The sequence below is a fragment of the Pseudomonas sp. GOM6 genome (assembly GCF_029537485.1).
GTDB lineage: Bacteria > Pseudomonadota > Gammaproteobacteria > Pseudomonadales > Pseudomonadaceae > Aquipseudomonas.
In genome coordinates this window covers 113,865-169,785 of sequence record NZ_JARPUS010000010.1, presented here as the reverse complement: position 1 = coordinate 169,785, position 55,921 = coordinate 113,865, and the positions used below count along the sequence as shown (strand labels likewise).

Sequence of the window (55,921 nt, the reverse complement as noted above, 5' to 3'; positions counted from 1 at the left end):
CTGGCCAGCATGCAGAAAGACAACTCCGATCCGCAGCTGCAGTTCCTGCCATCCAGCGGCACCATCGCCCCCAACCCCAATGGCGATATCGATACCGACACCGCCGTGGGCGACCCAGGTTACGAGAAGTTCGACCGCACCCAATACACCCTGGGTTATGAGTTCAACCATCGCCTGAACGACACCTGGGACTTCCAGCAGAACCTGCGCTATGGCCACATGGACGTAGAGCTGCGTCAGCTTTACAGCCTGGGCTTTGTGAACGACTACGTGCCGGCCCTCGACCCGAACAAGCGTCTGGTGGTGCGCGGCCTGAGTTATGAAGACGGTCAAGCCAAGAGTTTCTCGACCGACAACCGACTGCTGGGCACCTGGTTCGGTAACAACTGGGAAAACAACCTGCTGGTCGGCTTCGACTACCAGTTGCTGAAGATCGATGCCAAGAGCCCGGCCAGCGATCCCAACTCGCTCACCGGCGTGATTCCGGTGCTGGATATCTACAACCCGAAATATTCGAACCTGACTTTCCTCGGCCAGCCCACAACCTACGGTGCTCCGGTCGGCAACTTCGCGCTGCAACAGAAGGACACCCGTGCCGACCAGTTCGGCTACTACGTGCAGAACCAACTGAAGCTGGATAACTGGGTGTTCGTGCTCGGTGGTCGTTACGACGAGGCGGATACCAACTTCGACAACCGCACCACCGGAGTGGGTTACGACATCGATGACAAGGAGTTCACCTGGAGCGGCGGCGTGGCCTATGTCATGGACAACGGCCTGACCCCCTATGCCAGCTACTCGCAGTTCTTCCTGCCGGTTACCAGCCTGAATACCAGCACTGGCAAGCCACTGGAGCCGGAAGAGGGCGATCAGTACGAGCTGGGTCTGAAATACCAGCCGCACGGGTTGGATGCCACCTTCACTGCGGCCATCTTCGAGCTGACCCAGGAGAACGTGCGCAAGACCCTGCCAGGTGGCATCCAGACCCAACTGGGCGAAGTGCGCAGCCGTGGCCTCGAGCTCGAAGCCCAGGCCAATGTCACCGAAAGCCTCAGCCTGGTGGCCAGTTACACCAAGCTCGACCCGGAAACCACCAAGACCACCCGTGAGGCGGAGCAGGACAAGACTCCGGCCAACGTCGCCGATGAGCTGGCCTCGGTCTGGGCCAACTACCAGTTCCATGGTGGCCTGCTCGATGGTCTCGGCCTGGGCCTCGGCGTTCGCCACACCAGCTCCAGCTATGGCGACAACACCGAAACCCTGGAAGTCCCGTCCTACACACTGGTCGACGCGATGATCAGCTACCAGCTGCAGGATGTGCGTCTACAACTCAACGCCAACAACCTGAGCGACAAGGAGTACATCACTGCTTGCGACTACTACTGCTGGTACGGCAACCGTCGCAACGTCATCGCCAGTGTCAGCTATGACTTCTAAGCCGCTCGCAAGCCTGCCGCTGCCCACTGGGCAGCGCCTGGTCGGCCGTGACGATGGCGCAAGCCTGGCCCTGCACCTGGACGAGCGCGCGTTGCTGCGTGCTCGCCGCCAGGGCGAGGTGCTGGTTCCATTAGAGCTTGCCCAAGGGCACCAGGCCGAGGCCCTGTGGGCGCTGGCCTACTGGTGCTTCGCCAATGACCCCCAGTTGCAGGCCGTGCGCATGCAACTGGATGTGGTCGATCCGGCCCTGCTGGCCAGTGGTCTGCTGGTCGGCGAGGGTGCCGATCTGCGTATCGAGCGTGCGCTGTTCTGGCAATTGCCGGGGCCATTCCTGCGCCAGGCCGGCAGTGCCGGCTATCCCCAGCTGATGGTCATGCACGACAGTGGCCGTCGCCATCCGCGCCGGGCGCCCAAGCCTGCGGGTGAGGTCTACCGCCGTTTCGATGCCCGATTGGGTGCCTGGATTTCCCTGCGCAGCCTGGATATCGACACGGATCTCGAACGTTTCAACCGCTGGCAGAACAGCGCCCGGGTGGCGGCGTTCTGGCAGGAAGAGGGCGACCTGGCCAAGCACCGCCGCTACCTGGAAGAGCTGGCCGCCGACCCGCGTGTGCTGCCCCTGATCGGCTGCTTCGACGACGAGCCGTTTGCCTATTACGAGGCTTACTGGGCCAAGGAAGACCGCATCGCGCCGTTCTATGACGTGGGCGATTACGACCGCGGCATCCATATGCTGGTCGGCGAGGAACGTCATCGCGGCCCGCACAAGGTGGCCAGCTGGCTCACTGCGCTGACCCACTACCTGTTCCTCGACGATCCGCGCACCCAGCGCATGGTCGCCGAGCCGCGTGCCGACAATGCGCGGATGATCGGTCATATGCAGGCGCAGGGTTATCACAAACTCAAGGAGTTCGACTTCCCGCACAAGCGCGCCGCCCTGATGGTGCAGTCGCGCGAGGTGTTCTTCGACCGCTGTAGCCTGGCCTGAGTCGGGTTCTGGCAGCAGTCATCGCCGCTGTTTGTGGCGAAACACAACAACAGAGCCGCGCCCGAGCGTGGCCGTGAACTGATGAGGTTGGGCGAGGCGAGTGCCTCCAGGGGCTGACTTGGCCTTTACACGAACCATCCGCCGAGGATCGGGGCCTGACATGAGCATAGAAACACTGGAATACGACGTAATCGGCCTGGGCTTCGGCCCGGCCAACCTGGCCATCGCGGTCGCTCTGGAAGAGGATCGCCGCGTGCGTGAGCACGGCCTGCGCTACTGCTTCCTGGAAAAGAAACCGGCCTTCGAATGGCACGGCGGCATGCTGCTGGACGACAGCCGCATGCAGATTTCCTTCCTCAAGGACCTGGCCACGCTGCGCAACCCGGCCAGCCGCTTCACCTTCATCAACTACCTGCATCAGAAACAGCGCCTGGAAGCCTTCATCAACATCAGCACCTTCACGCCCTCGCGCATGGAGTACAACGATTACCTCGGCTGGGCGGCGGCGCATTTCAACGACCGCGTGCACTATGGCGAGGAAGTCATCGGCGTCGAGCCGATGCTGGAGGGCGGCGAGATCAGCCGCGTGAAGGTCATTTCGCGGCTGGCCGATGGTCGTACCCGTGCGCGCATCACCCGCAACCTGGTGGTCAGCATCGGTGGCGAGCCGTTAATACCGGAGGTTTTCCGTTCGCTCAAAGGCGATAGTCGGGTCATGCATTCCTCGACCTATCTGGAGCGCATCCAGGCCTGCCATGAGCCGCGCCGCCTGGCCGTGATCGGCTCGGGGCAGAGCGCTGCGGAAATTTTCAGCGACTTGTGCGACCGCTATCCCCATGCCGAAGTGTCCATGGTGATGCGCAGCCAGGCCTTGCGACCGGCCGACGACAGCCCCTTCGTCAACGAGATCTTCGATCCGGCCTACACCGACGTGGTCTACGGACAGGCCCCGGCAGCGCGCAAGGCGCTTATCCAGGCCAATGCCCAGACCAATTATTCGGTGGTCAACCTGGATCTGATCGAAAGCATCTACCAGCGCCTGTATCTGCAGAAAGTCAGTGGCCATGCGCCGCATAGCCTGCTGCCGTCGCGGCATATCGAAGCAGTAGAGGCGGGCGAGCAGGGTATCCGCCTGGCGTTGCAAGGGCCGGAGGGCCACGAAGACCACCTATTCGACGCCGTGGTGCTGGCCACGGGCTACCGCCGGGATGGCTACAAGCGTCTCCTGGACAGTCTGCAGAAGCACCTGCGCGAAGGTGTCGAGCGCGACTATCGCCTGTGCAGCCAGCCGCATCTCAGCGCGGGTATCTACCTGCAGGGCTGCTGTGAGGCCAGTCACGGCCTGAGCGATACGCTATTGTCGGTGCTGGCGATACGTTCCCAGGAAGTGGTCGACGCTTTGCTGGATAATCGCCGTCATCGTCAAACGACAGGAGTCGCCAGCGCATGCGCTTGATCCAGGCAGGGAATCGATGATTCCAGCCATTGCCCCGCTGTTCCAGGGGGGCTTTGCCCACTACCGCGATGTGCTGACCCTCGCGGATGACCCACGCCCGGCACTACCCGGGCGTGAGTTCGTCAGCGCCGAGCGTCTTGAAGAGCAGATGCTGCGCTTTGCTCCCGAGCATGCCGAGGGCGACCGCCGGGCGCTGATGTCGTTGTGGTCGAAGTATTACTTCCTGCGTTTGATCCCGCCGGTGCTGGCCGCCGGGTTGATCCTCAACTGGCGTTTGCCGCTGAATTTCGACGAGATCCAGGTCGTGGTGGGGGCTGATGGCCTGCCCGAGGCCTTTAAGTTGCCGCATGCCGGGGAGCGTTGGGCGACACCGCCGACCAATGGCTTCGAGCGCTTCGAGGGGTTGCTGGACGACAATCTGCAGCCCTTTATCGAGGCGCTGCGCGCCCATCGCAAGATCGCTGCACGGGTACTGTGGAGCAATGCCGGCAACTACTTCGAATGGTTCATGAGTACTCTCGGCGGCTTGCCGTTCCCTAAGCCGATGCTGGCCCAGGGTTTCGAGGTTCTGGAAAGTAGGTTGCGCCCGGACGGTGCGCGCAATCCTCTGTTCGAACCGGTGCACTACGTGCCACAGGGCGAGGGCTGTGCGCCGTGGCGCCAGCGCAAGCTGTGCTGCATCCGCAACGAGCTGGGCATGGCGATGTGCGACAACTGCCCGTTGCTGGAAGAACCACCGGCGGAAGGTGTGGCTGTACTGGATTGAGCGGGTACGCGAGCTGAAACGTAGCCCGGATGCAATTCGGGAACCGAGTCGCCTGCATCCCGGATTGCATCCGGGCTACAGGTATCGGGCGCGATAGCGCCCAGTGCCCTCAGCGCCGATACAGGCACAGCATGAAGTAGGCGCCGCCCAGCAGGGAGGCCAGCAGCCCTGCCGGCAGTTGGGCCGGGAACAGCAGGTTACGCCCCAGCCAGTCCGCGGCCACCATCACCAGTGCACCGAGCAACGCCGCGCCGAGCAGCTGCGGCAAGGCTCGGGCCAGGCCCAGCAAGCGCGCCAGGTGCGGTGCCAGCAGGCCGATGAAGCTGAGAGGGCCGACAATCAGCGTGGCTCCGGCAGTCAAGAGGGCGGCCAGCAGCAACAGGACGAAGCGGCTACGCCCCAGCGGCACGCCAAGCGCGCGTGGTGTGCCGTTCCCCAGTGGCAGCAACTCCAGCCAGCGGGTAAGGGGCAGGGCGGCGAGCAGCAACAGCAGGCTGCAGCCCAGTACCCACAATGCCATCTGTGGGCCTACAAAGTAGGTTGAGCCGGACATCCAGCCCAGCAGGTTTTGCCCACGCGGGTCGCCACCGGCCAGCAGGATCACCTGCAGGGCATCGAACAGCGCGGTGATGCTGATGCCGATGAGCAGTACACGCTCGGGCGCGAAACCGGAGCGCCGCGACAGCCCCAGTAGCAACAGCAGGGTCAGGCTGGCACCCAGGCCGCCCAGCGCCAGCTGCGCCAAGGGGCCGGAGTAGGGCAGTAGGAAGAGCAGGGCGATCAGTCCCAGGGCGGCGCCGGCGCTGATGCCGAGGACTTCGGGGCTGGCCATCGGGTTACCGGTCAGGCGCTGGATCAGACATCCCGCCAGGGCCAGCATGCAGCCAGCGCTGGCGGCAGCCATGACTCTCGGCCAGCGCCACTCCAGCAGGCTGCTGTCGATCAGGTGCCATTGCCAGCCGCTCGTGCCCTGGCCCAGGCCAAGCGCAAGCAGGACGGCGCCAACCAGCAACAGGCCCAGTGGCAGCAGGCGGCGTAGTGGGGCTGGGTGGCGCGTGAACGCATGACTATCACCTGCTTGCGGCTGACCGCCAGCCAGGCGCAAGCGCGGCAGCAGCCAGAGCAGCAGCGGCGCGCCGAGCAGGGCAGTGGCTGCGCCCGTGGGCACCAATTCTGCGAGTGAACCGGCCAGGCGTTGAATCGCCAGATCAGTGACGCAAAGCAGCAGGCCGCCCAGCAATGGTGCCCAGAGCAGGCGTTGGCTCAGCGTGCGCGCACCGAGCAGCCGCACCAGCGCAGGCGCAGCCAGGCCGATGAAACCGATCACCCCCACCACGCTGACCGTGCAGGCCGTCAGGTATACCGCCAGCAGAAGGGTAGTGAAACGCAGGAAGCGCAGCGGTACACCCAGACTCTTCACGCCGCTGTCGTCGAGTTCCAGCAGGGCCAGTGGGCGCAGCAACGGCAGCATCAGCAATAGGCCAAGGGCCAGACGCGGCAACAGCAGCTGGATGCCGCTCCAGCTGTTCTGGCTAAGCGAGCCAGAGCCCCAGATGAATACCGCATTGAGGTCCTGCTGCTGGACCAGCATCAGGGCGATGTTCAGTGCGCTGAGATAGAGGGTCACCACCAGGCCGGCGAGGATCAGTGTCAGCGGTGCCAGACCGCGCCGCCAGGCCAGGGCGAACACCAGCAGCGTGGCCAGGCCGCCGCCAGCCAGGGCCACCCATTCACGGCCGAGCTCCAGTGCCCAGGGCGCCCACAGGGTAGCGATGAGCAGGCCGAGCTGGGCGCCGCTGGCCACACCGAGTGTGGTTGGCGAGGCCAGCGGGTTGCGCAGGACCTGCTGCATCAAAACGCCGGACAACGCCAGCACAGCCCCGCAAAGCAGGGCCATACACAGGCGCGGCAGCCAGCTGAAATGCACGATCAACTGGCTCATGTCAGCCATGTTGGGAGTCAGGGCGGCGGACAGCCATTGGGCGGCAGGCAGGCGCGCACTCAGGTCGATGCCGATCAAGACCACGACCAGCCCCAGTAGCACGGTGCAGAGCCAGGCCGGATGACTGGAGAAACCGTGCCTGCGGCGCACACTCAATGGGCCTTGGGCTAACAGGTCGGTCATCGGGCGTCCTCCGCAGCAAAGCGTGCTTCCAGCAAGTTGGCGAAGCGCTCGGCAGCCATCAAGCCGTTGAAACTCCACACCGGCGGCAAGGCATACAGGCGTTGCGCGCGCACTGCCGGCAGGTGTTTCCACAGTTCGCTACGCGCCAGGCCGTCCGCAGTGCCAGGTGGAAGGGGTTCCAGGTAGAGCAGGGCGGCAGTCGGTTCACCGGCCAGGCTGTCGATACCCTGCTGGGTGAATCCCCAGTAGTTGGTCGGCCCATTCCAGGCATTGCGCAGACCAACGCGATCGAGAACGCCCTGGTAGATGCTCTGCTTGCCGAACAGGCGCACGTGGCGCTGATCAAGGAAGGTCATCACATAGAACGGTGGCAGATCGCGCGAGCTTAGCCGCTGCCTGACCCGCGCCATGGTGGCATCGATACGGGCGATCATTGCCTCGCCCTCAGCCTGGCGGTCGAGCAGTTCGGCCAGCTCGCGGGTAACGCGCTGGGCACCGACGTAGGCCTCGGCCTCCTCGGTGTAGATGGCCAGGCTGTGCACCGGCGCAATACGTTCCAGCTGGGCGCGGCTGGCGGCAAACTGAGGGGTGATCAGGATCATGTCCGGCTTGAGCTGGCTGAGCAGCTCCAGATTGGGCTCGATGCGCAGGCCCAGGTCGATCACTTCGGCGGGCAGCTTGGGCGCCTGCACCCAGCGCCGGTAGCCCTCGGTTTGAGCCACGGCCAAGGGTGTCACACCCAGGCCCAGCAGGGTTTCGGTCAGGCCCCAGTCGATCACCGCTATGCGTGGCGTGCGGCTGTCGGCCTGAGCCAGGCTTGCCAGCAGGGCGAAGATGCATAGAAGCCAGCGCATCAAACCACCACGGCAATGGGCTGCTGGCCCTGAGGATGGCTGAGTACCTGCATGGGTAGACCGTAGATGGCTTGCAGGTTGGCCTCTGTCATCAGCTCGGCGGGGCTGCCGTCGAGCAACAGGCGGCCGCTGTGCAGGGCGATCAGGCGGTCACAGTAACGCGCCGCCATATTGATGTCGTGCAGCACGACGATCACGCTCAACCCCAATTGCTGGCTGAACCGGTGCACCAGACCCAGCACATCGACCTGATGGGCGATATCCAGTGCGGACGTGGGTTCGTCGAGCAACAGATAGCGGCTGTTCTGCGCCAGCAGCATGGCCAGCCAGACGCGCTGGCGCTCGCCACCGGAGAGGCTGTCGACCATGCGCTCGGCAAAACGCTCGGTATCGGTCAGTTCCAGGGCCTCGCGCACTTTGGCGTGATCTTCGGCAGAGAAACGGCCAAGCAGGCCGTGCCAGGGATAGCGGCCAAAGCTCACTAGCTCGCGTACGCTGAGGCTGTCAGCGGTGGGCAACTGTTGCGGCAGATAGGCCACCTGACGGGCGAAGTCGCGATCGTTCCAATCGCCCAGTGCTTTGTTATCGAGCAGCACTCGTCCGGCACTGGCGTGCTGCTGGCGAGCGAGCATCTTCAACAGTGTGGATTTGCCGGAGCCATTGTGGCCAATCAGACCAACCATCTGGCCTTGTGGAATATCGAGGCTGAGCGGGTGCAAAAGCGTTCGCTGTGGCAGAGCGAAGCTGACTCCATCGAGTCGGAACATGAGCAATCCTTTGGCCGAGCTGACAACTGCGCGAAGGCGGGGACTTTAGCCAAAATGATAACTAGCTGCAAACACGACTGATTAGAATCCTCGTAAGTAGAAAGCCCAACAGTGAAATCGCCATGCTGCGAAGCACCAGAGCATGTACTCCTTCACGAGCGCCTAGATTCGCATAATGTATATTATGTTAAATTATGAATCATAGACGCCCAGTATCAGCGTCCAACTGCTTCCCCCGTATTCCCTTCATCGGCGCTCTGCTCCTCAAAGGTGTTGTCCCAGATCAGCCGCGGATCGAAGGTCACTGCGGCCAGCATGGTTAGGATCACTACACTGGCGAAGGCTGCCGCGCCTGGGCCGGCCGAGATGGTCGCCAGGTTGCCGAAATTGATCAGCGAAACCAGTATCGCAATCACGAAGATGTCGAGCATCGACCAGCGTCCAATCCATTCGATGAAGCGGTACATCAAAATGCGCTGCTTCGCAGACATAGGCTGATGCCGCTGCACCGAGTACAGCAGAATGGCGATGCCAACCAGTTTGAATGTCGGCACTAGGATACTGGCGATAAATACCACCATGGCCACGGGCAGCATCTCGGCGTGGATCAGTTCCAGCACACCGCCCATGATGGTCGATGGCATACCTCTGCCGAGCGAACTGATGGTCATGATGGGCAGGAGATTCGCAGGTATGTACAGAATCGCCGCCGTGATCAGCAGCGCCCAAGTGCGCACGATGCTGTTGGGGCGACGGGCATGAAGCCTGGAGCCGCAGCGGCTGCAGTGCTGAACTTCTCCTTCGCGCAGGTATTCGAGCTTGTGGCACTCGTCGCACACGATGATGCCGGCATCAAGTGCGCGCATGGTTGCCCTCTCCATCCAATTCTTCCCATACCTGGTGCGGGGACATGCTCACTTCCAGCCAGACCTGCGTCAGCATCAGTGCGATGAAACAGGCCAGACCTACGCCCAGGTGCAGCTCCGCCATGTCGATCAACTTCACGACGGAGACGATGATGCCGAATAGATAGACCTCCAGCATTCCCCACTCGCGCATGTGGTGATAGATGCGATAGCAACCAATCGCCGGTGGCTGCCAGCTGGGTCGCCTGAGGCTCAGCAAGACAAATAGCTGACACAGCAGTTTGAGCAGTGGCACCAGCATGCTGCAGAGAAAAACCACCACCGCAACACCTTGCATGCCTGAGTGATAGAGCCCCACTACCCCGCTCCACACCGTATCTGCCGCGTTCTGACCAAGGATGTTGAGCTTGATAATCGGCAGAAAGTTAGCCGGGATGAACAGAATCAGCGCTGTCAGTACCAAGGCCAGGCAGCGACGTCGCATGTGCGCACGATGCACCACCAGCTCGTAGCCGCAGCGCGGACAGTTGGCTCGTTGCTCCTGCCCAAGATGTGGGTGATGAATCAGCAGGTCGCACTCATGGCAGGCAATCAGCTGATCCAGCGGCGGCAATGTCTGCGCCGACACGTTTTGATCCATCATCGACCTCGCTGCTTGGCTGACGCAGTCAACCATAGATTCTCTGCCGATCCGCGCTCAGTCACGGTCGAGCAGGTGAAAGCGTGGCAAGGACAAATGCCAGCGAATCGCTGCGAGACGCGTCAGTAGCACGACGAGCATCGCAACTCCGGTATCCAGCCAGTGTGGCGTTTGCAACTCCCGTAAGCCAATGAACACCAGCGAACCCAGCAGACAAGCCGTGGCGTAGATTTCCTTCTGGAAAATCAGCGGGATTTCGTTGCAAATCACATCGCGCATCACGCCGCCCGCTACGCCGGTCATCACGCCCATGATCAACGCGGTGCTGTAGGGTACGTTGTGTTGCAAGGCGACTTCCGTGCCGATAACCGTGAATACCGCCAGACCAAAGGCATCGGCAATCAGCAACCCGCGCTCATGAATTGGCTGGGTCAGGCGAACCCAGAGCACGGTACCTACGGCGGCTGCGGAAGCCACAAGAATGTAAGTATCGTTACGAATCCAGCTGACCGGATGGTTATCCAGAATCAGGTCGCGCAGAGTGCCGCCACCGAGTGCTGTGATAATGGCGATGACCAGTACACCAAACAGATCCATGGACTTGCGACCGGCCATGAGAGCGCCGGTGATGGCAAAAACGGCAACGCCGAACAGATCCGAAAGGTAAAAGAGCTGCTGCATGATGCCTTCAACGGGTGATTGGGGCGCGCATGGTAACAAACTCCTCTGCGGCCGTCGGATGAATCCCCAGGGTCTCGTCAAATACCTGCTTGGTCGCCCCGGCCTTGATCGCCACGGCCAGCCCCTGAACGATTTCACCTGATTCCGGCCCCACCATGTGACAGCCCAGAACACGGTCACTCTGTGCATCCACCACCAGCTTCATCAGCGTTCGCTCCTGTTGCTCAGTCAGCGTCAGCTTCATCGGCCGGAAACGACTTTCGAACACCTTAACTTGATACCCCTCTGCCCTGGCCTGCTCTTCGCTCAGGCCAACCGTGGCGATGTTGGGCAGGCTGAACACAGCAGTCGGGATGTTCTGGTAATCGACGGGCCGATATTCCTGCGTACGAAACAGCTGACGCGCCACGGCCATACCTTCGGCCAATGCGACGGGGGTGAGCTGCACTCTGCCGATCACGTCGCCGAGGGCGAAAATCGAAGGCTCGCGGGTGCGGTAGTTCTCGTCGACGGCCACGAATCCTTTTTCATCCAGCGTGACGCCGGTATTTTCCAGCCCCAGGTTGTCCAACATCGGCCGCCTGCCGGTGGCATAGAACACACAGTCGGTGGCCAACTGACGGCCGTCTTTCAGCATGGCGAGCAAGCTGCCGTCTGCTTGGCGCTCAATGCGTTCGATATCACTGTTGAACTGCAGATCGAGCCCTTTCTTCTCCAGCTCTTCCTTGAGGTGCTGGCGCACGGCGCCATCGAAGCCGCGCAGGAACAGGTCGCCGCGGTACAGCAGTGAGGTCTGTGCGCCCATGCCGTGGAAGATCGAGGCGAACTCGACCGCGATGTAACCACCGCCTACTACCAGCACACGTTTGGGCAGCTGTTCGAGGAAGAAGACTTCGTTGGACGTCGTCGCCAGCTCCTTGCCGGGAATATCCGGCACCTGCGGCCAGCCGCCGGTAGCGATAAGAATGTGTTTGGCGCTGTGGCGTTGCCCGTTGATCTCCACCTCATGGGGGCCGAGCAACCGGGCGTGGCCCTCCAACAGCGTGACGCCACTGCTCACCAGCAGGTTACGGTAGATGCCATTGAGGCGCTGGATCTCACGATTCTTGTTGGATATCAGCGTCGGCCAGTCGAACTGTGTCGCGCCAAGGCTCCAGCCATAGCTGGCGGCCTGCTCGAAGTCATCGGGGAAGTGTGCGCCATAGACCAGCAGCTTCTTAGGCACGCAGCCGACATTGACGCAGGTGCCGCCCAGATAGCGACTTTCGGCCACCGCTACGCGTGCACCGAAGTTGGCGGCGAATCGGGCCGCACGCACACCGCCGGAACCGGCACCGATTACGAACAGATCGAAGTCATGAGTCATTGGCAATTCTCCTCGCAGACCGTCAGCATACCGGAGACTAGGCTGAGTGCACGAAGGAGGTTTTGCCATGCGCCCTACCCTGACCCATGTGGCTCTGCATGTTCCTGACTTGGAATCCTGCGTGGCGTTCTATCGCGACTTCTGCAACATGAGGGTTATCCACGAACGTGCAGGCAAGGGCGCAAAGATCGTCTGGATGGCCGAGCCAGGCAAGGAACACCAGTTCATCTTTGTCATCATGCCTGGAGGAAAAGATCGGCAATTGGCAGAGGATGACTACAGTCACTTCGGGTTCGCAGTGGAAAGCCGGAAAAAAGTCGACGAGATAGCTGCGCGGGCCGCAGAGGCAGGCTGCTTAATCTGGCCGCCCCGCTCCGAACCCTACCCGGTGGGCTACTACTGCGGCCTGCGCGACCCGGCCGGTAACTACGTAGAATTCAGCTATGGACAGCCGCTGGGGCCGGGATCAGAGGCGATGCCTATTCCCTGAAACAACGAAGCCACCCGCAGGTGGCCTCGCTCGACAGTGCTGACTCAGAAGGCCTTGCCGGTTTTATAGAGGTTCTCAAAACAGAAGTTGGTGGCGTCGATGTAACCCTCTGCGCCACCGCAGTCAAAGCGCTTGCCCTTGAACTTGTAGGCGATAACGCAGCCATCCTGGGCTTGTTTCATCAGCGCATCGGTGATCTGAATTTCGCCACCCTTGCCCGGCTCGGTCTTCTCGATCAGGTCGAAAATATCCGGGGTCAGGATGTAGCGGCCGATGATTGCCAGGTTGGAGGGTGCGTCCTCCGGCTTGGGTTTCTCGACCATGCTGTTGACGCGGAAGATGTCGTCACGAATCATCTCGCCAGCGATCACGCCGTACTTGAAGGTCTCTTCCTTCGGCACTTCCTGAATGGCAACGATGGAGCAGCGGAACTGGTTGTACAGTTTGACCATCTGCTGCAGTACACCATCGCCTTCCAGGTTGAGGCACAGGTCGTCGGCCAGCACCACGGCGAAGGGCTCGTCCCCGATCAACGGACGGCCGCTGAGAATTGCGTGACCGAGGCCCTTCATTTCGACCTGACGGGTATAGGAAAAACTGCACTCATCAATCAGGCGGCGAATGCCGACCAGATACTTTTCCTTGTCCGTGCCCTGAATCTGATGTTCAAGCTCATAGCTGATGTCGAAATGGTCTTCCAGGGCGCGCTTGCCGCGACCAGTCACCATGGCGATTTCTGTGAGGCCAGCTTGCAGGGCTTCCTCAACACCATACTGGATCAGAGGCTTGTTCACGACAGGCAGCATTTCCTTGGGCATGGCTTTGGTAGCGGGAAGGAAGCGCGTGCCGTAGCCGGCGGCTGGGAACAGGCATTTCTTGATCATGGGAATCCTTGCGATTGCACAGCAAAAAGTGCCGCCCAGTCTAATCACGCGGCACTGGCCTTACAATGACCGGCCTGCGGCCGCCCTATCCCACGATAAAGAAAGCCCTGTTCAGCAATTTCTGACGGATCGTAAATATTGCGACCATCGAACAACACCGGCATGCGCATCAACCTGCGCACTCGAGCGAAGTCTGGCTGCCGGAACTGTTTCCATTCGGTCACCAGAACCAGAGCATCAGCGCCTTCAACCATGGCGTAAGGTGACTCATCCAGCCTCAGCTGCCCGCTAGCCAGTTCATCTGCATAACGTTTGGCCACGCCACTGCAGGCAACAGGATCGCAGGCCTGGACTCTGGCTCCGGCCGCCAAGAGCGCATCAAGCAGTACCAGGCTAGGCGCCTCACGCAAATCATCGGTGCCGGGTTTGAAAGACAGCCCCCAAAGGGTGACGACCCGCCCTTGGAAGTGACCGTTGAAATGCTCGCGCAAGTCCTGAAGCAACAGCGTTTTCTGCAGAGCATTGCGTGCTTCTACAGCGCGCAGAATGGCGGGTTCGAAACCTTGTAACTCTGCAGTCCTGATCAGTGCACGAACATCCTTGGGAAAGCAGGATCCGCCATAGCCACAACCGGCATAAATAAAGTGGGTACCTATTCGCCGATCACTGCCAATGCCACGGCGTACATCTTCGATATCGACACCAAGGCGAGCACAGAGCCCTGCCATTTCGTTCATGAACGAAATTTTGGTCGCAAGAAAAGCATTAGCCGCATATTTGGTGAACTCAGCGGCCCGAACACTCATCTGCAAGACGCGCTCATGGTTGCGCAAGAATGGAGCATACAGACGGCGTAGAAGCTCACTGCTGGCGGTATCAGAGCAGCCCAGCACGACTCGGTCAGGACGCATAAAGTCTTCGACGGCACTGCCTTCCTTGAGAAACTCCGGATTGCTTGCAACCCTGATCCGAAACTTCATTCCCCGCTCGCCCAAACGCTGGTTGATGCGTTGCTCAACCCGCTCCGCCGTGCCCACTGGCACTGTGGATTTGTCCACGATCAGGCAGGCAGAAGTCAGGCACTGCCCCAACTGTTCCGCTACTGCCAACACATGACTGAGATCAGCAGAGCCATCCTCTCCAGTGGGCGTTCCCACTGCGATAAAAATGGCCGATGCTCCACGCACCCCTTCGGCCATATCTGCGGTAAAACTCAGCTGACCACTGGCCAGATGGCTTTTGAGCATGGACTCCAATCCAGGCTCATAAATTGGTATCTCCCCCCTGCTCAGGCGAGCGACTCGAAAGGGGTCATGCTCAATACACACGACGTGATTGCCCATTTCCGCGAAGCAGCTTGCGGTGACCAGCCCGACATATCCTGCACCCACCACGCTCAGTCGCATACGATCGACCCTCTGCCATTTAGCGCGATTGCAACGCAGGACGATGGCGGGCTTATGACGTACGCGAGATGCTTTTATGACGAACAATAAAAAACCCGGCCAGAGCCGGGTTTTTTACATCGCTTTCGCCGTTACTTGGCTTGAGCTTCTACGGCAGCTTCAACGCGACGGTTGACTGCGCGGCCGGCTTCAGTGGCGTTGTCAGCAACCGGGCGGGACTCGCCGTAACCCACCGAGTCAACGCGATCGGCACCTACACCGTACTGATTAACCAGCACTTCGCGAACAGCAGTCGCGCGGCGCTCGGACAGCTGCTGGTTGTAGGAGTCAGTGCCCACAGAGTCAGTGTGACCTTCTACGGTAGTAGTGGTCTGTGGGTACTGGTTCATGAAGTCAGCCAGATTTTGGATGTCACTGTAGCTTTCTTCCTTGACCTTGGACTTGTCGAAGTCGAACTTCACATCCAACTCAACGCGGACAGTTTCAACCGGCTCAGGGGTCGGCGGTACTTCTTCCACGATCGGAGCGGGCTCGACTACCGGAGCAGGCTTGGAACCACCGCCGAAGTTGAAACCGATACCAACGCTAGGCGCCCACTCGGTGTCACCCTGGTCGATGTTGTACTGCGCTTCTACGCCAGCACGTGCGTAGAAGTTTTCGGTGAAGTACATCTTGGCACCACCGCCCAGGTTGGCGAAGGTGGAACCATTACGACCGCTAGCACCATTCTGGCCGATGCTCTGATCAGAGAAGCCCGCGGAAATGTACGGACGAATGCTGTCGCCCGGTGCATTGAAGTGATACAGGGCATCCAGAGCAGTGTTGGAGCCTTTGATGTCGCGGCCGTCTTGGGCACGAGCATTGTGTACTTCGTCGTAGCCCAGGCGCAGTTCGACATCATCAGTCAGGAAGTAACCGATGGAGCCACCGAACAGGTTGCCGTCGTTGTCGAACTCGCGCGCGCTGTCGAAATACTGCTTCTTGGCGAAGCCTTCGATTTCAACAGCGCCTTGGCCTTGGGCCAGAGCGTTCAGAGAGGTGCTAGCCACTAGCGAACCAATGACAATGCCCAAGGTGTTTTTCAGTTTCATCCGTAAATCCCCTAAAAAGACGATTGAATTGCCAAGCCGACGGCCGGGAACAATTCGGTAGCGATTGTAACAAATCCACACACTGCTGTGATACGAGGCGATGAGTCGCACTGCAGTGAGAGTGAATAGCTGGAATTAAGTTTCGCTTTCGACAGCGAATTTCTCGCGCAGGCGATCAAGAGCACGCTTGTAACGCATCTTGGTAGCGCTCAGGCCCATGTGCATGATGTCGGCAATCTCCTGGAACTCTAGTTCCGCAACGAAACGTAGAACTAGAATTTCCCGATCAATTGGATTGACGTGTACCAGCCAGCGATCCAGCCCGCCCTTCTCTTCGAGTTTGGGCGCTTTTTCTTCGGACGCTTCCTCAAGCGGATCCAAACTCAACGCGTCCATCAGTCGACGTTTGCGGCGCTCTTTACGGTACTGAGTAATGCATTCGTTATAAGTGATGCTGTAAAGCCACGTCTTAAACTTGGATTTACCTTCAAAGTTCTTCAGACCATAGAGAACTTTGAGCATGACTTCCTGGCAGACGTCATCCGCATCGCGATCATTACCCAGGTAACGTGCGCAGACATTGAAGAGTGTGCGCTGGTAACGCCGCATCAGCTCTTCATAGGCGCGCGTAATATGGAAGAGCTCGACATGAGCACGCTGCACCAGCTCTTCATCAGAAAGCTCGCGTGGGTCATACCGCGAAGAAAGCGATTGGGCCTTGTTCAAAACGACTCGTGCCGGCTGGTCAGGTCAATGGCAGCGCTACACTGCAACGCAGGTAGCGCTGGACGCATACATTAGCAGGATTGGTACTTCAGCGGCTGCTGACGTGCTGCTCGAGCAGGGTTCGATTCGCTATCGAAACCAGTTCGCCTGCCTCGGTGAGCAGGACCGTTTTCACGGTGCCTATCTCCTCGATCTGCCCTTCGACCTCGCCGATTTTTACTTGTTGCCCGACCTCATACAGTTCTCGTACATAGATGCCAGCCAGTATCTGACCGGCGATCTCCCGACTGCCAAGACCCAGTGCCAGTGCCATGGCCAGACCAACGGAAATCAGCACGATGGCGATCACGTTGTTGAGCAGGTCGGTCTTGACCTCAAGCTGACCGATGGCAACCGAGATACTGATGATAATGACCAGGCCTTGGGCAATTCGGCCCAGGCCAGCGGCATACTCCAGGCCCACACCCTCGGCTGCACCTCGTACCAGACTGCTGACCAACTGCGCGAGCAAGACACCGGCGAGCATGATCACGGCTGCGCCGAGCACCTTCGGCAGGTACAGGGCCAGCACGTCGAGGGTAGAAGACACGCGGTCGAGCCCCAGCGACTCGGCTGCGGTGATCAGGAAAATCAGCAGGATGAACCAGTAGACAATTTTGCCAATCAGCACCGATACCGGTACCTGGATACCTACGCGGGAAAGCATCTTGTTGAGGCCGGTGCCAGCCATCAGGCGGTCCAGGCCGACTTTGGCCAGCAGTTTGGATAGCAGGGTGTCCAGCAGTTTGGCGACCACGAAACCGAGCAGTACGACCACCAAGGCGCCGAAGAATCGCGGAATGAATCCGGCGATCGGAGCCCATACCGAGCTCATGGCGTTAACGAGACTTTGAGTCCAGGGATCGAATTCCATATTCAGTCAGCCTTGTTTGCGGGGCGAGTACGGCGGGAAACAGGTGCCAGGTGGGCGGAGCCGTTGTTGAGCGCGATCATCGCGGCTTCCAGGCCGCGACCGAGCAACACGAACAGATCGCCAATGCCGACCTGGCGATTGGCGGTCTTAAGTACACGCCCCAGGGCTGCGTCGTCATCGTGTTCCGCTGATGACGACTTGAGCAAATCGCGCAGGGACTCTTCAAAGGGATCGTACATGCACACCTCGCACGAATTTGTTGCCTAGACGCAGCCATATCGCCACGGGTCACACTCACAGCCAGCGCAGGCGGCGGAAAAGCCAGAGTTGGAATACGATCAACGCGGCGATCAAACCACATGTCAGCAAAAAACCATGCTCGTTCTCACTGCCGGGAATGCCGCCCACATTGATACCTAGCAGGCCGGTAAGAAAGCTCATTGGCAGAAACAACCCGGTGATGATGCCCAGCAGGTACATGGTGCGGTTCATCTTATCGCTCATGCGCCGGTCTTCGGATTCCAGCACCAGGCCTACCCGTTCGCGGACCATTTCCAACTCTTCGAGATAGCGTGTGAGTCGGTTGTTCAGCTCGTTCCACTGATCCACGTCGCCAAAACCGTTTCGAGCGAGTTGGGCGAAGAGCTCGCGCTGCGGTGCCAGAAAGCGTCGCAGCCCTGCGGAGCGCCGGCGCAAGTGCAGGATGGAGTCATGGTCCGGCACATAGCGTTCGTCGACATCCAGGCGTTCTTCTTCGGCATCCAGCTCATCCGCCAGTTCGTCGAGCACCCCCTCGACCCGCGCGGTGAGCTGGTAGGCAAGCTCTAGCACCAAGTCCGCAGCGTTGCATGGCCCTTCTCCGCGCTGAAACTGCGCGATCAACTCTTCAGTGGCTCGCAATGGCCGCAAGCGAAGGGATATCACTCGGCGCGCCTGCGCGTGGATGCGCATCGACACCATGTCCTCGGGCTCTGCACCGGGATTGAGGTTGATGCCGCGCAGAAACAGCAGCAGACGATTGTCGGGCAAGTTCAGCAGACGGGGACGGGTGTTTTCCTCGAGCAGCAGATCACAGGCAAACTCGCCGAGATCGCTGTGCTCGCGCAGCCAACTGGCGGTCTGCGGATGGCTGCGATCCCAGTGCAGCCAGAGACTTTCCGCCTCTTCAAAACGCAAATCCGCCAGCTGATCGTAGGCGACATGGCGTGCGCCGCCCCGGCCGTCCAGCACTAGCGCCTGGACCAGACCCGAGTGTGCTTGCATCTGCTCGCTCATAGAGGTGGTGCGGCCTTACTCTGGCATCTTCAGCGGTTCGGGCGAGACGATGATGCCGTTGTTGTCGGCATACACATAGTGACCCGGCTTGAAGGTTACTCCGCCGAAGGTGACAGCCACATTGAGATCGCCGAGGCCGCGTTTGTCGGTTTTCATGGGGTGGCTGGCCAGCGCTTGCACGCCCAGTTCGGTTTGTGCCAGTACGTCCACGTCACGCACGCAGCCGTAGATCACCATGCCTTCCCAGCCGTTCTTGGCGGCCTTCTCGGCAATCATGTCACCGAGCAGCGCACGCCGCAGCGAGCCGCCGCCGTCCACCACCAGCACCTTGCCCTGCCCCGGCTGGTCGGCCTGGGATTTGACCAGCGAGTTGTCCTCGAAGCATTTGACGGTGACGATCTCGCCACCGAAGGAGTCGCGGCCGCCAAAATTGGCGAACATTGGCTCAACGACTTGAACCAGATCCGGATAGGCATCGCACAGGTCGGGGGTGACGTAATGCATGGCAAAACTCCTTTGGTGGGAAACGTGAAAAATCGTGTCGCTCAGCATGGCGGCGCTAACGGCAGCCCGCAAGCGGGCTAGAGCTCTTCGCCTGGGTTTCAGTCGCCTTTAGCCAGGACTTCTGGTGGCAGCTCCAGGTTCCGCAGCCAGTATTCCGCCAGCGGCCAGACCTCGGCTTGCGCCTCCTTGCTGACCAGCATCTCGATGTGACCGAAGTCGCTGCTGAAGCCTTTGGCACGCCCGAGCTCTAGAAAGCGGCGTGGTTCGGCATGGAACTGCTCGTAGAGCTTACGGCAGGCCCAGGTAGGATCCTGTAGGTCGCCCGCCGCCGCAACGGCCAGCAAGGGAACGCGGCTTTCCGCCAATCCTGCCCACCAGTCCCGGTCAGCATCGCCGAAGCGCCCGAACAGGCGGTGCCAGCGCAGACTTTCCAGGGCCAGGCCGATGGGCTCGTCCTCGGGGCCTCGCTTGAAGCGCGAGCCGGACACATGGTGGAAACCTTTGAGCAACAGACGGCTACCCCACTCTACCGGCGGCACCTTGAGCGGCCAGTAGATGCGGCTGATCTGGCTACCGAACAGCGCTGTCGACGCGGCGCTGTGTTCGTCCAGATAGCCGCCACCCAGCGCCGCCGCCAGGGTGATGCCGCCCAGCGAGTGGCCAATCCAGTGCGGAGTCTGCGCGCTCTGCTCGCGAACGAACGCCGCAATGGCGGGCAGATCGTAGCGCGCGTAATCGGCCACCGTGTTGTGCTTGTACGTCTGATTGCGGGGCGATAGACCATGCCCGCGCATTTCGGCGATCCACACATCGAAGCCGGCACGGGCCAGGTAGGCCCCCAGACCAATGCCGCGAGGCGAATACCAGAAGCGTCGATTGGAAAAGCTGCCATGCAGCAAGATGACGGGGGCGCCACGGCTCTCCTGGCTCGCCAGCCCCAGGCGGGTCAGTGCCAGCTCCACGGATGGGTCAGGGCTGTTGCCCGGCTTGAGCCTATAGACATCTTCGCTCAGGTCGCCACGCAACTCGGCAGCCACCAGGGCAACGGGAAACAGATCGCTACTGCTTTGCATCTTCGATCACGCACAAAAAAGGGCGGGTTGAACCCCGCCCTTGTTACTGACGGGCTTGCGCTCAGGCCTGCTGGCCTTCGGCCAGGAAGAACCAGGTTTCCAAGACCGAGTCCGGGTTCAGGGAGACGCTTTCGATACCCTGCTCCATTAGCCATTTGGCCAGATCTGGATGGTCGGACGGCCCCTGACCACAGATGCCGATGTACTTGCCCGCCTTGTTGCAGGCGGCAATCGCATTGGCCAGCAGCTTTTTCACGGCCGGATTCCGCTCATCGAACAGGTGCGCGATGATGCCGGAGTCGCGGTCCAGGCCCAGGGTCAGCTGAGTCAGGTCGTTGGAGCCAATGGAGAAGCCGTCGAAGAACTCGAGGAATTCATCTGCGAGCAGTGCGTTGGAGGGTAGCTCACACATCATGATGACTTTCAGGCCGTTCTCGCCGCGGGCCAAGCCGTTGGCCGCCAGCAGGTCCACAACCTGGCTGGCCTCGCCGAGAGTACGTACGAACGGCACCATGATCTCGACGTTGGTCAGACCCATCTCGTTGCGTACTTTCTTCAGTGCACGGCATTCCAGCTCGAAGCAGTCGCGGAATGATTCGCTGATGTAGCGCGAGGCGCCACGGAAGCCGAGCATCGGGTTCTCTTCTTCCGGCTCGTACAACTTGCCACCGATCAGGTTGGCGTATTCGTTGGACTTGAAGTCCGACAGGCGCACGATGACCTTCTTCGGCCAGAAAGCCGCGGCCAGGGTACTGATGCCCTCAACCAGCTTTTCGACATAGAAGCCAACGGGGTCGTTGTAACCGGCGATGCGCTTGTCAACGCTGTCCTTGATCTCGGCCGGCAGGGCCGCGTGATTCAGCAGCGCCTTCGGGTGCACACCGATCATACGGTTGATGATGAACTCCAGGCGGGCCAGACCCACGCCCTCGTTGGGCAGCTGGGCGAAGTCGAAGGCGCGATCCGGGTTGCCGACGTTCATCATGATCTTGAACGGCAACTCGGGCATGGCATCGACCGAGTTCTTGCGAATATCAAAGCCCAGCTCGCCTTCGAAGATGAAGCCGGTATCGCCTTCGGCGCAGGACACGGTCACGCCCTGGCCATCCTGCAGCACCTGGGTAGCATTGCCACACCCAACAACGGCCGGGATGCCCAGTTCACGAGCGATGATCGCCGCGTGGCAGGTACGACCGCCACGGTTGGTGACGATCGCGCTGGCGCGCTTCATCACTGGCTCCCAGTCCGGATCGGTCATGTCGGAGACCAGCACGTCGCCCGGTTGTACCTTGTCCATCTCGGAGACGTCGTGGATCACCCGAACCTTGCCGGCGCCGATGCGCTGACCGATGGCACGACCTTCTACCAGTACGGTGCCTTTTTCTTTCAGCAGGTAGCGCTCCATCACGGTAGCGCTAGCGCGGCTTTTCACCGTTTCCGGGCGGGCCTGGACGATGTACAGCTTGCCGTCGTCGCCATCTTTGGCCCACTCGATGTCCATCGGGCGGCCGTAGTGTTTCTCGATGATCATGGCCTGTTTGGCCAGTTCGCTGACTTCGGCGTCGGTCAGGCAGAAGCGCGCGCGGTCAGCGCGGTCCACTTCCACGGTTTTCACCGACTTGCCGGCCTTGGCCTCGTCGCCATAGACCATTTTGATCGCCTTGCTCCCCAGGTTGCGGCGCAGAATCGCCGGGCGCCCAGCCTGCAAGGTGGATTTGTGAACGTAGAACTCGTCAGGGTTGACGGCGCCTTGCACCACGGTTTCACCGAGACCGTAGGCGCCGGTGATGAATACCACGTCGCGGAAGCCGGATTCGGTGTCCAGGGTGAACATCACGCCGGCGGTGCCGGTTTCCGAGCGCACCATGCGCTGCACGCCGGCAGACAGGGCGACCAGCTTGTGATCGAAGCCTTGGTGCACGCGGTAGGAAATGGCGCGATCGTTGAACAAGGAGGCGAACACTTCCTTGGCGGCGCGAATCACGTTATCCACGCCACGGATGTTCAGGAAAGTTTCCTGCTGGCCGGCAAAAGAGGCATCAGGCAGGTCTTCTGCAGTGGCCGAAGAACGCACGGCGACAGCCATGTTGTCGTTACCACCGGCCATGAGAGCAAAGGCCTCGCGGATTTCGCGATCCAGGCGCTCGGGGAATTCGGCCTCCATGACCCACTGACGGATTTGCGCGCCGGTTTTGGCCAGGGCATTGACGTCATCCACGTCCAGCGTATCGAGAGCGGCATGGATGCGGTCATTCAGGCCGCTCTGCTCAAGAAAGTCACGGTAGGCCTGGGCGGTAGTGGCGAAACCACCGGGAACCGAGACGCCAGCACCTGCCAGGTTGCTGATCATTTCGCCCAGGGATGCGTTTTTGCCCCCTACATGCTCCACATCGTGGACGCCGAGCTTATCGAGGGAAACTACGTACTCAACCAAGGTGAACTCTCCACTGTACTTGGCCCGACCAGCCTGGCCTTGCCGCAAGGAAATAAGTCACAATGCCAGCCAGTACGGGCCCGGCAAAGGGGTCCTATGATAGCCAAGAATCGCTCCTGACTTAAGGCCTTTGGCGCAAATGAAACGAACCGCTTTCTTTATTTCTGATGGCACTGGTATTACGGCCGAAACCCTGGGCCAGAGCCTGCTGGCCCAGTTCGAAAACATCAGCTTCACCAAGCTCACACGCCCCTATATAGACAGCGTGGACAAGGCGCGCGCCATGGTACAGCAAATCAATAATGCGGCCGAGAAGGACGGCGCACGGCCGATTATCTTCGATACCGTGGTCAATCATGAGATTCGCGACATTCTGGGTCAGTCCGAAGGCTTCATGATCGACATTTTCTCGACCTTCCTGGCGCCATTGGAAGCCGAACTGAACGAGCACTCCTCTTACTCGGTAGGCAAATCGCATTCCATCGCCAGCAGCAGTAATTACATGGAGCGCATTGAGGCCGTCAACTTTGCCCTGGATAACGATGACGGTGCCCGTACCCACTATTACGACAAGGCTGACCTGATCCTGGTTGGGGTCTCGCGCTGCGGCAAGACGCCAACCTGTCTGTACATGGCCATGCAATACGGCATTCGCGCAGCCAACTACCCGCTGACCGAAGAAGACATGGAACGCCTGCAGTTGCCGAATGCACTCAAACCCTACAAACACAAACTGTTCGGTTTGACCATCGATCCTGACCGCCTCACCGCTATCCGGCATGAGCGCAAACCCAATAGTCGCTATGCCAGCTTTGCCCAGTGCGAGTTCGAGGTGCGTGAGGTGGAAAACCTGTTCCGCCGCGAGAACATGCCCTTCATCAATTCCACGCATTTCTCCGTCGAAGAGATCTCCGCCAAGATTCTGGTGGAAAAAGGTGTCGAGCGCCGCCTGAAGTAAGTGTTGTAATCCATTGAGTCAACGAGAAAAGGCTCGCCAAGTTCGAGCCTTTTCTAGCTTTTGAGATTCAGAATGAGTCGCCTGGCACGCGCACCCAACCTTCCATCAGTATCCGCGCCGAGCGCGACATGATCGCCTTGGTTACCGTCCACTCGCCATCGACCAGCTGAGCCTGGGCCCCTACTCGCAAGGTGCCGGATGGGTGGCCGAAACGCACTGCCTCACGCTCGCCGCCGCCAGCAGCCAGATTGACCAGGGTGCCGGGAATGGCCGCCGCCGTGCCGATAGCCACTGCACAGGTGCCCATCATCGCGTGGTGCAGCTTGCCCATGGACAGCGCGCGCACCAGCAGGTCGACGTCACCCGCACTCACTTCCCTCCCGCTGGAGGCCTGGTAGCTCTTGGGCGGGGACACGAAGGCGATCTTTGGCGTGTGCTGGCGGGTTGTTGCTTCCTCCGCCGTTTTGATGAGGCCCATGCGCAGTGCGCCGGCCACGCGAATCTGCTCGAAGCGCGCCAGCTGCGCCGGATCGCCATTGATGGCTTCGCGCAGCTCGGTGCCCTGGTAGCCGATGTCCTCGGCGTTGACGAACACGGTAGGGATGCCGGCGCTGATCATGGTCGCCTTGAAGGTGCCGACGCCCGGTACGTCCAGGTCATCGACCAGATTGCCCGTAGGGAACATCGAACCCTCGCCATCATCGGACGGATCGATGAACTCCAGCACGATCTCGGCGGCCGGGAAGGTCACCCCGTCCAGCTCGAAATCACCGGTTTCCTGCACCTGACCATTGCTCACCGGCACATGGGCGATGATGGTTTTCTGGATGTTGGCCTGCCAGATACGCACCACGCACACACCGTTCTCGGGGATCCGCGCAGGATCGACCAGGCCGGCATGGATGGCGAAAGCGCCAGCGGCGGTGGACAGGTTGCCGCAGTTGCCGCTCCAGTCGACGAAAGCCTTGTCGATGGAAACCTGGCCGTAGAGGTAGTCGACATCGTGATCGGGCTGGCTGCTCTTGGACAGGATTACGCACTTGGAGGTCGACGAGGTGGCACCGCCCATACCGTCGATATGCGCCGAGTACGGGTCGGGGCTACCGATCACGCGCATGAACAGCTGGTCGCGGGCCGCGCCCGGTATCTGACAGCTCTGCGGCAGGTCCTGCAGGCGGAAGAACACGCCCTTGCTGGTACCGCCCCGTATATAGGTGGCGGGAACTTTGATCTGAGGTTGATGAGCCATGGTTGCGTCCTGGCTGAATGATGGAAGTAGCCCGGATGAAATCCGGAGAATCTGAGGTGCCGCCCGGGCTACAGCCGGTAGAGAGAGTGGCTGCCCCTCTCCCACCGGGTGAGGGGCAGCCCTGGCCTCAGGCGACTTCGCCCTTGAGGAAGTCCTTGGCAAAGCGCTGCAGCACGCCGCCGGCCTTGTACACACTGACATCGGCAGCGGTGTCCAGACGGCAGGTCACCGGCACTTCGACCACTTCACCATTGCGGCGATTGACCACCAGGGTCAGGTCGCAGCGCGGCGACACGTCGCCCTTGATGTCGTAGGTCTCGGTACCGTCGAGGCCGAGGGTCAAACGGGTGGTGCCCGGCTTGAACTCGACCGGCAGCACGCCCATGCCGACCAGGTTGGTGCGGTGGATGCGCTCGAAGCCTTCGGCCACGATCACTTCCACACCGGCCAGACGCACGCCCTTGGCTGCCCAGTCGCGCGAAGATCCCTGGCCGTAGTCGGCACCGGCAATGATGATCAGGTTCTGCTTGCGGTTCATGTAGGTCTCGATGGCTTCCCACATGCGCATGACCTTGCCTTCCGGCTCGACGCGGGCCAGCGAGCCCTTCTTCACCTGTCCGTCGACCACCGCCATCTCGTTGACCAGCTGCGGGTTGGCGAAGGTCGCACGTTGCGCGGTCAGGTGGTCGCCGCGGTGGGTGGCGTAGGAGTTGAAGTCCTCCTCCGGCAGGCCCATCTTGTGCAGGTACTCGCCGGCGGCCGAGTCCATCAGGATGGCGTTGGACGGCGACAGGTGGTCGGTGGTGATGTTGTCCGGCAGGATCGCCAGCGGCAGCATGCCTTTCAGCGTGCGCTCACCGGCCAGGGCGCCTTCCCAGTACGGCGGACGACGGATGTAGGTGGACATCGGGCGCCAGTCGTACAGCGGGCTTTCCGCTTCCTGCACGCTACCCAGATCGAACATCGGGATGTAGATCTGCTTGAACTGCTCCGGCTTGACGCTGGACGCGACGATTTCGTCGATCTCCTCGTCGCTCGGCCAAAGGTCTTTCAGGGTGATGGGGTTACCGGCCTTGTCGGTGCCCAGCACGTCCTGTTCGATATCGAAGCGCACGGTACCGGCGATGGCGTAGGCCACCACCAGCGGTGGCGATGCCAGGAAGGCCTGCTTGGCGTAGGGGTGGATGCGACCGTCGAAGTTGCGGTTGCCGGAGAGCACGGCGGTGGCGTACAGGTCGCGGTCGATGATTTCCTGCTGGATCACCGGATCCAGCGCACCGGACATGCCGTTACAGGTGGTGCAGGCATAGGCGACGATGCCGAAGCCGAGCTTCTCCAGTTCCGGCAGCAGGCCGGCTTCTTCCAGATACAACTTGGCCACCTTGGAGCCCGGGGCGAAGGACGTCTTGACCCAGGGCTTGCGTACCAGGCCCAGCTCGTTGGCCTTCTTCGCCAGAAGGCCGGCGGCGACCACGTTGCGCGGGTTGGAGGTGTTGGTGCAGCTGGTGATGGCGGCGATGATCACCGCGCCGTCCGGCAGCAGGCCCTGGGCCTCCTCGGCCTTGGCCGCGGCCAGCTTGGCCTCGTCGGCGATGCCGCGCTCCTGCAGAGCGGAAGTCGGCAGACGCTTGTGCGGGTTGGACGGGCCGGCCAGGTTGCGCACCACGCTGCTCAGATCAAAGCTAAGCACGCGCTCGTACTCGGCGGTCTGCAGCGCATCGCTCCACAGCCCCAAGGTCTTGGCGTAGTTTTCGACCAGAGCCACCTGCTCCGGCTCGCGGCCGGTCAGCTTGAGGTAGTCGATGGTCTGCCCGTCGATGTAGAACATCGCGGCGGTGGCGCCATATTCCGGGCACATGTTGGAGATGGTCGCGCGGTCGCCGATCGACAGGCTGTCCGCCCCCTCGCCGAAGAACTCGACATAGGCGCCGACCACACGCTCCTTGCGCAGGAACTCGGTGATGGCCAGGACGATGTCGGTGGCGGTGATGCCGGGCTTGCGCTTGCCTGTCAGCTCGACGCCGACGATGTCGGGCAGGCGCATCATCGACGGATGGCCAAGCATTACGGTTTCGGCTTCCAGGCCGCCTACGCCGATGGCGATCACGCCCAGGGCGTCGACGTGGGGGGTGTGCGAGTCGGTGCCGACGCAGGTATCGGGAAAGGCCACGCCGCCGCGCGCCTGGATCACCGGGCTCATTTTTTCCAGGTTGATCTGGTGCATGATGCCGTTGCCAGCCGGAATCACATCGACGTTCTTGAACGCCGTCTTGGTCCACTCGATGAAGTGAAAGCGGTCCTCGTTGCGGCGATCCTCGATAGCGCGGTTCTTCTCGAAGGCGTCCGGATCGAAGCCCGGGGCCTCCACGGCCAGCGAGTGGTCGACGATCAGCTGGGTCGGCACCACCGGATTGACCTTGGACGGGTCGCCACCCTGTTCGGCGATGGCGTCACGCAGGCCAGCCAGATCGACCAGCGCGGTCTGGCCGAGAATGTCATGACAGACCACGCGCGCCGGGTACCAGGGAAAGTCCAGATCGCGCTTGCGGTGGATCAGCTGCTCCAGTGCGGGTATCAGCAATTCCGGTTCACAACGACGCACCAGTTGCTCGGCCAGCACGCGGCTGGTGTAGGGCAGTTTGGCCCAGGCGCCGGCCTGGATCGCCTCCACCGCCGCAGGGGCGTTGAAATAATCCAGGTCTGTGCCAGCCAGGCGTTCACGGTAGAGCTTGTTCATTTATTTGCGGTCCTTGAGTTCGACGAACTTCAGGTCTTCCGGGCCGGTGTAGTTGGCGCTCGGGCGAATGATCTTGCCGTCGATGCGCTGCTCGATGACATGGGCGGACCAGCCTGCGGTGCGCGCGATGACGAATAGCGGAGTGAACATGGCGGTGGGCACACCCATCATGTGGTAGCTGACGGCGCTGAACCAGTCGAGGTTGGGGAACATCTTCTTGATGTCCCACATGATGGTTTCCAGGCGCTCGGCGATGTCGTACATCTTGGTGTTGGACTGCTCGACGGACAGCTGTTGAGCGACTTCCTTGATCACCTTGTTGCGCGGGTCGGCGATGGTGTAGACCGGGTGGCCGAAGCCGATGATCACTTCCTTCTTCTCGACGCGGGCGCGGATGTCGGCCTCGGCCTCGTCCGGGTTGTCGTAGCGCTTCTGGATCTCGAAGGCCACTTCGTTGGCACCGCCATGCTTCGGGCCGCGCAGCGCGCCGATGGCGCCGGTGATGCAGGAGTACATGTCGGAGCCGGTGCCCGCGATCACGCGCGAGGTGAAGGTCGAGGCGTTGAACTCGTGCTCGGCGTACAGGTTGAGCGAGGTGTGCATGGCGCGCACCCAGGATGCGCGGGGCTTTTCGCCATGCAGCAAGTGCAGGAAGTGACCGCCGATGGAGTCGTCGTCGGTTTCCACGTCGATGCGCTTGCCGTTGTGGCTGAAGTGGTACCAGTACAGCAGTGCGGAACCCAGGGAAGCCATCAGCTTGTCGGCGATGTCGCGGGCGCCCGGATGGTTGTGGTCTTCCTTCTCAGGCGACAGGCAGCCGAGCACGGAAGTGGCGGTGCGCATCACGTCCATCGGGTGAGCGGAAGGCGGCAGCTGCTCCAGCGCGACCTTGACCCCAGCCGGCAGACCGCGCAGGGCCTTGAGTTTGGCCTTGTAGGCAGCCAGTTCAGCAACATTCGGCAGCTTGCCGTGCACCAGCAGGTGGGCAATTTCCTCGAATTCGCAGCGGTTGGCGAAGTCGAGCACGTCATAGCCGCGGTAATGCAGGTCGTTGCCAGTGCGGCCGACGGTGCACAGGGCGGTGTTGCCGGCGGCCGTGCCGGACAAGGCTACGGATTTCTTGGGTTTGAAGCCGGTGGTGGTCTCAGGCGTGCTCATCGGAGTCTCCTCAATCTTGTTCTTTTTAAGGCTCGATTACTTTTTATTCGCGGCGAACAGAGCGTCGAGCTTTTGCTCGAAGGCGTGGTAGCCGATGCGGTCATACAGCTCCATGCGGGTCTGCATGATGTCGATAACATCTTTCTGGTGACCGTTCTGGCGGATAGATGTGTAGACGGCTTCGGCAGCCTTGTTGGCGGCGCGGAAGGCGGACAGCGGGTAGAGCTGGATGGCCACGCCGACCGAGGCCAGTTCGTCGCGCGTGAACAGCGGAGTGGCGCCGAACTCGGTGATATTCGCCAGGATCGGTACATTCAGCTCTTTCACAAAGCGCTCGTAGGTCGGCAGGTCGTAGGCAGCCTCGGCGAAGATCGCATCGGCACCGGCCTCGACGTAGCGCAGGCAGCGCTCGATGGCGGCATCCACGCCCTCGGCCTGGATCGCGTCAGTGCGGGCGATCAGGAAGAAGTTGGGGTCGGTTTTGGCATCGGCAGCGGCCTTGACGCGGTCGGCCATCTCCTCGGTGGAGACGATTTCCTTGCCTGGGCGGTGACCGCAGCGCTTGGCGCCAACCTGGTCCTCGATGTGGGCGGCGGCGGCGCCGGCCTTGATCAGGTTCTTTACCGTGCGCTCGATATTGAAGGCGCTGGGGCCGAAGCCGGTGTCGATGTCGACCAGCAACGGCAGGTCGCAGACATCGGTGATGCGGCGCACGTCGGTGAGCACGTCATCGAGCGTGTTGATACCCAGGTCCGGCAGTCCCAGGGAACCGGCTGCCACCCCGCCACCGGATAGATAGATGGCCTTGAAGCCGGCGCGTTTGGCCAGCAACGCATGGTTGGCGTTGATCGCACCGATCACCTGCAGCGGATGTTCGCTGGCGATGGCTTCGCGGAAACGCTGGCCGGGAGTGGCTTGGGTCATGACTCACCTCGGGATTTCGATGGTTTAGGAGCGGCGCCCTGCCCGGTCTGTTGCGCGGCCAGGTAGTGGCGTTCGATATTGCGTTTGGAGGCGGCGATATGCCGGCGCATCAGCAGTTCGGCTAACTCGCCGTCACGCTCGGTAATGGCATCGAGAATGCGATGATGCTCGGCAAAGGCCTGATGCGGTCTGTTGGGGGTCGCGGAAAACTGCAGGCGATACATCCGCACCAGCTGGTACAGCTCGCCACACAGCATGCGCGCCAGGGTCTGATTGCCACTGCCCTGGATAATGCGGTAGTGAAAGTCGAAGTCGCCTTCCTGCTGGTAGTAACCGACGCCGGCTTTGAAGGCGGCGTCCTGCTCATGCAGGTCAAGCACGCGGCGCAGCTCTCCAATTTCAGCGTGACTCATGCGCTCGGCGGCTAAGCGGCAGGCCATACCTTCCAGTGACTCACGTATTTCATAGAGCTCGATGAGCTCGGCATGGCTCAGTGACACGACCCGCGCACCGACATGGGGTACGCGCACCAGCAACTTCTGACCTTCCAGGCGGTGAATAGCCTCGCGCAGCGGGCCGCGACTGATGCCATAGGTACGTGCCAGCTCAGGCTCGGAGATCTTGCTGCCGGGAGCAATATCTCCCCGCACGATAGCCGCCTGGATGCTGCGGAACACATGTTCGGAAAGGGTTTCCGTATCGTCCGGGGTGATTTTGTCGATTTCGAGGTGCTCAGGCATATTGTCGACACGCAAGCCATTTGATGGCGAAAAAATACGCAGATCAGCCATTCTGGTCAACCAAAAGATTCGTACTGTTGACAATATGCCGAGGACTAGCCGAGCGCACAACCGCTTAAACAACCTGCAGAAACGCTCTTAAGCCGCTGTTAAGCCAGAAAAAGCCCATGCTAGAATGCCGCCCGCTTCTACCGGCCAATCATTGCGCCGAGCCTGCTAGACTCCATCTGCCGGCTGTTTGCCCGCTGCCGCCCGACGACGCGACCGTACAAGGATTTATGCGACTCAAGCCCTCCGTCCTCCTATTCAGCTGCAGCCTTCTTCCCGGCCTAAGTTTTGCCGACAAGACTGTCTATGGCCTGAATGAATATGTCCGGCTGGACGACCTCAATCTTGAAGTGGCTGCCAAGCTCGATACCGGCGCCAAGACCGCCTCGCTGAGTGCTCGAGATATCAAGCGTTTCAAGCGCGATGGCGAGACGTGGGTACGCTTTTACCTGGCGATCGATGATGCTCACGAGAAACCTATTGAGCGACCACTGGCTCGAATCAGCAAAATCAAGCGTCGTGCTGGCGACTATGATGCGGAAAGCGGAAAGAGTTACACCGCCCGCCCGGTGATTGAATTATCTGTATGCATGGGCCAAACCCATCACACTATAGAGGTCAACCTGACCGACCGCAGTGCGTTCCAGTACCCGCTGCTGATCGGCTCCGAGGCGCTCAAACGCCTGGATGCAGTGGTCGACCCCAGCCTCAAATACGCTGCCGGCAAACCCGGCTGCTCCTCTGACGCAAACTCTGCCGAGTAACTCTCATGCGCTCTCTCACTTTGCATCTGAAAGTCCTCATCACCCTGCTGGTGACGCTGGGCGTTCTGATCACGGCATACCAGATCTTCATCCTCGGCATTCCGGTGACCGAAGATGAGACTGACGACCTGTGGAATATCGACGCCAAGGTCGAATTTCAGGCCAACCCGCGTGAGCCGGTGAAGGTGCAGATGTTCGTGCCACCGCTTAACCAGGACTACGTGAGCCTCAATGAGAGCTTCATCTCCAATAATTATGGCGTGAGCGTCAACCGCATCGACGGCAACCGCAAGCTGACCTGGTCGGCCCGACGTGCCAACGGCAAACAAACCCTCTACTACCGCCTGGTGCTGACCAAGCGCTACAGCGGTGAGCCCGCCAAGGCCAAAGGCCCTATCTTCCGCGACAGCATCGAGGTGGAAGGCGCAGAGAAAATTGCCGCCGAAGCCCTGCTAGCCCCCATCCGTCAGCATTCTGCGGATGTTGAAACCTTCATCAGCGAAGCCATCAAGCGTGTGAACAATGTCAATGATGACAACGTGAAGCTACTGCTTGGCGGCGATGCCTCCTCTGCCAACAAGGCCAAGGTTATCGACCTGTTGCTGTCCATCGCGCATGTGCCGATGGAGCGTGTGCATACCATTCGCCTGGCCACCGAGATCCAGCAAAGCCCGGAGCTTTGGCTGCGTAGTTTCAATGGCGAGAACTGGTTGTATTTCAATCCTGAAACCGGCCAGCAGGGCCTGCCGGCCGATCGCGTAGTGTGGTGGACCGGTGACGAGCCACTGATCAGTATTGATGGCGGCAAGAAGGCGCAGGTCAGCTTCACCCTGAATAACAGTGAAATGAACGCCATCCGCCTGGCCAAGCTGACCGACGAAAACACTGACGTCGACTTCCTCGAGTACTCTCTGTACGGCCTGCCGCTGCAGACCCAGCAGACCTTCATGATCATGGTCATGATCCCAATCGGCGTGTTGGTGATTCTGGTGCTGCGCAATCTGGTAGGCCTGCAGACCCTGGGCACCTTCACCCCCGTGCTGATCGCCCTCGCCTTCCGCGAAATGCAGCTGGGCTACGGTATTGTCTTCTTCACCATCATTACCGCACTGGGCCTGATGCTGCGCTCCTACCTTGAGCACTTGAAGCTGCAAATGCTGCCGCGCCTGTCTGTCGTGCTCACTTTCGTAGTGGTGCTGATTGCCACCATCAGCCTGTTCAGCCACAAGCTGGGTCTTGAGCGCGGTCTTTCGGTCGCCCTGTTCCCGATGGTCATCTTGACCATGACCATCGAGCGCCTGTCCATCACCTGGGAAGAGCGCGGTGGCAGCCATGCCATGAAGGTCGCCGTAGGTACCCTGTTTGCTGCTTCGCTGGCACACCTGCTGATGAGCGTGCCGGAACTGAGCTACTTCGTCTTTACCTTCCCGGCTGTCTTGCTGATTCTGGTGGGCTTTATGCTGGCCATGGGTCGCTACCGCGGCTACCGCCTGACCGAACTGTTCCGCTTCAAAGCCTTTCTGAAGGACTGAGCCATGTTTGGCATGATCAAGACGTGGAAGGCTCTGGAAGCCAAGGGCATCATGGGCATCAACCGCCGCAACGCGGACTACGTGCTCAAGTACAACAAGCGTCACCTGTATCCCATCGTGGATGACAAGATCATCACCAAGGAACGTGCGCTGGCTGCCGGCATCAATGTGCCTGAAATGTACGGCATCATTTCCACCGAAAAGGAGATCGACAAGCTCTCCGAGATTATCGGTGGCCGCAGCGACTTCGTGATCAAGCCCGCTCAGGGCGCCGGTGGCGACGGCATCTTGGTGGTTGCCGACCGTTTCGAGGATCGCTTCAAGACGGTCTCGGGCAAGATCATCAGTCACGAGGAAATCGAGCACCAGATTTCCAGCATTCTGACGGGCCTCTATTCCCTGGGTGGGCATCGAGACCGCGCCCTGATCGAGTACCGGGTGACTCCGGACCCGATCTTCAAGAGCATCAGCTACGAAGGCGTGCCGGATATCCGCATCATCGTGCTGATGGGCTACCCCGTCATGGCCATGCTGCGCCTGCCGACCCGCCAGTCCAACGGCAAGGCCAACCTGCACCAGGGCGCCATCGGTGTCGGCGTGGACCTTGCCACTGGGCTGACCCTGCGCGGAACCTGGTTGAACAACAAGATCAGCAAACACCCTGACACCACCAACTCGGTTGATGGCGTACAGCTACCGAACTGGAACGGCTTCATGAAGCTGGCTGCCGGCTGCTACGAGCTGTGCGGCCTCGGCTATATCGGTGTCGACATGGTACTGGATGTCGAGAAAGGCCCACTGATCCTGGAGCTTAATGCCCGTCCGGGTCTGAATATCCAGATCGCCAATGACTGCGGCCTCACCCACCGCGCTCACGCCGTCGAGGCTCATCTCGCCGAATTGGCCAAAACCGGCAAGCAGGAAACGGCGGATGAGCGCGTGCACTTTTCCCAGCAACTGTTCGGCCACGTGAAGAGCAAGAACGACTAAAGTCGTGCAGACAAAAAGCCCGGCCCAGGCCGGGCTTTTTTCGTTGCATGACGACATCGACATCCACCTACAATCGCCACACCCTCCCATAGTTAACCGCCATGAGCATTTGCCAGCTTCATCGCCTCCCCTATCGTGCCGACCCTGCCGATTATTTCGCCAGAGTTCGCCACGCACCGGGCGCCATACTGCTGGATGCAGGCCGCCCCCACGCCGAACGCGGGCGTTACGACCTGGTCAGCGCCTGGCCGCAGGAGCGTTTTCAGGTCGCTGATGGGGAGACTGCGCAATGCTTCTTCCAGCGGCTACGTCATGGACTGAACCAACTTGGGCATAGCGAGGCACCTGGCGGTTGCGAGCTACCGTTTACCGGCGGGTTGCTGGGCTACCTCAGCTATGACTTCGGCCGTCATCTAGAGGCACTGCCTCAACATGCTGTCGACGATTTGCAACTGCCTGAAGCACAGCTCGGCCTCTACACCTGGGCCCTGATCAGCGATCACCAGCGCCAGACCAGCCAGCTTATGTTCCATCCAGCACTGCCTCCTGCCGAACGGCAGCGACTGATTGAGCTTTTTGATGCGGCTCCTGCAGCGGGGTCCGCCGGCTTTCATCTCGCGCAGCCCTTTCAGGCCAATCAAGATGCACGGACCTATCAGCAGGCTATCGAGCGCATACAGGCCTATATCAAAGCTGGCGACTGCTACCAGGTGAATTATGCGCAACGCTTTCAGGCTCCTTGCAGCGGCGATCCGTGGATCGCTTACCTAAAGTTGCGCCAGGCCTGCCCCACACCCTTTTCTGGCTTTCTGAGCCTGGAAAACGGCGATGCCATCCTCAGTTTGTCGCCGGAGCGCTTTCTCAAGGTCAGCCAGGGCCGTGTCGAAACCCGCCCGATCAAGGGCACACGCCCGCGCGGGATCACAGCGCATGACGACCACGCACAAGCCGAAGCGCTGCTGAGCAGCCCAAAGGATCGCGCCGAGAACCTGATGATCGTCGACCTGCTGCGCAACGACCTGGGCCGCAGCTGTCGGATTGGCTCGGTTCGGGTGCCAGAGCTGTTCGCGCTGGAAAGCTATCCGAACGTGCACCATTTGGTCAGTGCAGTTACCGGCGAGCTGGCGCCGAACAAGGATGCTCTGGATCTACTGGCCAGTAGCTTTCCTGGCGGCTCCATCACGGGTGCTCCCAAGATCCGCGCGATGCAAATCATTGATGAACTGGAGCCCACACGCCGCGGCCCTTACTGCGGCTCCCTGCTCTATCTTGATGTACGCGGTGAACTGGACAGCTCCATAGCCATTCGCAGCCTGCTGATCAAGGATGGCGTAGTCAGTTGTTGGGGCGGCGGCGGCATCGTGGCGGACTCGGATTGGCAAGCCGAGTACCAGGAGTCGCTGACCAAGATCCAGGTACTGCTCAAAACCCTCGAAGGCATGTGACCCATATCCGCCACAAAAAAGCCCGCATCGCAGCGGGCTTTTTTGTCTGAGCGAAGCCTTACAGGCTCAACTCGCGATTGGATGCCTTGATGAACTCGCGCTTGAGGTCTTCATAGGTGTGCACTGCCGGAAACTGCGGGAACTCGCGGATCACGTTTTCCGGCGCATGGAACAGAATGCCGGCGTGAGCTTCGCTGAGCATGGTGGTGTCGTTGTAGGAGTCACCTGCGGCAATCACCCGGTAGTAGAGGCTCTTGAAGGCAATGACCGACTGGCGTTTGGGGTCTTTCTGACGCAGCTGGTAGCTGACAACACGATCGGTTTCGTCGGTAATCAGCTTGTGGCACAGCAGCGTCGGGAAGCCCAGCTGACGCATCAGCGGCTGGGAGAACTCGTAGAAGGTGTCGGACAGAATCACGACCTGGAAGCGCTCGCGCAGCCAGTCGACAAACTCAACAGCGCCTTCCAGCGGCTTAAGCGTGGCGATGACCTCCTGAATATCCTTCAGCTTCAGGCCATGCTCATCGAGAATGCGCAGGCGCTGCTGCATGAGCACGTCGTAGTCGGGAATGTCCCGGGTAGTGGCCTTGAGCGCTTCGATTCCGGTTTTTTCGGCGAAGGCGATCCAGATTTCCGGAACCAGTACACCCTCGAGGTCGAGGCAGGCGATTTCCACGGGCGACTCCTAGCAGTCTGAGAGAAGAGAGCCGGCACTCTAGCGAGTCCCCAAAGGCTGCGCAACGCGTCGCTTATATCGGAGAGCAGTAGTCGAACTCCTATTTAGTTATTTATCAGCATATCGGCATCTTTGTTAACATCGCCGGCCACAGAGCGCTTCAGCGCCGCCGACCAGGAAGCCTGCCCGATGAGCCCAACTTTCAATGCCGCCGAAATGGCTGCGAGCTACGCCAACAAATCCCCTCAGGAAATTCTCAAGCTGGCCTTCGAGCACTTCGGCGATGATCTGTGGATCTCCTTTAGCGGTGCCGAAGATGTGGTCCTGCTGGATATGGCCTGGAAGCTCAATAAGCAGGTCAAGGTATTCACGTTGGACACCGGCAGACTGCACCCGGAGACCTATCGCTTTCTCGAAAAGGTCCGCGAGCACTACGGCATATCCATCGAAGTGATGAGCCCGGACGCGCATAAATTGCAGGAGTTCGTGCGTGAAAAAGGCCTGTTCAGCTTCTACAAGGATGGCCACGGCGAGTGCTGTGGCATCCGCAAGATCGAGCCGCTCAAGCGCAAGCTGAGCACGGTCACAGCCTGGGCCACCGGCCAGCGCCGTGACCAAAGCCCCGGCACCCGCAGCCATGTAAACGTGATCGAAGTCGATAGCGCCTTTTCCACACCGGACAAGCCGCTGTACAAGTTCAATCCGCTGGCACAGATGAGCAGCGAAGAGGTCTGGGCCTATATCCGCATGCTAGAACTGCCTTATAACAGCCTGCATGAGCGCGGCTTCATCAGTATTGGCTGCGAGCCATGCACACGCCCAGTGTTGCCCAATCAGCATGAACGCGAAGGGCGTTGGTGGTGGGAAGAAGAAACTCAGAAAGAGTGCGGCCTGCACGCCGGCAACGTGATTGCCAAGAGTTGAAAGTCAGAGCCCGGCATTGCCGGGCTCTTTTTTGCAATCAATACGTGGGGAGGTCCACTCCCTCAAACAGCTCGTCCAACTCGCCCTTGCTATGACATTGCACAGCCTTGCTCATAACTTCTCGTGTTAGGTGCGGGGCAAACTTCTCAATAAAGTCGCACATGAATCCGCGCAGGAAGGTGCCGCGACGGAAACCAATCTTGGTCACACTCGCTTCGAACAAATCGCTGGCGTCGAGGACTACCAGGTCATTGTCGAGCTTTTCGTCTACCGCCATGCGCGCCACGATGCCCACGCCAAGCCCAAGGCGCACATAGGTCTTGATGACGTCGGCGTCGGCCGCAGTGAACACCACCTTGGGCGTCAGGCCACGATGGCTAAAGGCTTCATCCAGTTTGGAGCGACCGGTAAAACCAAACACGTAGGTCACCAGCGGGTGTTCCACCAAGGCCTCCAGGCTCAGCTTCGGCAGCTTGGTCAGCGGGTGCCCTTGCGGCACGATCACGCACCGGTTCCAGCGATAGCACGGCATCATGACCAGATCGCCAAACAGCTCCAGCGCCTCGGTAGCAATGGCGAAATCCACGGTGCCATCTGCCGCCATTTCGGCGATTTGCATCGGCGTCCCCTGGTGCATGTGCAGTGCTACTTCCGGGTACTGTTTGATGAAGCTGCTGATCACCGGAGGCAGCGCATAGCGTGCCTGTGTGTGGGTGGTGGCGATGGATAGCGTGCCTTTCTTCTCGTTGGAGAATTCCTGGGCAATTTGCTTAATGCTCTCAACCTTGCGCAGGATTTCACCTGCGGTGGTGATGATCCGCTCGCCGGCCGGCGTGACACGGGTCAGGTGCTTGCCACTGCGGGCAAATACTTCGACGCCTAGCTCGTCTTCGAGCAGTCGGATCTGCTTGCTGATGCCTGGCTGCGAGGTATAAAGGCTCTGCGCGGTGGCAGAGACGTTGAGATCGTGGTGCGCCACTTCCCAGATGTAGCGCAATTGCTGCAGCTTCATAGGTGTCCCTCAAAGCAGATAGTCGCTGGCTGAATTTCACAGCACAGCCATATAACCATATCTATGGTTTGAAATATAAAACTAGACGATTTCCAGAGCCATGCATGCCGTTCGTCTAACGACTGCCAACAGGCACGCTTAGCGATGTTGCAACATGGGCACCAAGTACACCGGCGTCTCCGAAAGCTGCAGCAAGCGCGCCGCCGTTCTCCCCAGCGGAATGTCCTGAGCAGCGCCGTGGCTATGACTCCCTACGACCAGCAGATCGACCCCGAGTTTCCGGGCTTCATCTAGGATCACCTGTGCCGGATCGCCTTGCGCCACCCGTACGTTACGGATCATTTGCATGTCTTGGTGCGCCTCCCCCATCTCGTCACAGAAGCCTTCCAGTACACGTTGCTCAATGCTGGCCATCACGGTGGCAAGCCCGTTGCTGCGTAACTCCTGCAGCGTGCTTTCATCCAGATAGGTTTGCAGGACCGACTCGGCGAACAACCCCAGCGGCTCAACAGCATGCACAACATACAACTCGGCATTGAAAGCCCGAGCCAGTGACAGTGCGTGCTGCAGCACATAAGGGGCATACAGTCCCAGGTCGGTAGCGTAGAGAATCGAGCGCAACATGATGGCCTCCCAGGCAACCCAGTAGCGGCCTTGCTGAGAGCTTAGCAGCGAGGGTAAGGGCCAGGCGTTGGCTTAAGGCTGCAACTCGTTGCTCACCCCGTGGGGCACATGCCCGGTGGCGACCACTTCGCGGGTTTTCTCGCAATGGCCTGGCTGGTCATCGAAGAACACATCGGCAGCAAAGGCCTCGAGAAAGGCTGCCTTGTCCAGGCCACCAAGGAACAGCGACTCATCGAGGCGAATATCCCATTCGCGCAGGGTGCGAATGACCCGCTCATGGGCTGGAGCCGAACGCGCGGTAACCAGGGCCGTGCGGATAGGGCAAAGGACCTCGGAAAACTCCCGCTGCAGGCGATTCAGAGCATAGAGGAAAGGCTTGAAAGGGCCGCCACCAAGCAGCTCGCGCGCAGAGGCCTTCTCGTGACTCTGGAAGGCCTCCAGTCCGCCAGTCTGGTAGACCCGCTCGGACTCGTCAGAGAACAGCACCGCGTCACCATCGAACGCGAAGCGCAGTTCGGCACTGGCCGCACGATGCGCGCCCCCGGACAGAATGGTTGCGGCGGCAAAGCCCGCATCCAGAGCGCTGCGCACATCCTCTGCGTGAGTGGAAAGGAATAGGTGGCTGCCGAATGCCGCCAGATAGGGGTAAGGGCTGCGCCCACCCACAAACGCCGCCCGGGAAATCCCCAGGCCATAATGCTGGATTGAATTGAACACCCGCAGGCCAGTGTCGGCGCTGTTGCGTGACACCAGCACAACTTCTACGCGTGCCAGCTCCAACTGAGTATTGAGCGCGAGTAGCTTCTGCACCAAGGGAAATGCATCCCCCGGGGCCAGCACCTCATCTTCGTGATCGATCTGATACTGACGATAAGCCTCGACGCCTTCGCTTTCGTAGACTCGATGGCTTTCACTCAGGTCGAACAGCGCCCGAGAGGAAATGGCCAATACCAGTTTGTCACCAAGCCCTTTGCTCATGAGCACCTCAGCTTGCGTCGATAAAGCGCAGCGCTTGCAGCAGCATGCGCATTTTGGGCAGCTCGCACCCGGCCGCGGCAGCCGCTGCCAAGGGCGCGGCATAGATAGCCTCAAGCTCCAGGGGGCGCTTATGGGCAAAGTCATGGTACATGCTCGGCAGATAGTCGGGCATGCGCTCCGTGGCCGTCAGAAGCTGACGGGGATAGTCGGCCGGCAAACTGTAGCCACAAGCGGCAGCGCCCTGCATCACCTCCTGCATGAGGTCTTCGATCAGCTGGCGGCTATCGATATTAGCCATCAGCCTCGTTGTGCCTGCATCAAGCAACACCGACAAGCCGTTATAAGGCACATTCCAGACCAGCTTCTGCCAGCGAGCGCTGGTCAGGTCATCCATCGCCGTCGACTCGATGCCTGCCGAACGAAACAGCGCGACGCCCTCCTCCACCAGACGCCGAGCGGTCTCCGATGATGCATCCGGGCCAGAGTGATAACCGAGATTGACCGCGCCCAATGCCTGGTGCTCGATAATCCCTGGGGCACTGCGGTGCGTGCAGATAAAGCACAGCCCACCCAGCAGATGCAGCGAGTCAGGCAGAAGCGGTCGCAGTTGTTCCTCCACCTGCAAGCCGTTTTGCAGCAACACAACTTTCGCGTTGGGCGCTGCCAAGCGGGCAATGAGCGGTGCAAGTTCGGCATTGGCCGTGGTTTTAACACCAACCAGCAGCCAATCGCATGGCGGCATGTCATCCGCACTATTCCAGGCTTGCACGGGCTGCAGATGCAGTTGGCCGTGAACGGCACTGTTGAGTTGAAGGCCGCGCTCGGCAATCACGGCGTACTCACTGCGCAACAGAAAGTGCACATCATGGCCGGCCCGCGCCAGCATCAGGCCGTAGAAACCGCCAATGGCACCGGTGCCAATGATTCCGATACGCGGTCGACGTGACTCCTGCATCAGGGCAACTCCTCAGGTTCTCGGGTTTGTGCCAGCTCCAGAGCCACGGAGAGTTCGTCTGGAGACAAGCGGGAGGCAATAGCGCCAAGAAATTGGCCATGCTCGATCAAAAACAGGCTGGGCAGATGAAACACCCCATAGCGCCGCACCAAGCCGCCGTTCTCAGCGGCGTCCACCCAGCACAAGCGCTCAACCGCTAACGGCATGGTTGGTAGCTTTAGCCGGGCCCAGCGGCAGCTGGCACAGCCTATGCTGGTAAATATGAGCAGGCTTCTCCCTGGCAGATCCAACAACAGGCGGTCGGCGTCGAAATCTGTCAGTTCGAGACAGGGCACTATACTGTTCGTCAGTGATGTCAAAGGCATGGCATCCGGAGTATTCGAAATGCGACGTTTTTTGCGTCACCCAAGCGACATGCCGGTAGAACTGGTTCAGCGTAAACATGCTTTTCTGCCCCGGCAGCGGCTACACAATATCAGCCTGGGCGGAGTGGCATGCAATTCCGAGAAAGGCTTTCGCAAAGGTACGGCAGTGGAGTTGCGCATCCCCCTGCTCGGCGAACAAGCGCGCTATCCGGGTGTGGTTGCCTGGTGCCGCAAGCTCAGTGAAGGCTACCTGGTGGGCATTGCTTTCATTGATGAAGAAACCCTGTTTCGTGCCCGGATGGTCGAACAGGTCTGCCAGATCGAGCACTATCGCCATCAGCGTGAACAGGAAATGGGCTGTTCACTGGAACTCGAAAACATTGCCCGTGAATGGATCTCGATGCACGCTGCCGACTTCCCTCAGGGCCATTTCCATTAGTGCGGCCATTGTCTAGCGGCCCCGGAACGCGTTAAGGTTCCCGTCCCCCGCTGCGCCCACAGATTTCGCCCGCCAGAGGCGCTCGGCTCCCGTGACCTGACGAGTACCACGATGGCTGATTTACCGATTGACGATCTCAACGTTTCCTCCAACGAAACCCTGATCACGCCGGCGCAGCTCAAGCGCGAAATCCCCCTGACCGAAGCCGCCCAGCGCACTGTCGCCAATGGCCGCCAGGTTATCCGTGACATTCTCGATGGCAAAGACCATCGCCTTTTTGTTGTGGTGGGCCCCTGCTCCATCCACGACATCAAGGCTGCTCATGAGTACGCCGAGCGCCTGAAGGTCCTCGCCGCTGAAGTGTCGGACACCCTGTTTCTGGTGATGCGTGTGTACTTTGAAAAGCCGCGCACCACCGTCGGCTGGAAAGGCCTGATCAACGATCCCTACCTGGACGACTCGTTCAAGATCCAGGACGGCCTGCATATTGGTCGCAAGCTTCTGCTTGATCTGGCAGAGATGGGGCTGCCAACTGCCACCGAGGCACTGGATCCGATCTCCCCTCAGTACCTGCAGGATCTGATCAGCTGGTCTGCCATTGGCGCCCGCACTACCGAGTCTCAGACACACCGGGAAATGGCTTCCGGTCTGTCCTCGGCCGTCGGCTTCAAGAACGGAACCGACGGCGGCCTGACCGTGGCCATCAACGCATTACAATCGGTGTCCAGCCCGCACCGTTTCCTCGGCATCAATCAGGAAGGCGGCGTATCCATCGTTACCACCAAGGGCAATGCCTATGGTCACGTTGTACTGCGCGGTGGCAATGGCAAGCCCAACTACGATTCGGTCAGCGTTGCAGTCTGCGAGCAGGAGCTGGCGAAGGCGAAAATTCGCCCGAACATCATGGTCGACTGCAGTCATGCCAACTCCAACAAGGATCCGGCACTGCAGCCACTGGTCATGGAAAACGTGGCCAACCAGATTCTTGAAGGCAACAACTCGATCGTCGGCCTGATGGTGGAGAGCCATCTGGGATGGGGCAATCAGTCTATCCCCAAGGATCTCTGCGACCTTAAGTACGGAGTTTCCATCACGGATGCCTGCATCGACTGGGAGGCCACTGAGAAGACCCTGCGCAGCATGCATAGCAAACTCAAGGATGTACTGCCGGCACGTCAGCGCACCTAGTGATAGACGCAAAAAAACGCCGGGCTATGCCCGGCGTTTTTGTCTGACGCTTTATCAATGCTTAGCTGGGTGCCGGTGACGGCGCTCCAAGTAGCGTTCGACGTAGGAGCAGGACGGAATGACCGTGTATCCCATGGACTCTGCGTACTCCAAAGCCTGTTCGGTCAGTGCGGCAGCAATACCCTGCCCGCGCAAAGCATTGGGTACGAATGTCCGGTAGATATCGAGCGTTTGCTTGCCCAGATCCATATAGGCCAGATAGGCACGATGACCATCGACAACAGTCTCGAACTGATGGCCAGCCTGATCGTGGTGAATGGACAACCCCGCGCTCATTTCATCTCCTCAACGGTTCTTAAAGCAGAACCCGTACCTTATCTATCTTTTCCAAGCGAAGAAACATTTCAGCCGACCCCGCCCCAAACTGGACACTGAGATAAACCTTTCCGTTTTCGACCTTGTGCAGCACACCCTGATAGTAAGTGCCGTCATAGGTAATGAACTGTAGCCGTTTGCCCGCATGATCGCGAAGGCTGGCAACGCTGACAAACTCATACTGCGTCTGGTTATTTTCTGGCTGAGTTTCAGCTCTGACCAGCTCGTTTGGATCCATCCGAGCGGTTTTGACGGGTTCAACCCAGGTGAAGCCCAGTGGCGATACGGCTTGATGATTGACCAACAAAACAGGTCGCAGCATAGCAATAACATCTGACTCCTCAAAAAACTGCAGCCCATCCAAAGCTGCCCCCTCACTCGGGGCAAGCTCGATGCGCAGTGCCTGCGGGTCTGCGTAATAATTTTTCAGAGCATCCAGAAGGGCAGAATCCAGGGCTATGCGCTGGGCTCGCAAAGAGCTGTCCAAATGTTCGATGGCGGTTTGTAGGTACTCATCCTTCGACAGACCAAGCTTGGCCGCACAGTACTCATTGACCCTGCGCAAGTATTGGTTGTCATTGAACTCCAGGGTAATACTCGACACCCGTGGCGGGTTTGCACGTAAATCACCTGGCTTATCCGACATGTTGGCCAGCGATAGACTGATGCGGTAATCCCCCATATCACGGGTATCGGCGTTCAAACTGAACGTCAGCGTCTGTGCGCCGGGCTGAAAGAGATAAGAGAAGTGGCTGTCTGTTTCCAGCGTCCGATAGCCCATATCCAGCAACTCATCGACGCCGATGATGCTGGAACGACCACAAGCCGCACTGGACAAGGCTGAGTACAGATTTCTTTCCTGTGGCGCGCTGTGGATCAACTCCATCAGCGGACCATGCACATCAATTTCAAGGCCTTTGAGATTGACCGCCATCTGCTCCGGAAACTTGCCTTCGGCCAGTTTTTCCTTGAATGCCAGCAGGCTTCGCAGTCCGTCGAACTTCAGTTCGGCATGGGCGACACGCACTTCATCATCGAACATCGGCAGGCGAGCTTTGAGCCCTTCTACACCGACCCTCCCATCGAACGATGAAGTAATCCCCTCATAGCTGATCAGCATAAAGGGTGAGAGCTTGGCCACCGCATCATTCATGATCGAACGCACCGATAACCAGAGGGAGACCTTGATCAGCAATGCAATCGCCAGAACAAGTACTAAACCCCACTTGATGAGCTTCGACATCCAAACATCCTTATTAGGTGAGCGTAGGCATGACTGCGGCGCGATCTTAACAAGCTGGCGTTGGGCTAGCCATGCGCTCTAGAGGGCGCGACCAAAGGTATGAATCGGCACGGCTGTATGTTTTTTAAACAGCGGGAATCCGTAATCCTGTACGCCTGAAAAAAAAGTTCTCCGACTTGCGTCGGCTCAGTTTACTTACTAAAAGTAACGGGTAGTATGTGCCCGGCTAATTTCCCGCGTTCGGGAAATTGCCTTTCATGGAAAGTCCACCTTAAGGGGAATACGATGAACAACGCTCTGAAACTCTCCGCTCTGGCCCTGGCCGCTGTTCTGGCTACCGGTTGCAGCAGCGTATCCAAAGAAACCGAAGCTCGTCTGACCGCTACTGAAGACGCTGCTGCCCGCGCTCAGGCTCGTGCTGACGAAGCCTACCGCAAAGCCGACGAGGCTCTGGCTGCCGCTCAGAAAGCTCAGATGACTGCTGACGAAGCCAACGAGCGCGCTCTGCGCATGCTGGAAAAAGCCAGCCGCAAGTAATCCTTGCTCAGGCTTTGAAAAGCCGATCCGGATTCCGGATCGGCTTTTTTATTGCGCATACAAAAAGGCCCGCCGAGAGTGCTCCTCTTCGGCGGGCCTTTGAGTTTTGCAGGTTAGATATCGAGAGGTACGTCCTGGCTGACCAAAGACTGCTGTGGGACGGCAATCTCAATCGGCAAGCCATCCTCGGCCGCTACTACCTCGCGCACCATGTCCCAGTCGAGACGCATGTTGCCGACAGCATCGTCGCGCTTGAGCAGTGTATTGATCACTGCTGTGTGTTTATCCACAACAGAAGCCTCACCGGTATCACTCAGAGGCTCATGAGCTTCCAAATAGATCTTCCCGCCACTGATACCGAACTTGTAGGGCTCGTTGATAATGCGTACGGAGGTTCCTACGGGTGCCATTTTGGCCAGTTCAAGCACATTGTGATTGAGCATGCGGAAACAACCGTGACTGACGCGCATGCCAATGCCGAACTTCTTGTTGGAGCCATGAATCAGGTAGCCGGGCGTGCCCAGGGTAAATTTGAACGGGCCAAGCGGGTTGTCCGGTCCTGGCGGTACATAGGCAGGCAGAGGATCGCCTTCCGCTGCATGCTCGGCACGAATCGAAGCCGGCGGCGTCCAACCGGGGTTGGGGGTTTTGGCGATAATCGAGGTATTGGCAATGGGTGAGCCCCAGCCTTCACGACCGATTCCGAGGGGGAAGGTATGGACTACGTTCTGCCCTTTTGGGAAGTAGTAAAGACGGTACTCAGCAAGGTTGATAACAATGCCTTCACGCGGCCCTGGCGGCAGGATGAAGCGAGTGGGCAGAATTATCTCTGCGCCTTCCCCGGGCAACCAGGGGTCAACACCGGGGTTTGCTGCGACCATTTCCAGATAGCCAAGATCATTGGCTGAGCCCAAGTCAGCGAACGTGTCCTCGTAGCGTGCCTTGACGACCTGAACCTGGCCAACAATATCCTCGCCAGGTGGCGGCATGGGCAACTCAAGAGCAGCAGCAGAGCCAGCACAAAGTAGGCTGGCGAGGCACAGTAAACGGGCACGCGGCAACATCAATAGATCCTTGCTGGCAAAGCGGTGGAAATTAGAAAGCGATTGTACACGGCTCCCGGAAAGGCAGGGAGGGATCAGGCTGGTGGCCAGACTGGCCGCTCACCGCGCCGCTGGGCATCGAGTATCTGCCGGCAGATCGGGCACAGTCGCTTGTCACGCAACTCATGACGACCAAGCTCACGCATCACTGGCGCCGCCGGCAACAACCCTCCGCAAAGCGTTCTATCGGCAAACTCGCCCAACTCGAGCTGACGAGCCACCAAATGAACCCTGGCCTCACGACAAGCGAACAGATCAAGCTGGTCGTCAGGGACAACCAGGTGATAGGCATACAGGGACCAGGGATGGCGCGGCATTCAGAGCTCCGGAGCAGGAGCGCCACGATAGCTGAAAGGCTGGAGGCGGGAAAGCGTCAGAGCAGTGGTTCCAGACTGGGCCAAACGTTGTCCAGCAATCGCTGCTGAGCCTGGGTCGTGGGATGAATACCATCAGCCTGCATCATTCCCGGCACACCGCCGACACCCTCTAGGAAAAACGGAACCCATGCCAGCTGCTGACTACTCGCCACATCTTTATATACCTGGGCAAATGCCTGGGTATAGCGCTGACCATAATTGGGCGGCAGCTGCATGCCGAGAAGCAGTACGCGGGCGCCGGCTTCGCGTGACTTCAGAGCCATGGAAGCAAGATTCTGTTGCAATTGCGCAGGCGCCTGCCCCCGCAAGCCATCATTGCCGCCCAGTTCGATAATCACGACTTGCGGCGAGTGTTGCGCAAGCAGTGCAGGCAGGCGAGAAAGCCCGCCAGCACTCGTGTCGCCGCTGATCGAAGCATTAACAACCCGATACTGGAAGCCACCTTCATCCAGCCGTTTTTGCAGTAAAAAGACCCAACCCTCTCGGGTATCCAGGCCCAAAGCCGCGCTGATACTATCGCCGACGACCAGTACGGTGCCGGCCAGTGCGCTCTGAGCCCACAACATCAGTGTCAGTGCACCACTCATCCAAATCGCACGCATTGGACTCTCCATGAGCGCAAGCATTCTTTCTGCGCGGCACCTTAGCAAAGTGGTTCCCAGCACGGAAGGCGAGCTGGCCATCCTGCAGGACCTCTCGTTCGAGCTGGCGGCCGGCGATAGTCTGGCCATAGTCGGCAGCTCCGGCTCAGGTAAATCCACCCTCCTCGGCCTTTTGGCGGGTCTCGACCTGCCCAGCTCCGGTGAAATCGAACTGGCCGGCAATGCCCTGCACACACTGGATGAAGACTGCCGCGCCCAGGTACGTGCAGAGCAGGTTGGCTTCGTGTTCCAGTCCTTTCAATTGCTGGACAACCTCAGCGCACTGGAAAACGTCATGCTGCCATTGGAACTGGAAGGCCACGTCGATGCCCGCCAGCGGGCCGGCGATCTGCTGCAACGGGTCGGACTTGCCCACCGCCTGAGCCATTTCCCTCGCCAACTCTCTGGCGGTGAACAGCAACGAGTGGCCATTGCGCGAGCGTTTGCCGCAGATCCGGCGATTCTGTTCGCTGACGAGCCTACCGGCAATCTCGACAGCCACACGGGCGAGCACATCAGCGATCTGCTGTTCCAGCTCAACCAGGAGCGTGGCACGACTCTGGTTCTAGTGACCCATGAAGAGCGCCTGGCGCACCGCTGCCGGCGCATGATTCGGCTTGAAGCCGGTCGTCTGATCGACTGCGTGGAGCCCTGATGAACCCTCGTCTGCTGCCCCTGGCCTGGCGTCAGCTACTGCGCGAGACACGTGCCGGCGAAGTGCGCGTACTCTTTTTCGCGTTGCTGATCGCCGTCGCCGCCAGTACTGCCATCGGCTACTTCAGCGCCCGTCTCAATGGCGCCATGTTGCTACGCGCGACAGAGTTTCTCGGTGCCGACCTGGTGCTCAGCGGTAGTTCCCCAGCAACCTCCGAGCAGATCGAAGCAGGCAAGCGTCTTGGCCTCGCTCACGCCCAGGTCGTAGAGTTTTCCAGTGTCATCGCCACGGACCAGGGCATTCAGCTGGCCAGCGTCAAGGCAGCCAGCAGCAGTTACCCGCTTCGGGGCGAGCTGAAGAGTGCCGCTGAACCCTACGAGGCAGAACAGGTGAGTTCCGGTCCGCAACCGGGTGAGGCCTGGGCAGAGGCTCGTCTATTTGCGGCCCTGAACCTGAATGTCGGTGACACAATTGAAGTCGGTAACCTGCCCCTGCGCCTGAGTCGGGTGCTGACCCATGAGCCAGACCGAGCTGGCGACTTCTACAGCCTGACACCCCGTGTGTTGATGCACCTGGACGATCTGGAGGCTACCGGTGTCGTGCAGCCGGGCAGCCGTGTGCGCTTTCGCGAGCTTTGGCGCGGCGATGCCCAGCCTCTGGCCGAGTATCGGAAAATCGTGGAGGACGGCGCCGCGCCTCATCAACGCCTGGAAGATGCCCGCGACGGTAACCGGCAAATCGGTGGAGCTCTGGGCCGCGCAGAGCGCTATTTAAATCTGGCCAGCCTGGCAGCGGTGCTCCTCGCCGGCGTCGCGGTGGCGTTATCTGCCAGTCGTTTCGCCGTGCGCCATTTCGATACCGGCGCCCTGCTGCGCTGCTTCGGCCTCTCGCGGCGTCAAACGCTTGGGCTTTTTGGCCTACAACTGGCCATCCTTGGTCTGCTGGCCTGCCTGTCCGGCGCCCTGCTCGGCTGGTTGGGCCAACTGGTGTTGTTCCAGTTGCTGCAAGGTTTGCTACCGCCGGGCGTGCCCGCGGGGGGCCTCACCCCCGCGCTGGCCGGTATCGCCGTAGGTTTGGTGGCACTGGCAGGCTTTGCCTTGCCGCCGCTGGCCGCACTAGGTCGCGTGCCGCCACTGCGGGTGCTGCGCCGTGACCTGCTACCGGTGCCGCCCAGCTCCTGGCTGGTCTATGGCGCTGCGCTCTTGGCGCTGGCACTGATCATGTGGCGCCTGAGCCTGGATTGGAAACTGACCCTGGCACTGCTGGGCGGCGGCTTGATCGCCACACTGCTGCTCGGTGGCCTGCTGTTGCTTGCACTCAAGGGCTTGCGCCAGCTTCTGGCACGCGCCGCCCTGCCCTGGCGCCTGGGACTGGGCCAGCTGTTGCGGCACCCGCTGGCCGCTGCCGGACAGTCACTGGCCTTTGGCCTGATTCTGATGGCCATGGCGCTGATCGCCCTGTTGCGCGGCGAACTGCTTGATACTTGGCAAAACCAGCTACCCGAGCAGGCGCCGAATCACTTCGCACTCAATGTCCTGCCTGCCGAGAAAGACGCCTTCGCCGCCCGTCTCGCAGCCCTGTCCACACACGCGCTGCCGCTCTACCCCATCGTTGCCGGACGCCTGACCCTGATTAATGGCGAGCCGGTGCAAGGCATCGTCAGCAAGGAGAGCCAGGGCGAACGCGCGGTAAGCCGCGACCTCAGTCTGACCTGGTCACAAGACCTGCCGGAAGGCAATACGCTCCTGACCGGCCAGTGGTGGCAGAGCGCGCAGACGGAACAATTACCGGGGGTCTCGGTGGAGTCCAAGCTGGCCGAAAGCCTGGGACTGCAACTGGGCGATCGGTTGACGTTCAATGTCGGCGGCATCGAGCGCGAGGCCCAAGTCAGCAGCCTGCGCAAGGTCGAGTGGGACAGCTTCCAGCCGAACTTCTACATGATCTTCCAGCCCGGTACGCTGCAAGACCTGCCCGCTACCTACCTGACCAGTTTCTACCTGCCGCCACACAGCGAACGCCAATTGGTCGAACTGGCGCGAGAATTCCCTGCCGTCACCCTGCTGCAGGTCGAGGCCCTGCTGGAACAACTACGCAGCATCATGGCGCAGGTCAGCCTGGCAGTGGAGTACGTCTTGTTGTTCGTGCTGGCAGCCGGCATTGCCGTACTGCTCGCCGGCTTGCAGGCGACCCTTGACGAGCGCCTGCGCCAAGGCGCTCTACTGCGTGCCCTGGGCGCCGAACGCAGGCTGTTGCTCAACGCCAGGCGTACCGAGTTCGGCCTGCTGGGTGCCGTCAGTGGCTTGCTGGCAGCGCTGGGTTGCGAGCTGGCCAGTTTCCTGCTCTATCGCTATGCGCTGGAACTGCAATGGCAGCCGCACCCCTGGCTGCTGGTTTTACCGCTGATCGGCGCACTGCTGGTTGGCGCAGCCGGCCTCTGGGGCACGCGCAAGGCCTTGAACGCGTTGCCACTGACCGTGCTGCGCGAGGTGTGAGGCAATAAGGTCATTGCTAGAATGGCCAACCCTTTATTACCGACCAGTACCATGAGCCGCTATCGTCCACCGCGCACCGCCGGAACACCGCTGATCACACCTGAAGGCTCGGCGCGCCTGCGCGCCGAGCTGCATGAGCTGTGGCATGTGCGTCGTCCTCAGGTAACCCAGGCCGTGAGCGAAGCTGCCGCCCTGGGCGACCGTTCGGAGAACGCCGAATACATCTACGGCAAGAAGATGCTGCGCGAGATCGACAGTCGCGTACGCTTCCTCACAAAGCGCCTGGAAAATCTCAAGGTTGTCGATAGCTGTCCCGCCGACCCGAACAAGGTCTATTTCGGCGCCTGGGTCACCCTGGAAGATGAAAACGGTAACGAGGTGCGCTACCGCATCATCGGCCCGGATGAGCTGGATCTCAAGCTGGGGCTGATCAGTATCGACTCACCGCTGGCCCGCGCCTTGATAGGCAAGGCGCTGGATGCTGAAGTAAAAGTGAACACCCCAGGCGGTGAGCAGGCGTTCTACATCACCGCCATCGACTATCCAGCCATTACCTGAGGTTGATCACGCCCTGGCGGGCCACCCGCACCAATTGTCCGATCAACTCGGCATCCACAGCCGTGGATTCGCGGCCGACCACCGCCAGGTCGTAACTGTCGCTTGGAATGGCTGCCAGCTGCTGTGCCAACGGAGCAACAAAACGGATCAGGAAATTGCGCGAAGCCGGCCAGTGCTTGGGCCAGCCGTCCAGGTTTTTCAGCAGATTGGGTTGCTGATTGCCAACCAGCAGCACATGGGGATGGCGGTTGGCCGCAGCATGCGGCAAGGGGGAGAAATGCAGATGGGCGCGTGGGCAACTCATGGTTATACAGTCTCAGCCTCATGGTCCCGCCGGACTGCGGTGGGAGGCGACACCGGCCAGCGCTTTAGCGGTATTCGCCCAACCGGGCAGCGCCCCGCAAGTTGCTCTTAAATCGGCGCTATGGGGTGCGATGCTAGAAACGCCGGTACCGCTCTGTCAAGCCAGGAGGCCGCATGCCCGAGTCGCTACGACTGTTCTTCGCCATCCCCGTGCCTTCTGCACAAGCCCGGAACATTCAGGATTGGCGACGGCAACTTCCTTGCGCCGGTAACTGGGTGCACGAGCATGACCTGCACCTGACGCTGGCTTTTCTTGGTCAGCAAGCCACAACCCGTCTGGCAGAGCTGCGCGCGGCGGCCGATCAAACTAAAAGGCAGCGCGCATTCGAGTTGCGCCTGGATCGCCTGGATATCTGGAACGACGGGCTTCTGCACCTGGCGCCCAGCCGCCCACCCATGGCTCTTTTACAACTGCAGCAGACGCTTGCGGAGCAGCTGCAACGGTGTGGATTCACGCTCGAACAACGTACCTATCGCCCGCATCTGACACTGGCTCGGCATGCCAGCGTGCCAACCAGCCCAGCAGCGTTCAGCTTCGCCTGGCACGTTGATCAATTCGCTCTGTTCAGCTCCAACTCCGCGATGATCGGCCCTCGTTACCAGCAGATCGGCACCTGGCCACTGGCCTGACTGTTTCTCCCGGTAACACCCGTAGTGGCTGATAGAGCCCAGCCGCTGCGCGGCTTGCGCCACAAACGCCCGTTTAGAGCCATTGTTCGAAATGCTCAGGTTCTGGCACAGATCCTGCCAAACCCCATGTCGCTGAAGTTCCACTTCCAGGATGGGTGTGGATGGCTAAGCGCATGGAGGATCACTGCCTATCACCGTTCGAGAGCGCCCCATGAATAACAAGAAAACACTGCTCGCCCTCTGCCTCGGTTCCAGCCTGGTATTGTCGGGTCAGGTCGAAGCAGGCCTGTTCGGCTCCACCGGCTACACCAAGACCAAATACCCGATCGTCCTGACCCACGGCATGCTTGGCTTCGACAGCATCCTCGGCATCGACTACTGGTACGGCATTCCGTCCGCACTGCGTTCCGATGGTGCCAGCGTCTACATCACCGAAGTCAGCCAGCTGAATACCTCCGAGCTGCGCGGCGAAGAACTGCTCGAACAGGTCGAGGAAATCGCAGCCATTAGTGGTAAAGGCAAGGTCAATCTGATTGGCCATAGTCACGGCGGCCCAACTGTTCGCTACGTAGCAGCCATTCGGCCTGACCTGGTCGCTTCGGTCACCAGTGTCGGCGCGCCGCACAAAGGCTCTGACACCGCCGACTTCCTCCGCCAGATTCCGCCGGGCTCGGCCGGTGAGGCGCTGCTGGCGGGCATCGTCAATGGCCTGGGCGCGTTGATCAACTTCCTCTCCGGCAGCGCCAGCACCTCGCCGCAGAATGCCCTGGGCTCGCTCGAGTCTCTCAACAGCCAGGGCGCTGCGGCGTTCAATGCCAAGTACCCACAGGGCATTCCCACCAGCGCCTGTGGCGAAGGGGCCTACAAGGTCAATGGCGTCAGCTACTACTCATGGAGTGGCACCAGCCCGCTGACCAATGTGTTTGATGTGAGCGACCTACTGCTGGGCGCCAGCTCCCTAACCTTCGATGAGGCAAACGACGGTCTGGTCGGTCGCTGCAGCTCTCACTTGGGCAAGGTAATCCGCGATAACTACCGGATGAACCACCTCGACGAGGTCAATCAGGTTTTCGGCCTGACCAGCCTGTTCGAGACCGATCCGGTGACTGTCTACCGCCAGCAAGCCAACCGCCTCAAGCAAGCCGGCCTCTGAGCCAGATATCGGGGCCTGCGGGCCCCGAGCACTTTCCACTCGACGAGTCCCGCCGTGAACAAAGCGCTATTGCTCGCCACGCCCCTGCTGATTGGGGCCAGTGTCGCCACCACCTTCTATTTCAACCCGCTCGAGCGCCACACGCCTGAAGCCAAGGCGCCCATGCTCAGCGCTCAAGACGAGGCCCAGGCTGCCATCGCAACGACCGCCGAAGCGCGCCCATCTGCGCCGCAGGCAGTCGCCAATACTCCGCTACCGCCCTCCTTTGCCGGCACCCAGGTCGATGGCCAGTTTCGCCTCGATGACAGTGGTAACTTGCTGATCAGCATGGATATCCGGCGCATCTTTGATTATTTCCTCAGCGCCTATGGCGAGGAGAGCCTGAACACCAGCATCGCTCGACTGCAAGCCTACATTCAGCACCAGCTGCAGGAGCCGGCCGAGAGCCAGGCACTGGCCTTGCTGGCGCAGTACCTCGATTACAAGCGCCAATTGATACAGTTGGAGCAGGATCTGCCGCAAATGGCCAACCTGGATGCCATGCGCCAGCGCGAGCAGGCCGTGCAGGCCCTGCGTGCGCGACTGTTCAGTTCCGAAGCACACCAGGCATTTTTCGCTCAGGAAGAGGCTTACAACCAGTTCACCCTTGAGCGCTTGGCCATTCGACATGACGCCGATCTCAGCGATGAACAGAAAGCCGATGCACTGGATCAGCTGCGCGCGGGCCTGCCAGAAGACATGCAGGCGCTGCTGGTGCCGCAATTACAAAGTGAGCTGCGCCAGCAAACCGCTGCTTTGCAAGCCAATGGTGGTAATAGCGAGCAGATTCGCCAGCTGCGCCTGCAACTGGTCGGTGCCGAAGCCACCGAGCGCCTGGAGTCGCTCGATCGGCAACGGCAACAGTGGCAGAAACGCCTCAGCGATTATCGTAAGGAGAAGGCCGAGCTCGAAGCCAATAGCGGCCTCAGCGTTGAAGACCGACAAAAAGCCCTGCAACGTCTGGCCGAAGAGCGCTTCGACGAGCGCGAAAGGCTGCGCCTGGACGCGGCCGAGCAACTGGCCCAGACCCGAGAAAAGCCCTGAGCACAAAAAGGCCCGCAATGCGGGCCTTTTTTATTCATGGCTACCGTTATTGACGCGAAATCAGACGGTCTAGAGACAGCTTGCCGGCGCCTTCGATCATCAGCACGGCGCTGATCAGGCCGAGGATCATGGCGTACTCATAGCCATTGTTGGTGATGAAGAAGCCATTGGCCCAGTGGACGGCAAACATGGCTACCAGCATGGACACCAGCAGCGACAGCGCCGCAGGACGAACCAGCAGACCGACGACCAGCGCCAGGCCACCAAAGAATTCGGCGCTACCGGCCAGCGCGGCCATCAGGTAGCCGGGCGTGATACCGATACTTTCCATCCACTGGCCTACGCCCTCCAGGCCGTAGCCACCGAACCAGCCAAATAGCTTCTGCGCGCCGTGGGCGGCAAAGGTCAGGCCGGTCACCACGCGCAGCAACGTAATGCCGTAACCGGCGGAGGAAGACATCAGGGATTTGATCAGGTTGTTCATGTGCCAGGTCCTTCAGGTGAGTAGTGTTGGTGAGGCACATGCTATTCGAATTAATCGATACTAAAAGCGCATTTTTGCGCTAATTCAAATCGAATTATTCGATTTACCTGTTCTTTGCGCGGGTGGGCTCCAGCAAAAAGCGCTCACGATCATAGGCAAGATAGTATTTGTTCACGCTATTCACATAGCTGGCGACGCCCAGGCCCATTTTCTCCATGGCCACACGTTCGACCTGGAAGAACCACTGGTTGGGGTTGAGGCCGCGCCTGCGCGCCTCAGCTCTCAGGCTTTGCACCCGCTGCGGCCCCATGTTGTAGGCCGCCAGAATAAAAGCCCTGCGCTCAACATCATCGATCTGGTGGCTGGCGAAGAACTCGCGGCGGATACGGGCCATGTAGCGCGTCGCCGCCAGCACATTGTTGTCCAGCCCCTGGATATTGCCGACCCCTACGCTGCGCGCGGCGCCGGGGGTGACCTGCATCAGCCCGGTAGCACCGGAGGCTCCGCGTGCAGCCGGATTGAGCGTGGACTCCTTGTAGGCCATCGCGGCCAGTTGCAGCCAGTCCAGATTCTGCTCCTCGCCATGCTTCTGCAGCACAGCCCTGACACGCTCCAGGCGCTGACGATCTGCCTGCCCCAGCGGATTGCGCACCTTGTAGGAGCGCCGATAGACACGCTGGAAGGCCGAATCCACGTCATCGGGCATCCGGTAGCTGGCGAGAAAACGGTCGACGCTGGCCCGCAGCATCGGTGCATCACGCCGCACGAACCAGCTCATTTCCCCCGCCTTGCTGAGCACCAGATGGCGCTCGATGCGCAGCCTGGGCATGACCTTGAGCCAGCGCTCGGCAATCGGCAGTTCGACAGCGGTCCAGGGATAGATACCGGCCTGGACCATCTCCAGTACATCCTCCACCGCCAGGCTGCTGTCGGCCCACTCCACCACGATTGGCGGCTGCTTGCGTTGCGCCAGACGCTGGTTGACCTCGCGCAGCGCTTCACCTGCGGCGCTGCCCAACGGCAGTGCCAGGCTGCGCCCGGCCATATCGTCCAGCTTGCGGTAATGCCGGTTATTGCGGTTGCCGACCACTACCAGCTGTACATCGCTGCGAATGGCCTGGCTGGCACTGACGCCCATGCCGGGATGCACATCGATCAGCTCCCCCGGCGCGACGACATCACCCTCACCCTTTTGCAGGGCGGCAAGCAGTTGGTCCTTGGCCTTGGGGATGATCCTCATGCGCAGGTTGCGACCATCTCGGGCATTGCGATTGAGGTACTGCTCGAATGCCCGCAGACGGTGATATTCGACGCCGATGGCCTGGCCCTTGACCTCGCCCGAGCTGTTACGGCTCTGGTTGACCAGCACTCGCAGTTCGCCACTCTTGCGAATCTGCGCCAGGTCGCGCTGCTTGCTCACTTGCGCCGGGTGCTCGCCCAAGCCGCTGAGGCGGGCATGGGCCGGCAACACTGCCAGGCAGCAGAGCAAAAACAGCAGCGTGCGAATCATCCAGCCTCCGGGGGGCGCCAGGTCATGAGCAGACCCGAGCGACTAAGAGCATCCCGCCGACAGATGGTTCCAGCGCGCGGGGCGCGGAGCCTCGCACAAGGTGCTTCAAATGGCCAGCTCATGCTGACAAAGAGCATTAATAGACATATGCAAGCATCTGTATTTGATTGTTTTATTGATAAAAAGCCGGCTTTGCTATGCTGCCGGCTCAACCACTGAGGTAGCACCATGCAACTCATCGACATCGGCGTCAATCTGACCCACCCCAG

General features: G+C 60.2%; 57 protein-coding genes (2 of these 57 only partly in view). 21 read left to right on the top strand and 36 right to left on the bottom strand.

The genetic code is table 11. The annotated features are described in order from the left end of the window. The 4 genes from P7A97_RS13710 to fhuF form a co-directional block, all read left to right on the top strand. Positions 1-1,437, top strand: partial view of a TonB-dependent siderophore receptor gene (locus P7A97_RS13710; RefSeq protein ID WP_277690513.1) — the 3' portion only. 786 nt of this gene lie to the left of the window's left edge; only the last 1,437 of its 2,223 coding nucleotides appear in the window; its start codon lies off the left edge, out of view; the stop codon is at positions 1,435-1,437. Then, positions 1,427-2,425: a GNAT family N-acetyltransferase gene (locus P7A97_RS13705; protein ID WP_277690512.1), complete on the top strand. Its 999-nt coding sequence runs from the start codon at positions 1,427-1,429 to the stop codon at positions 2,423-2,425. Before P7A97_RS13710 ends, P7A97_RS13705 begins: the two co-directional genes overlap by 11 nt. A 160-nt stretch (positions 2,426-2,585) precedes the next feature. Beyond that, positions 2,586-3,881, top strand: a complete 1,296-nt coding sequence (locus P7A97_RS13700) for a lysine N(6)-hydroxylase/L-ornithine N(5)-oxygenase family protein (protein ID WP_277690511.1) — start codon at positions 2,586-2,588, stop codon at positions 3,879-3,881. A gap of 16 nt (positions 3,882-3,897) precedes the next feature. Beyond that, a complete protein-coding gene (gene fhuF, locus P7A97_RS13695; RefSeq protein WP_277690510.1) occupies positions 3,898-4,647 on the top strand; it encodes a siderophore-iron reductase FhuF in 750 nt (249 codons plus the stop codon). A gap of 109 nt (positions 4,648-4,756) precedes the next feature. On the opposite strand, the gene fhuB is transcribed toward fhuF, so the two are convergent. From fhuB to gorA, 7 genes are all read right to left on the bottom strand, one after another. Further along, positions 4,757-6,772: a Fe(3+)-hydroxamate ABC transporter permease FhuB gene (fhuB, locus tag P7A97_RS13690; protein ID WP_277690509.1), complete on the bottom strand. Its 2,016-nt coding sequence runs from the start codon at positions 6,770-6,772 to the stop codon at positions 4,757-4,759. Next, entirely contained in the window at positions 6,769-7,626 is an 858-nt protein-coding gene (locus tag P7A97_RS13685) for an ABC transporter substrate-binding protein (RefSeq protein ID WP_277690508.1), read from the bottom strand. Before P7A97_RS13685 ends, fhuB begins: the two co-directional genes overlap by 4 nt. Continuing rightward, positions 7,626-8,393: an ATP-binding cassette domain-containing protein gene (locus tag P7A97_RS13680; protein WP_277690507.1), complete on the bottom strand. Its 768-nt coding sequence runs from the start codon at positions 8,391-8,393 to the stop codon at positions 7,626-7,628. Before P7A97_RS13680 ends, P7A97_RS13685 begins: the two co-directional genes overlap by 1 nt. A gap of 215 nt (positions 8,394-8,608) precedes the next feature. Next, on the bottom strand, positions 8,609-9,259 hold the full coding sequence (locus P7A97_RS13675) for a paraquat-inducible protein A (RefSeq protein WP_277690506.1): 651 nt from the start codon (positions 9,257-9,259) through the stop codon (positions 8,609-8,611). After that, positions 9,246-9,902, bottom strand: a complete 657-nt coding sequence (locus P7A97_RS13670) for a paraquat-inducible protein A (protein ID WP_277690505.1) — start codon at positions 9,900-9,902, stop codon at positions 9,246-9,248. The genes P7A97_RS13675 and P7A97_RS13670 overlap by 14 nt, the downstream gene beginning before the upstream one ends. Positions 9,903-9,956: 54 nt before the next feature. Then, a complete protein-coding gene (locus tag P7A97_RS13665; RefSeq protein ID WP_277690504.1) occupies positions 9,957-10,580 on the bottom strand; it encodes a trimeric intracellular cation channel family protein in 624 nt (207 codons plus the stop codon). 7 nt (positions 10,581-10,587) lie between these two features. Beyond that, positions 10,588-11,946: a glutathione-disulfide reductase gene (gene gorA / locus P7A97_RS13660; RefSeq protein ID WP_277690503.1), complete on the bottom strand. Its 1,359-nt coding sequence runs from the start codon at positions 11,944-11,946 to the stop codon at positions 10,588-10,590. A gap of 67 nt (positions 11,947-12,013) precedes the next feature. On the opposite strand from gorA, the gene P7A97_RS13655 reads away from it, so the two are divergent. Continuing rightward, positions 12,014-12,436 carry a VOC family protein gene (locus P7A97_RS13655; RefSeq protein ID WP_277690502.1) on the top strand — a complete coding sequence of 141 codons (423 nt, stop codon included), beginning with the start codon at positions 12,014-12,016 and terminating at the stop codon, positions 12,434-12,436. A 44-nt stretch (positions 12,437-12,480) separates the two neighbouring features. Here the strand turns inward: P7A97_RS13655 and galU are convergent, their stop codons facing one another. The 10 genes from galU to ppsA form a co-directional block, all read right to left on the bottom strand. Further along, on the bottom strand, positions 12,481-13,320 hold the full coding sequence (gene galU, locus P7A97_RS13650; protein WP_277690501.1) for a UTP--glucose-1-phosphate uridylyltransferase GalU: 840 nt from the start codon (positions 13,318-13,320) through the stop codon (positions 12,481-12,483). Between the two features lie 44 nt (positions 13,321-13,364). Then, positions 13,365-14,726 (bottom strand): UDP-glucose/GDP-mannose dehydrogenase family protein, encoded by a 1,362-nt coding sequence (locus tag P7A97_RS13645; RefSeq protein ID WP_277690500.1) that lies wholly within the window; start codon positions 14,724-14,726, stop codon positions 13,365-13,367. Between the two features lie 131 nt (positions 14,727-14,857). Beyond that, entirely contained in the window at positions 14,858-15,817 is a 960-nt protein-coding gene (locus P7A97_RS13640; RefSeq protein WP_277690499.1) for an OmpA family protein, read from the bottom strand. Between the two features lie 135 nt (positions 15,818-15,952). Next, a complete protein-coding gene (gene sigX / locus P7A97_RS13635) occupies positions 15,953-16,543 on the bottom strand; it encodes an RNA polymerase sigma factor SigX (RefSeq protein ID WP_277690498.1) in 591 nt (196 codons plus the stop codon). An 88-nt stretch (positions 16,544-16,631) separates the two neighbouring features. Next, positions 16,632-17,456, bottom strand: coding sequence for a mechanosensitive ion channel domain-containing protein (locus P7A97_RS13630; RefSeq protein WP_277690497.1), 825 nt, complete (start codon positions 17,454-17,456; stop codon positions 16,632-16,634). Between the two features lie 2 nt (positions 17,457-17,458). Further along, positions 17,459-17,695 carry a CrfX protein gene (locus P7A97_RS13625; protein ID WP_277690496.1) on the bottom strand — a complete coding sequence of 79 codons (237 nt, stop codon included), beginning with the start codon at positions 17,693-17,695 and terminating at the stop codon, positions 17,459-17,461. 55 nt (positions 17,696-17,750) lie between these two features. Next, positions 17,751-18,731 (bottom strand): zinc transporter ZntB, encoded by a 981-nt coding sequence (locus P7A97_RS13620; protein WP_277690495.1) that lies wholly within the window; start codon positions 18,729-18,731, stop codon positions 17,751-17,753. Between the two features lie 15 nt (positions 18,732-18,746). Next, a complete protein-coding gene (gene rraA / locus P7A97_RS13615; RefSeq protein WP_277690494.1) occupies positions 18,747-19,235 on the bottom strand; it encodes a ribonuclease E activity regulator RraA in 489 nt (162 codons plus the stop codon). Positions 19,236-19,333: 98 nt separating this feature from the next. After that, a complete protein-coding gene (locus P7A97_RS13610; protein ID WP_277690493.1) occupies positions 19,334-20,308 on the bottom strand; it encodes an alpha/beta fold hydrolase in 975 nt (324 codons plus the stop codon). A 61-nt stretch (positions 20,309-20,369) separates the two neighbouring features. Then, positions 20,370-22,742 (bottom strand): phosphoenolpyruvate synthase, encoded by a 2,373-nt coding sequence (gene ppsA, locus P7A97_RS13605; protein WP_277690492.1) that lies wholly within the window; start codon positions 22,740-22,742, stop codon positions 20,370-20,372. 139 nt (positions 22,743-22,881) lie between these two features. On the opposite strand from ppsA, the gene P7A97_RS13600 reads away from it, so the two are divergent. Continuing rightward, entirely contained in the window at positions 22,882-23,700 is an 819-nt protein-coding gene (locus P7A97_RS13600) for a pyruvate, water dikinase regulatory protein (RefSeq protein WP_277690491.1), read from the top strand. A 67-nt stretch (positions 23,701-23,767) separates the two neighbouring features. Here P7A97_RS13600 and prpF read toward each other — a convergent pair whose 3' ends face one another. The 5 genes from prpF to P7A97_RS13575 all read right to left on the bottom strand — a co-directional run bounded on the left by prpF (position 23,768) and on the right by P7A97_RS13575 (position 30,508). Continuing rightward, positions 23,768-24,949: a 2-methylaconitate cis-trans isomerase PrpF gene (gene prpF / locus P7A97_RS13595; protein ID WP_277690490.1), complete on the bottom strand. Its 1,182-nt coding sequence runs from the start codon at positions 24,947-24,949 to the stop codon at positions 23,768-23,770. 127 nt (positions 24,950-25,076) lie between these two features. Then, positions 25,077-27,686, bottom strand: a complete 2,610-nt coding sequence (gene acnD / locus P7A97_RS13590; protein ID WP_277690489.1) for a Fe/S-dependent 2-methylisocitrate dehydratase AcnD — start codon at positions 27,684-27,686, stop codon at positions 25,077-25,079. Further along, entirely contained in the window at positions 27,687-28,844 is a 1,158-nt protein-coding gene (prpC, locus tag P7A97_RS13585) for a 2-methylcitrate synthase (protein WP_277690488.1), read from the bottom strand. It abuts the gene before it with no gap. A gap of 36 nt (positions 28,845-28,880) precedes the next feature. Further along, the gene (gene prpB, locus P7A97_RS13580) at positions 28,881-29,768 is read right to left on the bottom strand and encodes a methylisocitrate lyase (protein WP_277690487.1); all 888 of its coding nucleotides are present in this window, start codon (positions 29,766-29,768) and stop codon (positions 28,881-28,883) included. Beyond that, a complete protein-coding gene (locus P7A97_RS13575; RefSeq protein WP_277690486.1) occupies positions 29,765-30,508 on the bottom strand; it encodes a GntR family transcriptional regulator in 744 nt (247 codons plus the stop codon). The genes prpB and P7A97_RS13575 overlap by 4 nt, the downstream gene beginning before the upstream one ends. A 278-nt stretch (positions 30,509-30,786) precedes the next feature. Between P7A97_RS13575 and P7A97_RS13570 the strand changes: the two genes are divergently transcribed. From P7A97_RS13570 to pabB, 4 genes are all read left to right on the top strand, one after another. Further along, the gene (locus tag P7A97_RS13570; RefSeq protein WP_277690516.1) at positions 30,787-31,320 is read left to right on the top strand and encodes an ATP-dependent zinc protease; all 534 of its coding nucleotides are present in this window, start codon (positions 30,787-30,789) and stop codon (positions 31,318-31,320) included. Positions 31,321-31,325: 5 nt separating this feature from the next. Further along, on the top strand, positions 31,326-32,852 hold the full coding sequence (locus P7A97_RS13565; RefSeq protein ID WP_277690485.1) for an inactive transglutaminase family protein: 1,527 nt from the start codon (positions 31,326-31,328) through the stop codon (positions 32,850-32,852). 3 nt (positions 32,853-32,855) lie between these two features. Then, on the top strand, positions 32,856-33,842 hold the full coding sequence (locus tag P7A97_RS13560) for an alpha-L-glutamate ligase-like protein (RefSeq protein ID WP_277690484.1): 987 nt from the start codon (positions 32,856-32,858) through the stop codon (positions 33,840-33,842). 101 nt (positions 33,843-33,943) lie between these two features. Then, positions 33,944-35,287 (top strand): aminodeoxychorismate synthase component I, encoded by a 1,344-nt coding sequence (pabB, locus tag P7A97_RS13555; RefSeq protein ID WP_277690483.1) that lies wholly within the window; start codon positions 33,944-33,946, stop codon positions 35,285-35,287. Positions 35,288-35,345: 58 nt separating this feature from the next. On the opposite strand, the gene thrH is transcribed toward pabB, so the two are convergent. Then, the gene (gene thrH / locus P7A97_RS13550; protein ID WP_277690482.1) at positions 35,346-35,963 is read right to left on the bottom strand and encodes a bifunctional phosphoserine phosphatase/homoserine phosphotransferase ThrH; all 618 of its coding nucleotides are present in this window, start codon (positions 35,961-35,963) and stop codon (positions 35,346-35,348) included. Positions 35,964-36,152: 189 nt separating this feature from the next. On the opposite strand from thrH, the gene P7A97_RS13545 reads away from it, so the two are divergent. Beyond that, on the top strand, positions 36,153-36,887 hold the full coding sequence (locus P7A97_RS13545; protein WP_277690481.1) for a phosphoadenylyl-sulfate reductase: 735 nt from the start codon (positions 36,153-36,155) through the stop codon (positions 36,885-36,887). A gap of 37 nt (positions 36,888-36,924) precedes the next feature. Here the strand turns inward: P7A97_RS13545 and cysB are convergent, their stop codons facing one another. The 5 genes from cysB to P7A97_RS13520 form a co-directional block, all read right to left on the bottom strand. After that, complete coding sequence (cysB, locus tag P7A97_RS13540) at positions 36,925-37,899, bottom strand: HTH-type transcriptional regulator CysB (RefSeq protein ID WP_277690480.1); 975 nt, start codon at positions 37,897-37,899, stop codon at positions 36,925-36,927. A gap of 138 nt (positions 37,900-38,037) precedes the next feature. Beyond that, positions 38,038-38,523, bottom strand: coding sequence for a universal stress protein (locus tag P7A97_RS13535; protein ID WP_277690479.1), 486 nt, complete (start codon positions 38,521-38,523; stop codon positions 38,038-38,040). A gap of 72 nt (positions 38,524-38,595) precedes the next feature. Further along, positions 38,596-39,501 (bottom strand): 5'-nucleotidase, encoded by a 906-nt coding sequence (locus tag P7A97_RS13530; protein ID WP_277690478.1) that lies wholly within the window; start codon positions 39,499-39,501, stop codon positions 38,596-38,598. Positions 39,502-39,508: 7 nt separating this feature from the next. Next, entirely contained in the window at positions 39,509-40,456 is a 948-nt protein-coding gene (locus tag P7A97_RS13525) for a putative 2-dehydropantoate 2-reductase (protein ID WP_277690477.1), read from the bottom strand. After that, positions 40,456-40,821, bottom strand: a complete 366-nt coding sequence (locus tag P7A97_RS13520) for a thioredoxin (RefSeq protein WP_277690476.1) — start codon at positions 40,819-40,821, stop codon at positions 40,456-40,458. The genes P7A97_RS13525 and P7A97_RS13520 overlap by 1 nt, the downstream gene beginning before the upstream one ends. Positions 40,822-40,840: 19 nt before the next feature. Here P7A97_RS13520 and P7A97_RS13515 point away from each other — a divergent pair, with 19 nt between their 5' ends. Then, positions 40,841-41,260, top strand: a complete 420-nt coding sequence (locus tag P7A97_RS13515; RefSeq protein ID WP_277690475.1) for a PilZ domain-containing protein — start codon at positions 40,841-40,843, stop codon at positions 41,258-41,260. A 111-nt stretch (positions 41,261-41,371) separates the two neighbouring features. Next, positions 41,372-42,448, top strand: coding sequence for a 3-deoxy-7-phosphoheptulonate synthase (locus tag P7A97_RS13510; RefSeq protein ID WP_277690474.1), 1,077 nt, complete (start codon positions 41,372-41,374; stop codon positions 42,446-42,448). A gap of 54 nt (positions 42,449-42,502) precedes the next feature. On the opposite strand, the gene P7A97_RS13505 is transcribed toward P7A97_RS13510, so the two are convergent. Further along, on the bottom strand, positions 42,503-42,784 hold the full coding sequence (locus P7A97_RS13505) for a GNAT family N-acetyltransferase (protein ID WP_277690473.1): 282 nt from the start codon (positions 42,782-42,784) through the stop codon (positions 42,503-42,505). A 19-nt stretch (positions 42,785-42,803) separates the two neighbouring features. After that, a complete protein-coding gene (locus P7A97_RS13500) occupies positions 42,804-44,066 on the bottom strand; it encodes a hypothetical protein (RefSeq protein WP_277690472.1) in 1,263 nt (420 codons plus the stop codon). Positions 44,067-44,351: 285 nt separating this feature from the next. Between P7A97_RS13500 and P7A97_RS13495 the strand changes: the two genes are divergently transcribed. Next, complete coding sequence (locus P7A97_RS13495) at positions 44,352-44,603, top strand: Lpp/OprI family alanine-zipper lipoprotein (protein ID WP_277690471.1); 252 nt, start codon at positions 44,352-44,354, stop codon at positions 44,601-44,603. A gap of 113 nt (positions 44,604-44,716) precedes the next feature. Here the strand turns inward: P7A97_RS13495 and P7A97_RS13490 are convergent, their stop codons facing one another. The 3 genes from P7A97_RS13490 to P7A97_RS13480 all read right to left on the bottom strand — a co-directional run bounded on the left by P7A97_RS13490 (position 44,717) and on the right by P7A97_RS13480 (position 46,685). Then, positions 44,717-45,667, bottom strand: a complete 951-nt coding sequence (locus tag P7A97_RS13490; RefSeq protein WP_277690470.1) for a L,D-transpeptidase family protein — start codon at positions 45,665-45,667, stop codon at positions 44,717-44,719. Positions 45,668-45,741: 74 nt separating this feature from the next. Then, positions 45,742-46,023: a hypothetical protein gene (locus tag P7A97_RS13485; protein ID WP_277690469.1), complete on the bottom strand. Its 282-nt coding sequence runs from the start codon at positions 46,021-46,023 to the stop codon at positions 45,742-45,744. 56 nt (positions 46,024-46,079) lie between these two features. Next, positions 46,080-46,685 (bottom strand): arylesterase, encoded by a 606-nt coding sequence (locus P7A97_RS13480; protein WP_277690468.1) that lies wholly within the window; start codon positions 46,683-46,685, stop codon positions 46,080-46,082. Between the two features lie 10 nt (positions 46,686-46,695). Here P7A97_RS13480 and P7A97_RS13475 point away from each other — a divergent pair, with 10 nt between their 5' ends. Genes P7A97_RS13475 through greB form a run of 3 tightly spaced genes read left to right on the top strand, consistent with a single transcriptional unit; the run spans position 46,696 to position 50,429 of the window. Beyond that, a complete protein-coding gene (locus tag P7A97_RS13475; protein WP_277690467.1) occupies positions 46,696-47,379 on the top strand; it encodes an ABC transporter ATP-binding protein in 684 nt (227 codons plus the stop codon). Next, a complete protein-coding gene (locus P7A97_RS13470; protein WP_277690466.1) occupies positions 47,379-49,871 on the top strand; it encodes an ABC transporter permease in 2,493 nt (830 codons plus the stop codon). Before P7A97_RS13475 ends, P7A97_RS13470 begins: the two co-directional genes overlap by 1 nt. Positions 49,872-49,922: 51 nt before the next feature. Next, positions 49,923-50,429 carry a transcription elongation factor GreB gene (gene greB / locus P7A97_RS13465; protein ID WP_277690465.1) on the top strand — a complete coding sequence of 169 codons (507 nt, stop codon included), beginning with the start codon at positions 49,923-49,925 and terminating at the stop codon, positions 50,427-50,429. Here the strand turns inward: greB and P7A97_RS13460 are convergent. Continuing rightward, positions 50,422-50,733: a class I SAM-dependent methyltransferase gene (locus P7A97_RS13460; protein ID WP_277690464.1), complete on the bottom strand. Its 312-nt coding sequence runs from the start codon at positions 50,731-50,733 to the stop codon at positions 50,422-50,424. The two genes, greB and P7A97_RS13460, sit on opposite strands and share 8 nt — an antisense overlap. Positions 50,734-50,906: 173 nt before the next feature. On the opposite strand from P7A97_RS13460, the gene thpR reads away from it, so the two are divergent. From thpR to P7A97_RS13445, 3 genes are all read left to right on the top strand, one after another. After that, on the top strand, positions 50,907-51,422 hold the full coding sequence (thpR, locus tag P7A97_RS13455) for an RNA 2',3'-cyclic phosphodiesterase (protein ID WP_277690463.1): 516 nt from the start codon (positions 50,907-50,909) through the stop codon (positions 51,420-51,422). Positions 51,423-51,633: 211 nt separating this feature from the next. Further along, positions 51,634-52,575, top strand: coding sequence for a triacylglycerol lipase (locus P7A97_RS13450; RefSeq protein WP_277690462.1), 942 nt, complete (start codon positions 51,634-51,636; stop codon positions 52,573-52,575). Positions 52,576-52,629: 54 nt separating this feature from the next. Further along, positions 52,630-53,658: a lipase secretion chaperone gene (locus P7A97_RS13445; protein ID WP_277690461.1), complete on the top strand. Its 1,029-nt coding sequence runs from the start codon at positions 52,630-52,632 to the stop codon at positions 53,656-53,658. Positions 53,659-53,704: 46 nt separating this feature from the next. On the opposite strand, the gene P7A97_RS13440 is transcribed toward P7A97_RS13445, so the two are convergent. Together P7A97_RS13440 and P7A97_RS13435 are read right to left on the bottom strand one after the other, a co-directional pair. Beyond that, positions 53,705-54,142: a DoxX family protein gene (locus P7A97_RS13440; RefSeq protein ID WP_277690460.1), complete on the bottom strand. Its 438-nt coding sequence runs from the start codon at positions 54,140-54,142 to the stop codon at positions 53,705-53,707. A 103-nt stretch (positions 54,143-54,245) separates the two neighbouring features. Further along, positions 54,246-55,652 carry a transglycosylase SLT domain-containing protein gene (locus P7A97_RS13435; protein WP_277690459.1) on the bottom strand — a complete coding sequence of 469 codons (1,407 nt, stop codon included), beginning with the start codon at positions 55,650-55,652 and terminating at the stop codon, positions 54,246-54,248. A 228-nt stretch (positions 55,653-55,880) separates the two neighbouring features. Between P7A97_RS13435 and P7A97_RS13430 the strand changes: the two genes are divergently transcribed. Further along, on the top strand, positions 55,881-55,921 hold the start of the coding sequence (locus P7A97_RS13430) for a TatD family hydrolase (protein WP_277690458.1). It continues 769 nt past the right edge of the window; 41 of the gene's 810 nt are visible here — the first part of the coding sequence; its start codon is at positions 55,881-55,883; the stop codon falls past the right edge of the window.

Coding starts and splice junctions, on each gene's coding strand:
- P7A97_RS13705 (WP_277690512.1), top strand. CDS start 1,427: ATGACTTCTAAGCCGCTCGCAAGCCTGCCGCTGCCCACTGGGCAGCGC.
- P7A97_RS13700 (WP_277690511.1), top strand. CDS start 2,586: ATGAGCATAGAAACACTGGAATACGACGTAATCGGCCTGGGCTTCGGC.
- fhuF (WP_277690510.1), top strand. CDS start 3,898: ATGATTCCAGCCATTGCCCCGCTGTTCCAGGGGGGCTTTGCCCACTAC.
- fhuB (WP_277690509.1), bottom strand. CDS start 6,772: ATGACCGACCTGTTAGCCCAAGGCCCATTGAGTGTGCGCCGCAGGCAC.
- P7A97_RS13685 (WP_277690508.1), bottom strand. CDS start 7,626: ATGCGCTGGCTTCTATGCATCTTCGCCCTGCTGGCAAGCCTGGCTCAG.
- P7A97_RS13680 (WP_277690507.1), bottom strand. CDS start 8,393: ATGTTCCGACTCGATGGAGTCAGCTTCGCTCTGCCACAGCGAACGCTT.
- P7A97_RS13675 (WP_277690506.1), bottom strand. CDS start 9,259: ATGCGCGCACTTGATGCCGGCATCATCGTGTGCGACGAGTGCCACAAG.
- P7A97_RS13670 (WP_277690505.1), bottom strand. CDS start 9,902: ATGATGGATCAAAACGTGTCGGCGCAGACATTGCCGCCGCTGGATCAG.
- P7A97_RS13665 (WP_277690504.1), bottom strand. CDS start 10,580: ATGCAGCAGCTCTTTTACCTTTCGGATCTGTTCGGCGTTGCCGTTTTT.
- gorA (WP_277690503.1), bottom strand. CDS start 11,946: ATGACTCATGACTTCGATCTGTTCGTAATCGGTGCCGGTTCCGGCGGT.
- P7A97_RS13655 (WP_277690502.1), top strand. CDS start 12,014: ATGCGCCCTACCCTGACCCATGTGGCTCTGCATGTTCCTGACTTGGAA.
- galU (WP_277690501.1), bottom strand. CDS start 13,320: ATGATCAAGAAATGCCTGTTCCCAGCCGCCGGCTACGGCACGCGCTTC.
- P7A97_RS13645 (WP_277690500.1), bottom strand. CDS start 14,726: ATGCGACTGAGCGTGGTGGGTGCAGGATATGTCGGGCTGGTCACCGCA.
- P7A97_RS13640 (WP_277690499.1), bottom strand. CDS start 15,817: ATGAAACTGAAAAACACCTTGGGCATTGTCATTGGTTCGCTAGTGGCT.
- P7A97_RS13630 (WP_277690497.1), bottom strand. CDS start 17,456: ATGGAATTCGATCCCTGGACTCAAAGTCTCGTTAACGCCATGAGCTCG.
- P7A97_RS13625 (WP_277690496.1), bottom strand. CDS start 17,695: ATGTACGATCCCTTTGAAGAGTCCCTGCGCGATTTGCTCAAGTCGTCA.
- P7A97_RS13620 (WP_277690495.1), bottom strand. CDS start 18,731: ATGAGCGAGCAGATGCAAGCACACTCGGGTCTGGTCCAGGCGCTAGTG.
- rraA (WP_277690494.1), bottom strand. CDS start 19,235: ATGCATTACGTCACCCCCGACCTGTGCGATGCCTATCCGGATCTGGTT.
- P7A97_RS13610 (WP_277690493.1), bottom strand. CDS start 20,308: ATGCAAAGCAGTAGCGATCTGTTTCCCGTTGCCCTGGTGGCTGCCGAG.
- P7A97_RS13600 (WP_277690491.1), top strand. CDS start 22,882: ATGAAACGAACCGCTTTCTTTATTTCTGATGGCACTGGTATTACGGCC.
- prpF (WP_277690490.1), bottom strand. CDS start 24,949: ATGGCTCATCAACCTCAGATCAAAGTTCCCGCCACCTATATACGGGGC.
- acnD (WP_277690489.1), bottom strand. CDS start 27,686: ATGAACAAGCTCTACCGTGAACGCCTGGCTGGCACAGACCTGGATTAT.
- prpC (WP_277690488.1), bottom strand. CDS start 28,844: ATGAGCACGCCTGAGACCACCACCGGCTTCAAACCCAAGAAATCCGTA.
- prpB (WP_277690487.1), bottom strand. CDS start 29,768: ATGACCCAAGCCACTCCCGGCCAGCGTTTCCGCGAAGCCATCGCCAGC.
- P7A97_RS13575 (WP_277690486.1), bottom strand. CDS start 30,508: ATGCCTGAGCACCTCGAAATCGACAAAATCACCCCGGACGATACGGAA.
- P7A97_RS13570 (WP_277690516.1), top strand. CDS start 30,787: ATGCGACTCAAGCCCTCCGTCCTCCTATTCAGCTGCAGCCTTCTTCCC.
- P7A97_RS13565 (WP_277690485.1), top strand. CDS start 31,326: ATGCGCTCTCTCACTTTGCATCTGAAAGTCCTCATCACCCTGCTGGTG.
- P7A97_RS13560 (WP_277690484.1), top strand. CDS start 32,856: ATGTTTGGCATGATCAAGACGTGGAAGGCTCTGGAAGCCAAGGGCATC.
- pabB (WP_277690483.1), top strand. CDS start 33,944: ATGAGCATTTGCCAGCTTCATCGCCTCCCCTATCGTGCCGACCCTGCC.
- P7A97_RS13545 (WP_277690481.1), top strand. CDS start 36,153: ATGAGCCCAACTTTCAATGCCGCCGAAATGGCTGCGAGCTACGCCAAC.
- cysB (WP_277690480.1), bottom strand. CDS start 37,899: ATGAAGCTGCAGCAATTGCGCTACATCTGGGAAGTGGCGCACCACGAT.
- P7A97_RS13535 (WP_277690479.1), bottom strand. CDS start 38,523: ATGTTGCGCTCGATTCTCTACGCTACCGACCTGGGACTGTATGCCCCT.
- P7A97_RS13530 (WP_277690478.1), bottom strand. CDS start 39,501: ATGAGCAAAGGGCTTGGTGACAAACTGGTATTGGCCATTTCCTCTCGG.
- P7A97_RS13525 (WP_277690477.1), bottom strand. CDS start 40,456: ATGCAGGAGTCACGTCGACCGCGTATCGGAATCATTGGCACCGGTGCC.
- P7A97_RS13520 (WP_277690476.1), bottom strand. CDS start 40,821: ATGCCTTTGACATCACTGACGAACAGTATAGTGCCCTGTCTCGAACTG.
- P7A97_RS13515 (WP_277690475.1), top strand. CDS start 40,841: ATGCGACGTTTTTTGCGTCACCCAAGCGACATGCCGGTAGAACTGGTT.
- P7A97_RS13510 (WP_277690474.1), top strand. CDS start 41,372: ATGGCTGATTTACCGATTGACGATCTCAACGTTTCCTCCAACGAAACC.
- P7A97_RS13505 (WP_277690473.1), bottom strand. CDS start 42,784: ATGAGCGCGGGGTTGTCCATTCACCACGATCAGGCTGGCCATCAGTTC.
- P7A97_RS13500 (WP_277690472.1), bottom strand. CDS start 44,066: ATGTCGAAGCTCATCAAGTGGGGTTTAGTACTTGTTCTGGCGATTGCA.
- P7A97_RS13495 (WP_277690471.1), top strand. CDS start 44,352: ATGAACAACGCTCTGAAACTCTCCGCTCTGGCCCTGGCCGCTGTTCTG.
- P7A97_RS13490 (WP_277690470.1), bottom strand. CDS start 45,667: ATGTTGCCGCGTGCCCGTTTACTGTGCCTCGCCAGCCTACTTTGTGCT.
- P7A97_RS13485 (WP_277690469.1), bottom strand. CDS start 46,023: ATGCCGCGCCATCCCTGGTCCCTGTATGCCTATCACCTGGTTGTCCCT.
- P7A97_RS13480 (WP_277690468.1), bottom strand. CDS start 46,685: ATGCGTGCGATTTGGATGAGTGGTGCACTGACACTGATGTTGTGGGCT.
- P7A97_RS13475 (WP_277690467.1), top strand. CDS start 46,696: ATGAGCGCAAGCATTCTTTCTGCGCGGCACCTTAGCAAAGTGGTTCCC.
- P7A97_RS13470 (WP_277690466.1), top strand. CDS start 47,379: ATGAACCCTCGTCTGCTGCCCCTGGCCTGGCGTCAGCTACTGCGCGAG.
- greB (WP_277690465.1), top strand. CDS start 49,923: ATGAGCCGCTATCGTCCACCGCGCACCGCCGGAACACCGCTGATCACA.
- P7A97_RS13460 (WP_277690464.1), bottom strand. CDS start 50,733: ATGAGTTGCCCACGCGCCCATCTGCATTTCTCCCCCTTGCCGCATGCT.
- thpR (WP_277690463.1), top strand. CDS start 50,907: ATGCCCGAGTCGCTACGACTGTTCTTCGCCATCCCCGTGCCTTCTGCA.
- P7A97_RS13450 (WP_277690462.1), top strand. CDS start 51,634: ATGAATAACAAGAAAACACTGCTCGCCCTCTGCCTCGGTTCCAGCCTG.
- P7A97_RS13440 (WP_277690460.1), bottom strand. CDS start 54,142: ATGAACAACCTGATCAAATCCCTGATGTCTTCCTCCGCCGGTTACGGC.
- P7A97_RS13435 (WP_277690459.1), bottom strand. CDS start 55,652: ATGATTCGCACGCTGCTGTTTTTGCTCTGCTGCCTGGCAGTGTTGCCG.